The 57,495-nt window shown below is 37.3% G+C and carries 61 protein-coding genes, 5 tRNA genes and 2 riboswitches (2 of these 68 running past the window's edge); of the genes, 51 read left to right on the top strand and 15 right to left on the bottom strand.

From position 1 onward, the window contains the following. Both LZP85_RS15425 and vrrA read right to left on the bottom strand, forming a co-directional pair. Window positions 1-419, bottom strand: partial view of a 4-hydroxy-3-methylbut-2-enyl diphosphate reductase gene (locus tag LZP85_RS15425; protein ID WP_061784754.1) — the beginning only. Its footprint begins 532 nt before the window's first position; 419 of the gene's 951 nt are visible here — the first part of the coding sequence; it begins with the start codon at window positions 417-419; its stop codon lies off the left edge, out of view. A gap of 184 nt (window positions 420-603) precedes the next feature. Next, the gene (gene vrrA, locus LZP85_RS15420) at window positions 604-1,263 is read right to left on the bottom strand and encodes a VrrA/YqfQ family protein (protein WP_404825963.1); all 660 of its coding nucleotides are present in this window, start codon (window positions 1,261-1,263) and stop codon (window positions 604-606) included. Between the two features lie 174 nt (window positions 1,264-1,437). On the opposite strand from vrrA, the gene LZP85_RS15415 reads away from it, so the two are divergent. Both LZP85_RS15415 and LZP85_RS15410 read left to right on the top strand, forming a co-directional pair. After that, complete coding sequence (locus tag LZP85_RS15415) at window positions 1,438-2,757, top strand: DEAD/DEAH box helicase (RefSeq protein ID WP_025911611.1); 1,320 nt, start codon at window positions 1,438-1,440, stop codon at window positions 2,755-2,757. A gap of 18 nt (window positions 2,758-2,775) precedes the next feature. Then, window positions 2,776-3,666 (top strand): deoxyribonuclease IV, encoded by an 891-nt coding sequence (locus LZP85_RS15410; RefSeq protein WP_061784752.1) that lies wholly within the window; start codon window positions 2,776-2,778, stop codon window positions 3,664-3,666. Window positions 3,667-4,002: 336 nt separating this feature from the next. On the opposite strand, the gene LZP85_RS15405 is transcribed toward LZP85_RS15410, so the two are convergent. Further along, window positions 4,003-4,254, bottom strand: coding sequence for a DUF2624 domain-containing protein (locus LZP85_RS15405; RefSeq protein ID WP_025911607.1), 252 nt, complete (start codon window positions 4,252-4,254; stop codon window positions 4,003-4,005). Between the two features lie 210 nt (window positions 4,255-4,464). On the opposite strand from LZP85_RS15405, the gene LZP85_RS15400 reads away from it, so the two are divergent. From LZP85_RS15400 to LZP85_RS15390, 3 genes are read left to right on the top strand one after another with little or no spacing between them, the layout of a single operon-like run. After that, a complete protein-coding gene (locus LZP85_RS15400; protein WP_119543643.1) occupies window positions 4,465-5,244 on the top strand; it encodes a metal ABC transporter ATP-binding protein in 780 nt (259 codons plus the stop codon). After that, window positions 5,241-6,083, top strand: coding sequence for a metal ABC transporter permease (locus tag LZP85_RS15395; RefSeq protein ID WP_119543644.1), 843 nt, complete (start codon window positions 5,241-5,243; stop codon window positions 6,081-6,083). Before LZP85_RS15400 ends, LZP85_RS15395 begins: the two co-directional genes overlap by 4 nt. Continuing rightward, a complete protein-coding gene (locus LZP85_RS15390) occupies window positions 6,080-6,505 on the top strand; it encodes a Fur family transcriptional regulator (protein ID WP_025911602.1) in 426 nt (141 codons plus the stop codon). Before LZP85_RS15395 ends, LZP85_RS15390 begins: the two co-directional genes overlap by 4 nt. 52 nt (window positions 6,506-6,557) lie before the next feature. Here LZP85_RS15390 and LZP85_RS15385 read toward each other — a convergent pair whose 3' ends face one another. Further along, window positions 6,558-7,130: a 5' nucleotidase, NT5C type gene (locus tag LZP85_RS15385; protein ID WP_062687170.1), complete on the bottom strand. Its 573-nt coding sequence runs from the start codon at window positions 7,128-7,130 to the stop codon at window positions 6,558-6,560. Window positions 7,131-7,273: 143 nt separating this feature from the next. On the opposite strand from LZP85_RS15385, the gene LZP85_RS15380 reads away from it, so the two are divergent. Next, on the top strand, window positions 7,274-7,621 hold the full coding sequence (locus tag LZP85_RS15380; protein WP_025911599.1) for a DUF4190 domain-containing protein: 348 nt from the start codon (window positions 7,274-7,276) through the stop codon (window positions 7,619-7,621). Window positions 7,622-7,657: 36 nt separating this feature from the next. Here the strand turns inward: LZP85_RS15380 and ispG are convergent, their stop codons facing one another. After that, window positions 7,658-8,752: a flavodoxin-dependent (E)-4-hydroxy-3-methylbut-2-enyl-diphosphate synthase gene (gene ispG, locus LZP85_RS15375; RefSeq protein ID WP_174521173.1), complete on the bottom strand. Its 1,095-nt coding sequence runs from the start codon at window positions 8,750-8,752 to the stop codon at window positions 7,658-7,660. Between the two features lie 150 nt (window positions 8,753-8,902). After that, window positions 8,903-9,232, bottom strand: a complete 330-nt coding sequence (locus LZP85_RS15370) for a LysM peptidoglycan-binding domain-containing protein (protein WP_062687171.1) — start codon at window positions 9,230-9,232, stop codon at window positions 8,903-8,905. Between the two features lie 85 nt (window positions 9,233-9,317). On the opposite strand from LZP85_RS15370, the gene LZP85_RS15365 reads away from it, so the two are divergent. After that, window positions 9,318-10,535, top strand: a complete 1,218-nt coding sequence (locus LZP85_RS15365; protein ID WP_119543645.1) for an MFS transporter — start codon at window positions 9,318-9,320, stop codon at window positions 10,533-10,535. Window positions 10,536-10,630: 95 nt separating this feature from the next. After that, complete coding sequence (locus LZP85_RS15360; RefSeq protein WP_224840004.1) at window positions 10,631-12,310, top strand: methyl-accepting chemotaxis protein; 1,680 nt, start codon at window positions 10,631-10,633, stop codon at window positions 12,308-12,310. A 19-nt stretch (window positions 12,311-12,329) separates the two neighbouring features. On the opposite strand, the gene LZP85_RS15355 is transcribed toward LZP85_RS15360, so the two are convergent. After that, the gene (locus LZP85_RS15355; RefSeq protein ID WP_234561788.1) at window positions 12,330-13,106 is read right to left on the bottom strand and encodes a DUF1189 domain-containing protein; all 777 of its coding nucleotides are present in this window, start codon (window positions 13,104-13,106) and stop codon (window positions 12,330-12,332) included. A gap of 235 nt (window positions 13,107-13,341) precedes the next feature. On the opposite strand from LZP85_RS15355, the gene LZP85_RS15350 reads away from it, so the two are divergent. The 15 genes from LZP85_RS15350 to phoU all read left to right on the top strand — a co-directional run bounded on the left by LZP85_RS15350 (window position 13,342) and on the right by phoU (window position 25,362). Next, window positions 13,342-14,997 (top strand): Na/Pi cotransporter family protein, encoded by a 1,656-nt coding sequence (locus LZP85_RS15350; RefSeq protein WP_182840848.1) that lies wholly within the window; start codon window positions 13,342-13,344, stop codon window positions 14,995-14,997. A 128-nt stretch (window positions 14,998-15,125) separates the two neighbouring features. Continuing rightward, window positions 15,126-15,608 (top strand): DUF456 domain-containing protein, encoded by a 483-nt coding sequence (locus LZP85_RS15345; RefSeq protein ID WP_025911590.1) that lies wholly within the window; start codon window positions 15,126-15,128, stop codon window positions 15,606-15,608. A 65-nt stretch (window positions 15,609-15,673) separates the two neighbouring features. Beyond that, a tRNA-Asn gene (locus LZP85_RS15340) sits at window positions 15,674-15,748 on the top strand. Window position 15,749: 1 nt separating this feature from the next. Next, a tRNA-Met gene (locus LZP85_RS15335) sits at window positions 15,750-15,823 on the top strand. A 33-nt stretch (window positions 15,824-15,856) separates the two neighbouring features. Further along, window positions 15,857-15,931 (top strand) — tRNA-Asn (locus LZP85_RS15330). A 1-nt stretch (window position 15,932) separates the two neighbouring features. Then, window positions 15,933-16,009: transfer RNA gene (locus LZP85_RS15325), tRNA-Ile, on the top strand. 10 nt (window positions 16,010-16,019) lie between these two features. Next, a tRNA-Ser gene (locus LZP85_RS15320) sits at window positions 16,020-16,112 on the top strand. A 226-nt stretch (window positions 16,113-16,338) separates the two neighbouring features. Next, the gene (gene sodA / locus LZP85_RS15315) at window positions 16,339-16,947 is read left to right on the top strand and encodes a superoxide dismutase SodA (protein ID WP_025911589.1); all 609 of its coding nucleotides are present in this window, start codon (window positions 16,339-16,341) and stop codon (window positions 16,945-16,947) included. 120 nt (window positions 16,948-17,067) lie between these two features. Then, window positions 17,068-18,348, top strand: coding sequence for an MFS transporter (locus LZP85_RS15310; protein WP_078989272.1), 1,281 nt, complete (start codon window positions 17,068-17,070; stop codon window positions 18,346-18,348). Between the two features lie 157 nt (window positions 18,349-18,505). Continuing rightward, a complete protein-coding gene (locus tag LZP85_RS15305; protein ID WP_119543426.1) occupies window positions 18,506-20,686 on the top strand; it encodes a peptidoglycan D,D-transpeptidase FtsI family protein in 2,181 nt (726 codons plus the stop codon). 271 nt (window positions 20,687-20,957) lie between these two features. Beyond that, window positions 20,958-21,908 carry a PstS family phosphate ABC transporter substrate-binding protein gene (locus LZP85_RS15300; RefSeq protein ID WP_119543427.1) on the top strand — a complete coding sequence of 317 codons (951 nt, stop codon included), beginning with the start codon at window positions 20,958-20,960 and terminating at the stop codon, window positions 21,906-21,908. A 71-nt stretch (window positions 21,909-21,979) separates the two neighbouring features. Beyond that, entirely contained in the window at window positions 21,980-22,936 is a 957-nt protein-coding gene (gene pstC, locus LZP85_RS15295) for a phosphate ABC transporter permease subunit PstC (protein ID WP_224839993.1), read from the top strand. A gap of 2 nt (window positions 22,937-22,938) precedes the next feature. Then, window positions 22,939-23,814 carry a phosphate ABC transporter permease PstA gene (gene pstA, locus LZP85_RS15290; protein WP_234561786.1) on the top strand — a complete coding sequence of 292 codons (876 nt, stop codon included), beginning with the start codon at window positions 22,939-22,941 and terminating at the stop codon, window positions 23,812-23,814. A 66-nt stretch (window positions 23,815-23,880) separates the two neighbouring features. Then, window positions 23,881-24,672, top strand: a complete 792-nt coding sequence (pstB, locus tag LZP85_RS15285; RefSeq protein ID WP_277988256.1) for a phosphate ABC transporter ATP-binding protein PstB — start codon at window positions 23,881-23,883, stop codon at window positions 24,670-24,672. Window positions 24,673-24,702: 30 nt separating this feature from the next. Continuing rightward, window positions 24,703-25,362: a phosphate signaling complex protein PhoU gene (phoU, locus tag LZP85_RS15280; protein WP_025911582.1), complete on the top strand. Its 660-nt coding sequence runs from the start codon at window positions 24,703-24,705 to the stop codon at window positions 25,360-25,362. 36 nt (window positions 25,363-25,398) lie between these two features. Here the strand turns inward: phoU and LZP85_RS15275 are convergent, their stop codons facing one another. Beyond that, complete coding sequence (locus LZP85_RS15275) at window positions 25,399-25,827, bottom strand: endolytic transglycosylase MltG (RefSeq protein ID WP_025911580.1); 429 nt, start codon at window positions 25,825-25,827, stop codon at window positions 25,399-25,401. Continuing rightward, window positions 25,820-26,125: a hypothetical protein gene (locus LZP85_RS15270; RefSeq protein WP_076512131.1), complete on the bottom strand. Its 306-nt coding sequence runs from the start codon at window positions 26,123-26,125 to the stop codon at window positions 25,820-25,822. The genes LZP85_RS15275 and LZP85_RS15270 overlap by 8 nt, the downstream gene beginning before the upstream one ends. Before the next feature lie 128 nt (window positions 26,126-26,253). On the opposite strand from LZP85_RS15270, the gene LZP85_RS15265 reads away from it, so the two are divergent. The 12 genes from LZP85_RS15265 (at window position 26,254) to LZP85_RS15210 (ending at window position 38,223) form a co-directional block, all read left to right on the top strand. Further along, window positions 26,254-26,748 (top strand): DUF4912 domain-containing protein, encoded by a 495-nt coding sequence (locus LZP85_RS15265; RefSeq protein ID WP_119543428.1) that lies wholly within the window; start codon window positions 26,254-26,256, stop codon window positions 26,746-26,748. Continuing rightward, complete coding sequence (locus tag LZP85_RS15260) at window positions 26,741-29,005, top strand: glycosyltransferase (RefSeq protein ID WP_119543429.1); 2,265 nt, start codon at window positions 26,741-26,743, stop codon at window positions 29,003-29,005. Before LZP85_RS15265 ends, LZP85_RS15260 begins: the two co-directional genes overlap by 8 nt. Beyond that, on the top strand, window positions 29,002-30,108 hold the full coding sequence (locus LZP85_RS15255; RefSeq protein WP_025911575.1) for a nucleotidyltransferase family protein: 1,107 nt from the start codon (window positions 29,002-29,004) through the stop codon (window positions 30,106-30,108). The genes LZP85_RS15260 and LZP85_RS15255 overlap by 4 nt, the downstream gene beginning before the upstream one ends. A 186-nt stretch (window positions 30,109-30,294) precedes the next feature. Then, a complete protein-coding gene (gene rpmG / locus LZP85_RS15250) occupies window positions 30,295-30,444 on the top strand; it encodes a 50S ribosomal protein L33 (protein WP_013059189.1) in 150 nt (49 codons plus the stop codon). 60 nt (window positions 30,445-30,504) lie between these two features. Next, entirely contained in the window at window positions 30,505-31,077 is a 573-nt protein-coding gene (locus LZP85_RS15245) for a 5-formyltetrahydrofolate cyclo-ligase (protein ID WP_061785789.1), read from the top strand. After that, on the top strand, window positions 31,064-31,867 hold the full coding sequence (locus LZP85_RS15240) for a DUF92 domain-containing protein (protein ID WP_224839991.1): 804 nt from the start codon (window positions 31,064-31,066) through the stop codon (window positions 31,865-31,867). Before LZP85_RS15245 ends, LZP85_RS15240 begins: the two co-directional genes overlap by 14 nt. 45 nt (window positions 31,868-31,912) lie before the next feature. Further along, window positions 31,913-32,089: a hypothetical protein gene (locus LZP85_RS15235; RefSeq protein ID WP_167556106.1), complete on the top strand. Its 177-nt coding sequence runs from the start codon at window positions 31,913-31,915 to the stop codon at window positions 32,087-32,089. 129 nt (window positions 32,090-32,218) lie between these two features. After that, window positions 32,219-33,739, top strand: a complete 1,521-nt coding sequence (locus LZP85_RS15230) for a rhomboid family protein (RefSeq protein WP_234561784.1) — start codon at window positions 32,219-32,221, stop codon at window positions 33,737-33,739. 116 nt (window positions 33,740-33,855) lie between these two features. Further along, window positions 33,856-34,056, top strand: coding sequence for a YqgQ family protein (locus tag LZP85_RS15225; RefSeq protein WP_094910801.1), 201 nt, complete (start codon window positions 33,856-33,858; stop codon window positions 34,054-34,056). 8 nt (window positions 34,057-34,064) lie between these two features. Continuing rightward, window positions 34,065-35,030, top strand: a complete 966-nt coding sequence (locus LZP85_RS15220; RefSeq protein ID WP_025911568.1) for an ROK family glucokinase — start codon at window positions 34,065-34,067, stop codon at window positions 35,028-35,030. Window positions 35,031-35,320: 290 nt separating this feature from the next. Next, on the top strand, window positions 35,321-37,225 hold the full coding sequence (locus LZP85_RS15215) for an LTA synthase family protein (RefSeq protein ID WP_119543430.1): 1,905 nt from the start codon (window positions 35,321-35,323) through the stop codon (window positions 37,223-37,225). 89 nt (window positions 37,226-37,314) lie between these two features. Then, on the top strand, window positions 37,315-38,223 hold the full coding sequence (locus tag LZP85_RS15210) for a M14 family metallopeptidase (RefSeq protein ID WP_226639226.1): 909 nt from the start codon (window positions 37,315-37,317) through the stop codon (window positions 38,221-38,223). A 56-nt stretch (window positions 38,224-38,279) separates the two neighbouring features. On the opposite strand, the gene LZP85_RS15205 is transcribed toward LZP85_RS15210, so the two are convergent. Next, complete coding sequence (locus tag LZP85_RS15205; protein WP_025911564.1) at window positions 38,280-38,453, bottom strand: DUF2759 domain-containing protein; 174 nt, start codon at window positions 38,451-38,453, stop codon at window positions 38,280-38,282. 196 nt (window positions 38,454-38,649) lie between these two features. On the opposite strand from LZP85_RS15205, the gene LZP85_RS15200 reads away from it, so the two are divergent. Next, on the top strand, window positions 38,650-39,282 hold the full coding sequence (locus LZP85_RS15200) for an MBL fold metallo-hydrolase (protein ID WP_025911563.1): 633 nt from the start codon (window positions 38,650-38,652) through the stop codon (window positions 39,280-39,282). Between the two features lie 43 nt (window positions 39,283-39,325). On the opposite strand, the gene LZP85_RS15195 is transcribed toward LZP85_RS15200, so the two are convergent. Then, window positions 39,326-39,565, bottom strand: a complete 240-nt coding sequence (locus tag LZP85_RS15195; RefSeq protein WP_025911561.1) for a DUF2626 domain-containing protein — start codon at window positions 39,563-39,565, stop codon at window positions 39,326-39,328. A gap of 279 nt (window positions 39,566-39,844) precedes the next feature. On the opposite strand from LZP85_RS15195, the gene LZP85_RS15190 reads away from it, so the two are divergent. The 8 genes from LZP85_RS15190 to comGG all read left to right on the top strand — a co-directional run bounded on the left by LZP85_RS15190 (window position 39,845) and on the right by comGG (window position 44,429). After that, entirely contained in the window at window positions 39,845-40,228 is a 384-nt protein-coding gene (locus LZP85_RS15190) for a Spx/MgsR family RNA polymerase-binding regulatory protein (protein WP_119543432.1), read from the top strand. Between the two features lie 216 nt (window positions 40,229-40,444). Then, entirely contained in the window at window positions 40,445-41,503 is a 1,059-nt protein-coding gene (comGA, locus tag LZP85_RS15185) for a competence type IV pilus ATPase ComGA (protein WP_025911559.1), read from the top strand. Beyond that, on the top strand, window positions 41,484-42,542 hold the full coding sequence (gene comGB, locus LZP85_RS15180) for a competence type IV pilus assembly protein ComGB (RefSeq protein WP_025911558.1): 1,059 nt from the start codon (window positions 41,484-41,486) through the stop codon (window positions 42,540-42,542). The genes comGA and comGB overlap by 20 nt, the downstream gene beginning before the upstream one ends. Window positions 42,543-42,555: 13 nt before the next feature. Then, window positions 42,556-42,867 carry a competence type IV pilus major pilin ComGC gene (comGC, locus tag LZP85_RS15175; RefSeq protein WP_025911556.1) on the top strand — a complete coding sequence of 104 codons (312 nt, stop codon included), beginning with the start codon at window positions 42,556-42,558 and terminating at the stop codon, window positions 42,865-42,867. Between the two features lies 1 nt (window position 42,868). After that, a complete protein-coding gene (comGD, locus tag LZP85_RS15170; RefSeq protein WP_076512137.1) occupies window positions 42,869-43,303 on the top strand; it encodes a competence type IV pilus minor pilin ComGD in 435 nt (144 codons plus the stop codon). Then, entirely contained in the window at window positions 43,287-43,622 is a 336-nt protein-coding gene (locus tag LZP85_RS15165) for a type II secretion system protein (RefSeq protein WP_025911553.1), read from the top strand. Before comGD ends, LZP85_RS15165 begins: the two co-directional genes overlap by 17 nt. Beyond that, window positions 43,619-44,047 carry a competence type IV pilus minor pilin ComGF gene (gene comGF, locus LZP85_RS15160; protein WP_119543481.1) on the top strand — a complete coding sequence of 143 codons (429 nt, stop codon included), beginning with the start codon at window positions 43,619-43,621 and terminating at the stop codon, window positions 44,045-44,047. The genes LZP85_RS15165 and comGF overlap by 4 nt, the downstream gene beginning before the upstream one ends. Next, window positions 44,010-44,429: a competence type IV pilus minor pilin ComGG gene (gene comGG / locus LZP85_RS15155; protein ID WP_119543434.1), complete on the top strand. Its 420-nt coding sequence runs from the start codon at window positions 44,010-44,012 to the stop codon at window positions 44,427-44,429. Before comGF ends, comGG begins: the two co-directional genes overlap by 38 nt. A 50-nt stretch (window positions 44,430-44,479) precedes the next feature. On the opposite strand, the gene LZP85_RS15150 is transcribed toward comGG, so the two are convergent. Continuing rightward, window positions 44,480-45,106, bottom strand: a complete 627-nt coding sequence (locus LZP85_RS15150; protein WP_119543435.1) for a cupin domain-containing protein — start codon at window positions 45,104-45,106, stop codon at window positions 44,480-44,482. 145 nt (window positions 45,107-45,251) lie between these two features. On the opposite strand from LZP85_RS15150, the gene LZP85_RS15145 reads away from it, so the two are divergent. After that, window positions 45,252-45,443 (top strand): YqzE family protein, encoded by a 192-nt coding sequence (locus tag LZP85_RS15145; RefSeq protein WP_025911548.1) that lies wholly within the window; start codon window positions 45,252-45,254, stop codon window positions 45,441-45,443. Between the two features lie 37 nt (window positions 45,444-45,480). Here LZP85_RS15145 and LZP85_RS15140 read toward each other — a convergent pair whose 3' ends face one another. Both LZP85_RS15140 and LZP85_RS15135 read right to left on the bottom strand, forming a co-directional pair. Beyond that, window positions 45,481-46,302, bottom strand: coding sequence for a YqhG family protein (locus LZP85_RS15140; RefSeq protein WP_119543436.1), 822 nt, complete (start codon window positions 46,300-46,302; stop codon window positions 45,481-45,483). After that, window positions 46,289-47,965, bottom strand: a complete 1,677-nt coding sequence (locus tag LZP85_RS15135; protein ID WP_206782110.1) for a DEAD/DEAH box helicase — start codon at window positions 47,963-47,965, stop codon at window positions 46,289-46,291. Before LZP85_RS15135 ends, LZP85_RS15140 begins: the two co-directional genes overlap by 14 nt. Before the next feature lie 186 nt (window positions 47,966-48,151). Then, a riboswitch (glycine riboswitch) is annotated at window positions 48,152-48,240 on the top strand. A gap of 3 nt (window positions 48,241-48,243) precedes the next feature. Then, window positions 48,244-48,325: riboswitch (glycine riboswitch) on the top strand. 106 nt (window positions 48,326-48,431) lie between these two features. On the opposite strand from LZP85_RS15135, the gene gcvT reads away from it, so the two are divergent. The 3 genes from gcvT to gcvPB are packed head-to-tail and all read left to right on the top strand — an operon-like array spanning window position 48,432 to window position 52,354. Beyond that, window positions 48,432-49,520: a glycine cleavage system aminomethyltransferase GcvT gene (gene gcvT / locus LZP85_RS15130; protein WP_119543438.1), complete on the top strand. Its 1,089-nt coding sequence runs from the start codon at window positions 48,432-48,434 to the stop codon at window positions 49,518-49,520. Window positions 49,521-49,551: 31 nt separating this feature from the next. Beyond that, window positions 49,552-50,898, top strand: a complete 1,347-nt coding sequence (gene gcvPA, locus LZP85_RS15125; RefSeq protein WP_076512142.1) for an aminomethyl-transferring glycine dehydrogenase subunit GcvPA — start codon at window positions 49,552-49,554, stop codon at window positions 50,896-50,898. Then, window positions 50,891-52,354: an aminomethyl-transferring glycine dehydrogenase subunit GcvPB gene (gcvPB, locus tag LZP85_RS15120; protein ID WP_025911541.1), complete on the top strand. Its 1,464-nt coding sequence runs from the start codon at window positions 50,891-50,893 to the stop codon at window positions 52,352-52,354. Before gcvPA ends, gcvPB begins: the two co-directional genes overlap by 8 nt. Window positions 52,355-52,394: 40 nt before the next feature. Here gcvPB and LZP85_RS15115 read toward each other — a convergent pair whose 3' ends face one another. After that, window positions 52,395-52,769 (bottom strand): rhodanese-like domain-containing protein, encoded by a 375-nt coding sequence (locus LZP85_RS15115; protein ID WP_025911539.1) that lies wholly within the window; start codon window positions 52,767-52,769, stop codon window positions 52,395-52,397. Window positions 52,770-52,993: 224 nt separating this feature from the next. On the opposite strand from LZP85_RS15115, the gene LZP85_RS15110 reads away from it, so the two are divergent. The 3 genes from LZP85_RS15110 to mntR form a co-directional block, all read left to right on the top strand. Further along, window positions 52,994-53,827, top strand: coding sequence for a lipoate--protein ligase family protein (locus LZP85_RS15110; RefSeq protein WP_025911538.1), 834 nt, complete (start codon window positions 52,994-52,996; stop codon window positions 53,825-53,827). Between the two features lie 275 nt (window positions 53,828-54,102). After that, window positions 54,103-56,658, top strand: a complete 2,556-nt coding sequence (locus LZP85_RS15105) for a vitamin B12-dependent ribonucleotide reductase (RefSeq protein WP_025911537.1) — start codon at window positions 54,103-54,105, stop codon at window positions 56,656-56,658. Window positions 56,659-57,168: 510 nt separating this feature from the next. After that, a protein-coding gene (gene mntR, locus LZP85_RS15100; protein ID WP_025911536.1) for a transcriptional regulator MntR crosses the window boundary here: on the top strand, window positions 57,169-57,495 show its 5' portion. 105 nt of this gene lie beyond the right edge of the window; 327 of the gene's 432 nt are visible here — the first part of the coding sequence; it begins with the start codon at window positions 57,169-57,171; its stop codon lies off the right edge, out of view.

The raw sequence follows: 57,495 nt of genomic DNA, 5'->3' as shown, positions 1-57,495 counted from the left end.
ATTCCAACTGCACCTTCTGGCTCAGGATGGCCTTTTTTGCCGATATAGACAACCTCATAGCCTTCTTTTTCTTTTGCAAGAATAAGGTCATGGGTTTTTGTTACGTCTGGACACGTTGCGTCAATGGTAACAAGTCCTTTTTCCTTTGCGCGTTCTTTTACTTCTGGTGATACACCATGAGCTGTAAAAATGACCGTACCTTCATTAATTTTATCTAAAATCTCTAAACGGTTTGCACCGTCTAGGGTAATGATTCCATCTTCTTCAAACGCGTCTGTTACGTGCTTGTTATGCACAATCATGCCTAATATATAAATTGGGCGTGGAAGTGATGTATCCAAAGCTGCGTTGCGTGCAATAACCATTGCATCAACAACTCCATAGCAATAGCCGCGTGGAGCAATTTTTATAACCTTCATTAGTATCCTCCTCATCATAAGGTGACGAGTATTTGTAAACTCCTTTCTATTATATAAAAGCATGAACAATAATACAAAGAATATATTGGTGCTGTAATGGTTCATCTCAATAACTGGAATTAGCCCTTAGTTTCGATGCAAGTATGTATAAAAGGTAGATGTTAACCTCTCTACCTTTTTTATCTTAAATGTAAAGCTTTGGTGTTGATTGGCGTACCTTTTTAACAGGTTTAATTTCTTGATCATCAAAATCAAACTCGTCACTTTCCGATTTTTTTTCTTTTTCGTCCTCTTTTAAACCATCAACCTGCTTACTTACTTCATTTTCTTTTTCTTCGCTATCGTTATTTGTGTCATTCTCTTCTCCTTCATCTGTATCCGCCGTTCGTAATAGCTGATACATCTTTAGGAGAGATGGAGCGTTTTTAACGAGTGGTCCGTATTGTTGTACCATTGGCCCCATGGTTTCAGCTACTTTAATAACCTTTTGAATATTGGTCATCATAGAGCTAAGCGTAGCAGGGTTCGTTAAGTTCTGCAAGTTACTTAATAATGAAGCAGACGATGCTGGTGTAGCTGCACTTTGAACCGTATTAAATAGAGAAGTAGGTGGAATCATCCTTTGAGCTCCAGCAGCTCCAGAACCTCCAATGGCTTCAGGACCTCTGGCACCAGCACGACCTCTTCCGAATATACGAGCTAGTAAATTCCCTGGACCACGAGACGTTCCTTGAGGGTTGATTCCCTGTGTATTCGGGAAGAATGTTTGTTGAGTATTAGTAGGTCCAAAAGGACTCTGCATACGAGGGGGAAAGGATGGTCTTCTTGGAATCAAAGAGCGCACCTCCTTTAGGTTAGTAAACTTCTTCTTTATCCTATGCATTTGTACCGAAAATGTTTGCAAAACCCAACATAAGTTTTTAGAATCGAAATGATCAGTAGTCAGCGAGAGCAAAATGGATTATAATCATATATTGTGTTTAAAATTGAACGTGACAGTAAAAAAAGGAGATTTAATATGGAAAAAACTAACTTTGAACGTTTTGAGCTACAGCCATTTTTAATAGAAGCAATCAAGCAATTAGGGTTTTATAACCCAACAGAAATTCAAGAACGCTTAATTCCATCAGTTTTAAAGGGAGACAGCGTTATTGGTCAGTCGCAAACTGGAACAGGTAAAACACATGCATATTTACTTCCTCTTTTAGAAAAAGTAAATCCAGCAAAACAAGAAGTACAGGTTGTTATTGCGGCACCAACACGTGAGTTAGCTTCACAAATTTATAAAGAAGTATTAAAGATTACGAAGTACTGTGAAGAAGGCAAAGAAATTACGGCAAAATGTTTTATTGGTGGAACAGACAAGCAGCGTACGATTGAAAAGCTAAAAAAACAGCCACAAATTGTCGTTGGAACACCTTCACGTTTATTTGACTTAGTGAATGAAAAAGCGTTATTTGTTCATACAACTGCAGCAATCGTTGTGGATGAAGCAGATTTAATGCTTGATATGGGCTTTTTAGAAGATGTAGATCGCTTAGCGAGTAGCATGCCTGAAAAGCTTCAAATGCTTGTATTCTCAGCTACAATTCCAGAGAAATTAAAGCCATTCTTGAAAAAATATATGGATAACCCTAAGTATTCTCACGTATCACCAAACCAAGTAGCAGCAGCTAAGCTAGAGCATGTATTAGTACCACTTCGTCACCGTAACAAGTTTAAACTTTTACATGATATGCTTTTGTCGTATAACCCATATTTAGCTATTGTGTTTACCAACACGAAGAAGATGGCTGATGAAGTAGCGGATGATTTAATGGCAAAAGGTCTTCGCGTAGGTCGTATTCACGGGGATTTAACGCCGCGTGATCGTAAGAAAATGATGAAACAAATCTCAAATTTAGAGTTTCAATACGTTGTTGCAACAGATTTAGCAGCTCGCGGTATTGATATTGAAGGAATTAGCCACGTAATTAACTTTGAGCTTCCTTCAGACCTGGATTTTTATATTCATCGCGTAGGACGTACAGCACGTGCTGGATATTCAGGAATTGCTGCTACAATGTATGATGTAGAAGATGAAGATGCAGTGATTCGACTTGAGAAAATGGGAATTGAGTTTGTGAACAAAGACTTGAAAAACGGTGAGTGGATTTCAATTGATGACCGCAACCGTCGTAAAAAACGTCAAAAGAAAACGGATGACGTTGATAAAGAAGCAAGTCGCTTAATTCAAAAGCCAAAGAAAGTAAAACCTGGTTATAAGAAAAAACGTGCTCGAGAAATTCAAAAATTTGTTCAGAAGAAAAAAAGAAGCGAGCGCCGGAATAATCGATAAAACAGAGGTGGTAACAACATGTTAAAAATCGGTTCACACGTATCAATGAGTGGGAAAAAGATGTTACTTGGTGCTAGTGAAGAAGCTGTTTCATATGGAGCGAATACGTTTATGATTTATACGGGTGCTCCTCAAAATACAAGGCGTAAAAAAATTGAAGAGCTAAACATTGAAGCTGGTCTACAGCATATGAAAGAAAACGGTATTGATAATATCGTTGTGCATGCTCCATATATCATTAATATTGGGAATACAACAAATCCAGCCACGTTTGAGCTTGGAGTAGAGTTTTTAACTTCAGAAATTCAGCGCACGCATGCTCTTGGGGCTCGCCAAATTGTGCTTCATCCAGGAGCTCATGTAGGAGCGGGGGCAGAAACAGGAATCAAGCAGATTATTAGTGGGTTAAACGAAGTGCTTCGTCCAGACCAAGAAGTACAAATTGCTTTAGAAACAATGGCTGGAAAAGGTTCTGAATGTGGAAGAAGTTTTGAAGAAATCGCTATGATTATTGATGGAGTGACGCATAACGAAAAGCTGTCGGTTTGCTTTGATACATGTCACGTTCACGATGCAGGCTATGATATTGTGAATGATTTTGACGGTGTGCTAAACGAATTCGACAAAACAGTAGGTATCGACCGTATTAAAGTACTGCATGTTAACGATAGTAAAAATAGCTGTGGGGCTAAAAAAGACCGACATGAAAATATTGGATTTGGTCATATTGGATTTGACGCGTTAAATTACATTGTCCATCATCCAGCATTTGTGGATGTGCCTAAAATTTTAGAAACGCCGTACGTTGGTATTGACAAAAAGACGAAAAAAGCACCGTATAAGCTTGAAATTGATATGCTAAAAGCAAAAGCGTTTGATCCCGAGTTACAAAATAAGCTGATGAGCTAACAGCTAAAATAAGCTGGGACATAAGTATTTGAGCTAACGAGATATCCGAACTAGTGGAAGTTAACGACTTTTGATAGTTTGGGTATCTTTTTGTTTGTTTTGAAAATAAGTTAAAAAGCCTAGTGGAATGGAGCGTAAGACGTATGACTCCTGCGGGAACAGAGGAAAGGCTGAGACCCCGCAGCGCAGCGAGGAGGCTCAGATTCCTCCCCGCGGAAAGCAAGTGTCTGCAGCGCAATGGAACGAACTGGTTATTACAGCCTAAAGACTTTAGAAAAGGCATACGTGGTCTTTGAGAAAAAATCATTTCGTTTTTTCTTAGACTCTTTGTTTATGTTACATCAGTTTTTGGAACAGCTCATTAACCTTTTTAGCCGTTTCACGATCTGTTACTTGAGCAATTTGTTTAATTAAATAACGCCGCTCAGATTCATTGTAAATATTTACAGGTTTTTGCTTAATGACGTTTACAAGAGTATGAGCCTGTTCAGGTGTAATGAATACATTATACTGCTTACTATAGCTAAGCAGCTCTTTGGGTGTTAAGTTATTTATTTTTTTGTTAACGATTTGTTGAACAATTTTCATGTCAATCCCTCCTCGTTATATATATTGTATGAGGGAAAGTGCAACATGTGCCTATTTTCTTTATGTGTTAAAGTTTACAACAAAGTAGGATTGAGGTATACTACTAGAATGATTAAATCGTAACGATTCTGACATGAATGGGGTAACGGCTAAGACAATAAACCGTGCCCTGTTCGTCGTGCTTAAATATAGAAAAGAATGGTGATGGATATGAGTATAGCGAATGCTATTGAAGTTGAACAATTATCGTTCCAATACGATGGGAGATATGTTTTAGAAGACATTAGCTTTGCAATTCCAAAAGGGTCTTTTTTAGGGCTTGTGGGTCCAAATGGCTCTGGAAAATCAACGCTTATTAAATGTATTCTAGGATTGCAGAAGCCTTCAAAAGGATTAATTCGCTTATTTGGGACAGAACAAAGAAAATTTAAAGAGCGAAGCAAAATTGGCTATGTGTCACAAAAAGCAAATAGTTTTAACAGTGGTTTTCCCGCAACTGTATTTGAAGTTGTATCAACAGGGCTAACGTCTAAGATTGGCTTGTTTAAGTTTATGACACCAGCACATCGAAAAAAAGTCAAAGAAGCAATAGCGGCAGTTGGTATGAGTGAGTTTATAAATCGAAACATAGGTGAGTTATCCGGTGGACAGCAACAGCGTATTTTTATTGCACGTGCTCTTGTGAGTGATCCGGAGCTGCTTATATTAGATGAGCCAACGGTTGGTGTGGATGCTCAAAATGTTCAAAATTTTTATCAATTATTAGAAAAGCTAAATAAGGAACACGGAATTACGCTGTTACTTGTTACGCATGATATTGGAACGATCACTGATAAAGTAACGCACGTTGCGTGTTTAAATAAATTTTTACATTTTCACGGGGAATCAAAGGACTTTGAAACGTTTTGTGAGCATGATGTATCCATGTTTTATGGACATGACATTCATATGTTAACTCATCACCATGACCATGGAGGGCAGCACGCATGATTGTAAGTTTATTTGAATTTGAATTTTTACGCAATGCATTTGCAACGGGAATGATCATTGGAATCCTAGCTCCGCTTTTGGGCGCTTTTATCGTTGTGCGCCGCCTTTCTCTTATTGCAGATGCGCTTAGCCATGTAACTCTTGCCGGAATTTCTTTCAGCTTGTTATTGAGTCAGAAAGTAGGGTTTATGCAAGGGGTAAATCCACTATATCTAGGAATGGTTGCTTCAGTTGGAGGATCGCTTTTCATTGAAAAGCTACGTGCGGTTTACAAGCATTACCAAGAATTAGCCATTCCCATTATTTTATCGGGCGGAATAGGAATTAGTGCCATTTGTATTTCATTAGCAGATGGCTTTAACAATGACCTAATGAATTATTTGTTTGGTAGCGTGAGTGCTGTAAGCCGATCGGATTTATGGACGGTTATTGGTATTGCGGTAGTAGTTATTACGCTCGTTTTCGTATTTTATAAAGAATTATTTATTTTATCCTTTGATGAAGAGCATGCGTCAGCATCTGGCATTAAAGCGAAATGGGTGCATTTTTTATTTATCGTAATGGTTGCTTTAGTTATTGCGGTTTCCATGCGAATTGTTGGAATTTTATTAGTGTCATCCTTAATGACGCTCCCGGTAGCAGCGAGCATTCGCTTAGCTAATGGTTTCAAACAAACCATTTTATTATCGGTCATTTTTGGAGAAGTATCCGTACTAGGTGGGTTGTTTTCAGCTTACTATTTAGATTTAGCTCCCGGAGGTACAATTGTTGTCATTGCTGTTATAATTTTAATTATATCAATTATGATTAACAAAGGGCGAAAGGGGAAAAGAACATGAATTTGTCAGAAGCAATTAATTTGTTAAAAGATGAAGGATATAAGCATACTGGAAAACGAGAAGAAATGCTTACGTTGTTTTCAAAAACGGATAAGTACTTAACGGCTAAAGATGTGTTAGAGCATATGCGATTGGATTATCCAGGTCTTAGCTTTGATACTATTTATCGTAACTTATCACTATTTGCAGACCTTGGCATATTAGAGATGACGGAGCTTTCAAGTGAAAAGCATTTCCGCTTTAAATGTGCAACTAAACACCACCATCATCACTTTATTTGCTTAGAATGCGGCAAAACAAAAGAAATTGATGCTTGTCCAATGAAGTATGTAAACGAAGACTTAAAGGGATTCGATGTAACGGGACATAAATTTGAAATCTACGGCAAATGTACGGATTGTAACGAGCAAGTGGTAAACTAAATTTTATAAACAAAAGGCGAACTTAGCTTAAGTTCGCCTTTTATTGTTGCAATTATGATTGTATTTTTAACCAATTGTTTACCCATTCATTTGCTTCTATCCAATTATGAACCCGTACCACTTTTGACGGCACTGGAAGGCGGTTATAAGGTGTATCAAAAAGAATGACGGGTATATCGCACTCTTCGCTTATATCACAAGCATTATCGTGTTTGTCCTCAAAAAAGATATCCACTTTGTGCTTTTTCGCTGCTTCTACTTTAAAGTGCGTTCCAATTAGTTCAATATGATGAAAGGATACATCATGTTCATTAAACCAATTTTCTGTCACATCCAATAGCTTATCTGAGCGAGCGCTGATAAAAAAGAGCTCATGCTGCTTATGCCATTGCTGCAAAATTTCCTTTGCATGTGGAGCAAGAGGGGATGTTTTGTAAATGGCAGCTTCGTTGTCTGTAAACCATTGTGCTAATTCTTCGCGAGTAGCATTTACAAAAGGTAAAAAATCATACTCCGTAATATCTTCGTAAGTTAAATTTGCATTAAATGCTTTATTCAAATGAGGAACAAATGTTTCGGGTGAAGTGACTGTTCCATCAATGTCAATTCCAAATCGTTTAGACAACCAATTGCACTCCAATCTGTAAAATCTTCTCTAGCGGCTTGTTATGTTAAGTGTACTAAAGTAAGAAAACATTAACAACTATAATTTTAAGATGACATCACATACTATAAATGCTCCTTTATTTCAGAAAGTGAGGGATAGACATGGAGAATGAGCAGCATGAACGACGTAAGGATATAGATTATGACGCGTACGAAGCAGACTTTATGGAAGAAACGGCTGCTGAGATAGCAGTTCCAGCTTCAGCACGTGAAGAGCATATTCATCGTGAACATGAAGTAGTTGATCGAGATGAAGGGAAAGGGTATGGGCGTTTTGCGCTAATCCTATCCATTCTTTCGTTATTCTTCTTGCCAATTATCCTTGGCGCAGCTGGGATTATTTTAGGGTTTATCGCACGAAGAAAAGGAGCATATACGTTAGGAGCATGGGCAATAGGAATTGGGATTGTATCCATTATTGTGGGAACCTTTGTCCTCCCGTTCTTTTAACAAAGAAAACAGGGTACCGAAACGGTACCCTGTTTTTTAAGCATTTTGTTCTGCTTTTTGTTTTTCATAATATTCTTCAGCAATTTTATCTACTTCTTTTTTCAACTCTTCAACCATTGTTTCCTCTGGAACCTTACGAACGATTTCACCCTTGCGGAAGAGCAATCCTTCACCTCGAGCGCCAGCAATTCCGATATCGGCTTCACGAGCTTCACCAGGTCCGTTTACTGCACAACCTAATACGGCAACTTTAATTGGTGCCTTAATGTGTGAAATATACTCTTCGACTTCGTTTGCAATGCTAATGAGGTCAATTTCAATGCGTCCGCATGTAGGACAAGAAATTAAAGTCGCTGCGTTAGCTGCTAAACCGAATGATTTTAATAATTCGCGAGCTACCTTTACTTCTTCAACTGGATCGGCACTTAAAGATACACGAACGGTATTTCCAATACCTTTAGATAAAATAGCACCTAATCCAGCAGCGCTTTTTACTGTTCCAGCAAATAATGTACCAGACTCTGTGATACCTAAGTGTAGAGGATAATCAAAAGCTTTTGCTGCCTTTTCATATGCTTCAATGGCTAGGTTTACATCAGAAGCTTTCATGGATACGATGATATCGTGGAAGTCTAAATCCTCTAGAATTTTAATGTGATGTAATGCACTTTCCACCATGCCATCAGCCGTTGGATATCCGTATTTATCTAGAATACGCTTTTCAAGTGACCCTGCGTTAACTCCAATACGAATTGGAATACCTTTAGCTTTCGCAGCGTTCACAACAGCTTCAACTTTTTCACGGCGTCCAATGTTTCCTGGGTTAATTCGAATTTTATCAGCTCCGCCTTCAATTGCTTTTAAAGCAAGACGGTAATCGAAATGAATGTCAACAACTAAAGGGATATTGATTTGTTTTTTAATATCTGCAATAGCATTTGCTGCGCGCTCATCTGGGCAAGCTACGCGAACAACTTGACACCCTGCTTCTTCTAGGCGCTTGATTTCAGCAACCGTTGCTTCAACATCATGTGTCTTTGTTGTTGTCATGCTTTGGATAACTACTTCATTATTACCACCGATTGTTAAATTTCCAACTTTAACAGGGCGTGTTTTTGTACGATGTATAATTTCACTCACGTGATAATCTCTCCTTCAAAAAGAAATCAAGAATTTAGATTCATTAATAGAATAACTCTTTATAGATAAAATAACTAGTATAAAGTGTCGCTTGTTTATTTTAACAATGACAATCTTTGTTTGACAAGAAGTATGCTGTAATTACTTGTAAGTAGGAAATTTATATGTTTTTCCAACTTGAATTTCATGTGGAGAAAGCCCGTTGTTTAAGCTTGTAAAGTCCTTTGATAGCTGATTGATTGAAACGGGAATAGAGCCTTTTAGTGCTTTTTCTATAATGGACAATACTGTATCACCAGCTTTTACTCTTACTTCTATAAAGTGTGTTGTTGTTTGTGTTGGTTTTTCTTTCTCAACATTTGCCATGACAGGAGCAGCTTCAGTTGAGGAAGGGATCGTACCATATTTAATATCATAATGACAAATATAACCAACAAATGCGAGAGCGGCAAGGGCAGATAGTCTTTTCATAAGCTCCTCCTGAAAGCAAATTTTAAATAAACAGGGTGTTATAGCTTATGCTTGCCCAACTTTAACTATGAATGGAGAATTTATTTTGAAAGAAAAATTAATGATGATCTCACTAGGATTATTACCGCTCATTATGGTGTTAGGAAATTCTACTTTGATTCCTCTGTTACCAAATATTCAGCAGTCCTTAGGTTTAAACGAATTGCAAACAGGCTTTATCTTAAGCGCTTTTACAATCCCGGCAGCCATTTTAATTCCAATTGCAGGCATCCTATCCGATCGTTACGGTAGAAAAAAGCTTATTTTAATTTCGTTAACCTTTATTATGGTTGGAAGTGTTATTTCATTTTTAAGCATGGCCATACCAAATGAGGCATTTTCAATTCTAATTGGGGGGCGAGTGATACAGGGAATGGGAGCAGCAGGCACGACAACCCTTGCAATGGCCTTAGTAGGTGATGTGTTTCATAATGATAAGCGAGCGACGGCATTAGGATTATTAGAAGTTTATAACGGAGTAGGGAAGGTAATTGCTCCTATTATAGGTGCAACTGTTGGGCTCGTAATATGGTCTGCTGTTTTTATTGTCTATCCTTTGGTTGCATTGATGGCTTTTTTAGGTATTAGCCGATATGTGGAAAATGTAAAGGGCAGTGAAAATGTGTTAGGAATTAGAGCTTATTTTCAACAAGCTTTTCGAATTGTTTACCAAAGAAAAAAAGAATTGTTTCCTCTTTTTTTTATAGGAGGGGTAGGATTGTTTATTGTGTTTGGTGTTCTGTATTTTCTATCCTTTTTAATTCAGGAAACGTATCATATCGATGGTTTTTTTAAGGGAACAGCTTTTTTCTTCCCTCTCAGTGCGATGACCCTTGCTTCTTACTGGAGCGGAAAAAGAATTAAAAACGATGAGGCACTAATGAAGAAATTAATGCTTCTAGGTACGAGTTTATTATTTGTAACGTTCGGCTTGCTTATTTTTGTTCATTCTCTGTCTGTTTTAATGTTTAGCTTGACGCTTGCTTTTGGTGGGCTTGGCTTTGTATTACCATGCGTCAACATGATGATTACGTCTACAGCTTCAGATGCAGAAAGAGGATTTGTTGTGTCATTATACGGGACAACGCGATTTCTAGGTGTTGCTTTAGGGCCCATTGTATATGGAATTTGGATGATGAATGAAAAAAGCATGTACGTGTATAGCTTTCTGACTTTGCTGATAGCGGGTGGCTGGTTGATTTTACGAATCTTCAGTTCAGTTGATATTGGAAAGAGAAAAGTCGTAAAAATGAAATTGAAATAGTTCTTTTTACCTAAAGAGAACAATTTCTTTACATAGAGTTTACAACCTTCTGTCATACTTTTGACTAGTAGTTACAGGGGGGAACAAAATTGAGTATGAACAAACAGAGAAAAAAGAAAAAATCCCAGCAATTTTCACTTTCAGTAAGGTTGTTAGCAGTTGTCATCTTGTTATTGATCTTTGCAATCTCTGCAGTTGGAGCCTTATCTTATATTAAATCCAAAGAAGGTATTGTTTCAGTGATTGAAAATCGTTTGAAAAGAGAAATCAATACTTCGTTTGAAATAACAAGAAATTTAATGACAATGTATATAAATGAGCCGGACGAACTACAGCGTAAAATGAACCAAAGTATAAAACAACAAATGGCTGAGCTGCAAAGAGAAGGAATAGCAGGTGAAGTAATTCTGTTGCAGAAGGAAAAAGCTGTGACGCTTGTAGAAAATCGTAACGTAACAGTAGATATTTCAAACGCTCTAGAGAAAAAGGTGGAAAGAATAGGGGAGGGTGTTGTCCATTTTCAAGTTAAGGACCAAGATTACACAGTAGCCTTTAAACAAATTCCTGAGTTAAAAGGCATTCTTCTCTTAATTGTACCTTCTGCTAATTATTTACTACCAGTAAATGACTTGGCGTTTTATACAATGATTGTTGGAATACTGAGTCTTATCATTTCTTCTTTTGTAGTTGCAATTTTTACAAGAAAATTAACCTTGCCATTGATTCTTTTACAGAGGAGAATGCAAGATGTAAGAGAGGGAAACTTCATTTCTCCTATAGACATTCATACAAGTGTTCCTGAAGTTAAATCTTTAATTACGTCTTTTCAGTTAATGTTAGAGCATATGCAATCAATGTTTTTACAACTAAAAGAAACAACTGCTGCTCTTGATAATACGGGTTATATGCTAAAACAAGCCTCGACTAATTCACTTGACCATAATAGACAGTTAGTAGAGATGACAGATCTTTTACAAATAGGCGCTTCTCAAACGGCTACTAGTTCAGAACAAAATATTAATTTTTTTCAAAACATGAATCAATATATAGATAGTATGATTTCTCAAATGAAACAATTATCAATAAATACAAGAGAAATGGATGAACGAGCTAAAATGGGGCAGCTGTCTGTTCAACAAATGTTGGAAACATGTGGTCATTTTGATACAGAATTTAAAGCAATGGCTTACACAATAAAAGAAGTAAAACAGTATTCAAATGACATTGGACAAATTGTTGAGTTAATTAAATACATATCTGAAGAAACCAAATTACTCTCGCTAAATGCTACAATTGAAGCAGCCCGAGCTGGTGAAGCGGGAAGGGGGTTTGCTGTAGTGGCAAACGAAGTGAAACGCTTAGCTGAGCAGTCATCTATTGCGACTACTGAAATTATAAATGTTATCAAGCGTGTAGAATCTACATCTATTAAAGCCTCAGAAGAGTTTAATGATTTGCATTTAAAAAACGATAAATCTATGTTACAAGCGAAAGCTACCAGTGAAACATTTAAGCAGCTTTTATCAGCTATTGATCAAATGAGCCAAGATGTAAGGGGAAGTGAGTTTAGGTGTTATGAATTAGAGAGCATGATACCAGAAGTCAAACAATCCACTGAAAGCTTGATGGCAGTTTCTCAAGAAATGCTTGCGAGTACTACGGAGATTGCACATACCTCTAATAATCAAAAGAAGCATGTTGAAAACACTGATAAAATAGGACAGGAGTTAGCCACACTTTCCAAAAAACTGCAGCAAGTCGCTCATTTCTTTTAATTACTATAAAGCGTACCTCTTAAGCGTTTAAAGAGGTACGCTTTTCCTTTTTAATCGGAAGCCTAGATAAAATAAATACATATGCAAATAGCATTCCAACTAAATAAAGGCTTGTTGAATAAGGCGCAGAATAAGAGAGCAAATCAATTACCATAAATAGAACAGTCATGGGAGTAATGCTGTAAGCACTCAACACCCAAGCTTGTTTGAACGTCAATATTCTTTTGGTGAAGCGACTCGCGTACAGACCAATCACAGCAAACAGTGTAATTTGAATAAACTTTAATCCTGCTGTTAAACAAAATAATAAAAAGACAGAGAGAGGAATGAAGATAAAAAGTGTATTTTTAATATCTTTTAAGTGATGTAAAAGATTTTCTTTACTTAAAGAATTCCATCCTAAAAGTTCGTATGAATAGACCTGTACTTGGCCCTTAATGGCAAGAAAGACACCATCTTTTAGCAACCCTATTCCATATAAAGGCGGTGCACTTGAAATCTCCTCAGTTGTAATGGTGGAATCTAGAGTAAACGAAGAACTAGAAACATTTCTTTTTTCTTTTTCATACAGTTTGAAATCCTCAAGGTAAACAGCGGTGGATGGGGTTTCAATATGCTGAACGGCGTTTTGATAACCGCTTACAATTGTGGGTATCATAAAAAGCAAAGCTGGTAGTAATGAAAAAGCAGTTAGCAATAAAACATAACCAATGGTTTTATTTGGATGTTCAAACCGAAGCATCACTGCTTTTTTTGGAAGGTATGTACTTATTAAAAAGCGGCGAAACATTTCCATGGGCAAAGCTCCTTATTTTAGTAACATTTGCTTTTTATTTTACCATTATATTCATAATGAAAGTGTGAAAAAATGACTTTTTTTATGTGGATGCTGTGTTATGTAAATGAAATGTTAAGATAATGTAAATTTTTTAGAATCAGCGTTTACACAACATTTATTTTACGTTAATAATTATGTGGGACTTGTAGATGTCTGTCGAAAAATGAAACTGTAGAGATAGGAGTGGAATTCTTTGGAACTAGATGTTCAGAAGATGATATTTGAATTTATCGGTGGCCTCGGGATTTTCCTGTTTGGGATTAAATTCATGGGTGATGGCTTACAAAAGTCAGCTGGAGATAAATTACGCGATATACTAGATCGTTTTACAACCAACCCATTTATGGGTGTGTTAGCAGGGATTTTAGTTACCATACTTATTCAAAGTAGTTCCGGAACGACTGTTATTACCGTAGGGTTAGTAAGTGCTGGTTTTATGAACTTACGCCAAGCCATTGGCGTTATCATGGGAGCGAATATCGGGACAACCGTTACAGCTTTCATTATCGGTATTAAAATTTCAGACTATGCGCTACCGATTTTAGCTGTAGGTGCTCTCATGCTATTCTTCTTTAAAAGCAAGCCAGTTCAAAACTTTGGTCAAATCGTATTTGGCTTTGGGATGTTATTCTTTGGTTTAGAGCTAATGGGCGATGGCATGAAGCCACTTCGTTCCCTTCAAGCGTTTCAAGACTTAACAGTAAGTATGAGTGATAACCCAATTTTAGGTGTTGTCATCGGTACAGTATTTACGGTTATCGTTCAAAGCTCAAGTGCAACAATTGGTATCTTACAGGAGCTATTTGGCCAAGGAGCAATCGATATTTATGCAGCGTTACCGGTATTGTTTGGTGATAATATTGGTACAACTATTACGGCAATTTTAGCATCCATTGGTGCAAGCGTTGCGGCAAGACGCGCAGCGTTAACTCATGTAATGTTCAATATTATTGGAACAGTTATCTTCTTAATTATTTTACCGCTGTTCACAAAGTTTGTTTTATATTTACAAGATACATTAGCATTAAACCCAGAGATGACGATAGCTTTTGCACACGGAACGTTTAACATCACGAATACTATTATTCAATTTCCGTTTATTGGATTATTGGCTTTAATCGTAACAAAAGTAATTCCTGGAGACGATGCGTTAGTTGACTTTAAACCGAAACATCTAGATCCAGTTTTTATTGAACAATCACCATCAATTGCGTTAGGACAAGCAAAAGAAGAGCTCGTTCGTATGGGGCAATTCTCAACAATTGGATTAGAAGAAGCAAACAATTATTTGAAAACGAAGCAACATAAGCATTCTGATATGGCTTTACAAATTGAAGATGCCATTAACAATTTAGATAAAAAAATTACTAACTATTTAATTTTACTTTCTTCTTCTTCTATGTCAGCTTCAGAAAGTGAAGAGCATTCAATGCTGTTAGACACGGCTCGTGATATTGAACGTATTGGAGATCATTTTGAAAATATCGTAGAGCTTGTTGATTATCAAATTACTAACAAAGTAAAGGTAACATCTGAAGCTAATAAAGATTTAGCAGAAATGTTTGAACTAACAATTTCAACAGTTAAAGAAGCTGTTGCAGCACTAGAGAACAACGATCGTGAAAAAGCTGTTCACGTAATGCAACAAGAAGATCAAATCGACAGCATGGAGCGTTCACTTCGTAAAAAGCATATTTTACGCTTAAACGAAGGTGCTTGCACAGGCTCAGCTGGTATTGTATTTGTTGACATTATTAGTAACTTAGAGCGTATTGGAGATCACGCAGTTAATATTGCAGAAGCAGTGTTAGGAGAAAATCAAAAGAGTGTGACTCAAAAATCTAAATAAGCTAAAAAGAGCGACTCGTTAACGAGTTGCTCTTTTTTATGGAATATTATTATCAAAAAAGTTGTTACAGTGTATACTGTTTGATAATAATAGTAAATAGAGATTGAGATGAAAGGAAACGTGTTAAGTTGGACTTTTTATATTGGACACTCATTGCAATTTGTTTTGTTGTATCATTTATTGGATTAGTCTATCCTATTATTCCAAGCGTACTGTTTGTAGCACTTGGATTTTTATTGTACGGGTTTTTCTATAGTTTTGAACCATATACTTTCTTGTTTGTGCTTATTCAAGGTCTGCTTGTTGCAGCACTTTTTGCCGCTGATTATTTGGCAAATCTAATTGGTGTTAAAAAGTTCGGTGGAACAAAAGCGGGTATTTGGGGAAGCACCATTGGATTGTTGGTTGGTCCATTCTTAATTCCTGGGCTTGGTATATTAATTGGCCCATTTTTAGGGGCGGTGATTGGTGAGTTAGTTGTACACCGTACGAATTTTCAAAATGCTATAAAGATTGGTTTTGGATCGTTAGTTGGCTTTTTCAGCGGTGCTATTTCAAAAGGAATTATACAGGCGGCAATGATTATTTACTTCCTTATCGTTGTTTTATAATAATTTGTTGACTTTTAATTAAAAGCATGTTAAATTTTTAATGTCGCTAATAAATGTTATATCGTTCCACAGTAGCTCAGTGGTAGAGCAATCGGCTGTTAACCGATCGGTCGTAGGTTCGAGTCCTACCTGTGGAGCCATGGCGGTGTAGCTCAGCTGGCTAGAGCGTACGGTTCATACCCGTGAGGTCGGGGGTTCGATCCCCTCCGCCGCTATTCCTTTAAGTGACAAAGCATACATACTATTATTCCACAGTAGCTCAGTGGTAGAGCAATCGGCTGTTAACCGATCGGTCGTAGGTTCGAGTCCTACCTGTGGAGCCAAGGACCCTTAGCTCAGCTGGTTAGAGCAGACGGCTCATAACCGTCCGGTCGCAGGTTCGAGTCCTGCAGGGTCCACCATGAAAAGGTTGGAGGAATACCCAAGTCCGGCTGAAGGGATCGGTCTTGAAAACCGACAGGGGTGTTAAAGCCCGCGGGGGTTCGAATCCCTCTTCCTCCGCCATACATATTGTTGATTAATCTTTCTTTACAATTGTGAAGAAAGATTTTTTATTTTGTTTTCAAATAAAATTTTACGTTTAAATAGGATAGACAGTGGGAAACGGGTAAATATAAGTGATGATTAAATGCTTTTTCATTGAAAGCGTAGGTTAAATTTGCTAATCTAAAAACATGAGGTGAATTTTCTTTCACCAAATTAGGTACATATTTTAAAGGAGGAATTACCCATGGCTTACGAATTACCACAATTACCTTATGCATATGATGCACTTGAACCACACATCGACAAAGAAACGATGAACATTCACCATACGAAACACCATAACACTTACGTTACAAACTTAAACGCAGCAGTAGAAGGAAAAGCTGATTTAGCTTCTAAAAGTGTTGAAGAGTTAATCTCAAATATGGATGCTGTACCAGAAGATATCCGTACAGCAGTACGTAACAATGGTGGTGGACATGCTAACCACTCATTATTCTGGACAATTCTTTGCCCTAACGGTGGCGGCGAGCCAACAGGCGAGTTAGCAGACGCAATTAGCAGTAAGTTTGGAAGCTTTGACGCATTCAAAGATGCATTCGCTAAAGCAGCAACTACACGCTTCGGTTCTGGCTGGGCTTGGTTAGTTGTAAACAATGGTGAATTAGAAGTAACAAGTACACCAAACCAAGATAGCCCACTAATGGAAGGTAAAACACCAATCCTAGGACTAGACGTTTGGGAGCATGCTTACTACTTAAACTACCAAAACCGTCGTCCAGATTACATTTCAGCATTCTTTAATGTAATTAAATGGGACGAAGTTGCAAAACGCTACGCAGCAGCAAAATAATGAGAGAAAAAACCAGTAAAGCAATTATTGCCTTTACTGGTTTTTTTGTTTTCCAATTCTTTTACATATCTCCTTTTCTTTTTCACACACTAGGGGTAGAAGAGAAAAGGAGTTTTTTATATGCCTTTATTAAAAAAAGTTGTTGGAGATGTAGAAGTTAATAAAGATTTATTGTTATTACTTATCATTGGAGGGCTATATGCTTTAGCCATTTCAATTTCAAATTCATTTGTAAACGTGTATTTATGGAAACAAACAGGAGAGTTTTCTGCTTTAGCGATTTATAATTTAGTCATTGTTATCTTTCAGCCATTAACCTTTATTTTAGCAGGAAGGTGGGCTAAAAAAATTGATCGAGTCGTTGTGCTTCGATTAGGTGTTTCGTTTCTATCTGTTTTCTATATCGTGGTGTTGATGGTAGGCGACCGTGCCGATGAATTTTTAATTCTTCTCGGTGCTCTTTTAGGAATAGGGTATGGATTTTATTGGTTAGCATTTAACGTATTAACGTTTGAAATTACAGAACCTGATACACGGGACTTTTTCAATGGTTTTCTAGGAGTATTAAATTCGTTTGCTGGAATGATTGGACCTCTAGGAGCGGGCTTTATTATTGCTAGCTTATACGAATACATTGGTTACCGTGTGGTCTTTGGCGTTTCACTCCTAATGTTTGTTTGTGCAGTTGTCCTTAGCTTCTTTTTACAAAGACGTCCAGCTGAGGGCGTATATAAATTTAGAGAAGTACTAAGAGAAAGGAAATACAATCGAGACTGGCGCAGAATCTTATATGCACACGTATTTCAAGGAATTAGAGAAGGGACATTCATTTTCGTGGTGTCAGTATTGGTTTTTATTACAACTGACAGTGAACTCGCACTTGGTACGTTTGGGCTGGTAAATTCAGCTGTAGCTTTTGTTGCGTACTATGTTGCTTCTAGGTTTATTAAACAAAAAGACCGCTTAAAGTTTATTTTGGCAGGTGGAATCCTTCTGTATGGTTCAGTCTTTCTATTGTTGTTTAACTTATCATATACAAACCTCATTTTATATGCGATTTGTATCGCAATCGGCTACCCTATTTTGCTGGTACCGTATATGTCCTTAACGTATGATGTGATTGGTCGAGCTAAAGACATTGTTTCTAAACGTATTGAGTATATTGTTGTTCGAGATGTATTCTTAAATATTGGACGCATTATTTCAATTGGCTCTTTTCTCATTGCTGTGGTCTTTTTTAATGAACAGCAAAGTTTACCCATACTGTTAGCTGTTATCGGCGCAGGACACTGTTGTATTTACTTCTGTGTTCGCAACATTTCTCAACCTACGAACAAACACACCCCTAAGCCGGTTACACAGCCAGCTTTAAATGAAGGAGACGGTGAATCTCCAGCATAATGGGGATAGATAATTACTTTGTACTATAGAAATTAGCACAAAATTCTTTTACAATAGACACAGCCATAAATAGACACCTTTAAGGTGTCTATTTATTTGCCAAAATGAAAAAATTATGATGAGATTATATATATGTTGATAAATTGTAGGTGAAGAAATGAAAAAGAAAAATAAACGTAAAAGTCATGTCTCGTTTCGGATGAACATTTTATTTCTAGGCATCTTTGCGCTGTTTTCGGTACTGATATTACGTTTAGGTTTAGTACAAATTGTACATGGGGAAAGTTACCAACGTGAAGTTGAGCGTACCGAGGACGTAACCGTTAATACTCCGGTTCCGCGAGGTAGAATGTACGATCGTTATAATCGTGTGATTGTCGACAATACACCTCTGAATGCGATTACATATACGCGCTTCCAAGGTAACACTGCGGAAGAGCGATTGAAAATCGCTCGACAATTAGCAAAGTTAATTGATGTTCCTTACTCAACGAATGCAATTGATGTACCAGAAAAAACAGTGGATGAAAATGCTGAGGACATTGTAAAAATCACAGAGCGTGATTTAAAAGATTATTGGATTATGCTTAATCCAAAAGAAGCTGAAAAGAAAATCAGTGATAGTGACCGAAGTAAAGTAGAAGCGGGAGAAATGACGGATGAAGAGCTTTATAACCGTCAATTAAGCCGCATTACAAAGCGAGATTTACAAACATTAGCTGATGACTTAGAAGTTTTGGCAATTAAAAGACAAATGGAAGCGGGTTATGCCCAAACTCCTCAAATTATTAAGAAAAACGTAACGCCGGCTGAATTTGCTATTGTTAGTGAAAATTTATCGCAGCTTCCAGGTGTTGATACAACCACTTACTGGGAACGCTATTACCCACAAGGCGGTACGCTTCGTACACTTTTAGGGAATGTATCATCAGCCAATGAAGGTCTTCCAAGAGATAAAGTGGACTACTATCTGTCCAGAGGATACAGTCGTAATGATCAAGTCGGTACGAGCTATCTTGAAAAAGAATACGAATCACAGCTTAAAGGTCAAAAAGAGCAGGTTCAATATATAACGGATCGAAGCGGAAATCTTATCGATACCTTACAATTAACTGAAGGGCAGCGCGGAAGTGATTTAGTATTAACTATTGATATGGAGCTTCAACAAGCAGTAGAAGAAGCTATTACAAAACAATTAATTGAGAAGAAACAAATGTCTGGTACAAGATTTTTAGACCGAGCGTTTGTTGTCATGATGGATCCGAATACGGGTGAAATCCTAACAATGGCAGGTAAGAGATATACAACGGATTCCAAAACAGGTGCTGCTAAAATTGAAGATTTTGCATTAGGGAATTTATCAACTTCATACACGATGGGCTCTGTAGTAAAAGGGGCTACTGTATTAGCAGGGTTAGATTCTGGTGCAATTACAACTAATACAATCTTTGTCGACGAGCCAATTAAGTTTGCGGGAACGAAAGAAAAGAAATCCTTTAAAAATATGGGACCAATCAATTACTCTACAGCACTAAAACAATCGTCAAACGTATTTATGTTTAAAACGGTTATGGCGATGGCTGATGTGCAGTATCGATATAATGGTTCGTTACCAATTAAAGCAAATACGTTTGCGCAGCTTCGCTCGTACTACAGTCAATTTGGTCTTGGCGTGTCTACTGGTATTGAGCTTGATAATGAAGCGACGGGCTTCCAAGGTGGAAGCAGCATCCCGGGTACAGCTCTTGACTTAGCTATTGGTCAATATGATACGTATACGCCTCTTCAAGTTGTTCAATACGCATCAACAATTGCAAACGGTGGCTATCGTATTAAGCCTCAGATTGTAAAAGAAATTCGGAAACCAACAATTAAAGAAGAAGAAATTGGTGGTGTTGAATACTCGTTCGAAACGCAAGTATTAAACCGAATTACTATGAAGCAGGAATATATTGAAGCTGTACAAAGTGGACTTAAGAGGGTAACTCAAGAGCAAGGTGGAAGTGGATATGCAGCATTTGCAAGCGCTCCTTATAATCCAGCTGGAAAATCTGGTACGGCGCAGGCTTATGAGAAAAACCCGAATGGCGGGGATCCAATTGCAATTAATAATTCTACATTTATCGCTTATGCTCCGGCAGATAACCCAGAAGTAGCAATGGCAGTTGTTGTTCCTTCAGCATTCACACCAAGTAGCCCGAATAATATTACAAAAGAACTTGCTCGTGAATCAATGGATTTATACTTTGATTTAAAGCAAAAGGGTGAAAAAGAAGTAGATGAGCAAGAACAACAGCAACAAGTAATTGATGCAGAAGCTACAAATGCAGAAGAATAGAAAAGAAAAAAGGCGCTGAAATCTCAGCGCCTTTTTTTGTATGCTCTTTTTTCTTAAGGGAATAATATTTCTAAATATAAGTAGTAAGGACAAGTTAAATAGTAGAATAAAATCCAAAAATAAGAAAAAAGACTGTTGTTTTTCCATTGGTTTAAGTAAAAAGACCTTGATTTACAAAAGCTTTACATTTGCTTAAAACGGAATTAATAGTTGGGCTTTAATGTATAGCTTGTAGGACAAAACAACGAAATGTCGTAGGAGGAATTTGAGAATGAAAAGCTTTAAATTTCTAGCAATGTCAGCAGTAATCGGATCATCAGTTGTGCTAGCAGCATGTGGCGGCGGTCAAGGAAGTGACGCTGGTGGCTCAGGTGAACAATTAAAAGGAAATGTGGCAATTGACGGTTCATCTACTGTGTATCCAATTATGGAGGCAGTTGGCGAAGAATATATGGCAACTCAACCTGGAGTTCAAGTATCCGTTGGTTTGTCTGGAACGGGCGGTGGATTTGAAAAATTCACAAAAGGTGAAACGGATTTAAGTAACGCATCTCGTCCAATTAAAGATGAAGAAAAGAAAGCAGCTGAAGAAGGTGGCGTAGACGTTCAAGAGTTTGAACTAGCTTACGACGGACTATCAGTTGTTATCAATAAAGAAAATGATTGGGTTGATCATTTAACAGTTGAAGAACTAGAAAAAATGTGGGTTAACGATGGAAAAGCAAAAAAATGGTCTGATATTCGTGAAGGCTGGCCAGATGAAGAAATTAAATTCTATTCTCCAGGACATGACTCTGGGACATTTGATTACTTTGATGAAGTAATTTTAGATGGAAAAGAAATTACAGAGTCTGCAACATTATCAGAGGATGATAACGTGTTGGTAAACGGTGTAACGGGTGATAAAAACGCAATTGGTTACTTCGGTTACGCGTATTACTCTGAAAACAAAGATAAGTTAAAAGTTGTACCAATTGATGGTGGAAACGGTCCAGTGGAACCAACAAAAGAGACGGTTATGAGCGGTGAATACGCACCATTATCTCGTCCGCTATTTACTTATGCAAGTGTTGGAGCACTAAAAGATAAAGAGCAAGTATATGACTATGTTAAATTTACGCTTGAAAATGCAGGAGAGCTTGCTGAAGAAGTAGGTTATGTGAGCTTAAAAGATGAAGAATATGACGAGCAGTTAAAAACGCTTGAAGGTTTAAAGAAATAGACAAATGAAGATGAGGAGCAGAGCAACGCTTGCTTCTCATCTTTCCATGCGATGGAAGGGAGTTTACTACATTGGCTTTAGCGAATAATGGCAACACTAAGAAGGGTTCCGTTCGAGAATTAATAAAGCAAAATAAATCAAAAAAAGGCGCATCAATGATTATAGAGAAAGTGATGCCAATTTTGCTTTTCTGTACGGCTGCTGTATCCGCATTAACAACCGTGGGGATTTTGTTCACATTAATTTTTGAAACAATTATGTTCTTTGAAAGAGTATCTTTTGTTGAGTTTATTACGGGTCAAAAATGGCTTCCGTTTATTGAGAAAGCAGGTAACTTTGGAGTTTTACCACTTGTTACGGGAACGCTATTGATTACTGTAATTGCAATGGTCGTTGCTATTCCAGTTGGATTAGCAGCAGCAATTTTTTTGAGTGAGTACGCGTCGGATCGAACAAGACGTATTATTAAACCGATTTTAGAAGTATTAGCAGGTATCCCAACAATTGTATATGGATTCTTTGCTTTAACATTTGTTACACCGCTTTTAAAAGATGTTATTCCAGATTTAGGGTTATTTAATGCTTTAAGTCCAGGTATTGTAGTTGGTGTCATGATTATTCCTATGATTGCTTCTCTATCAGAAGATGCAATGAGTTCTGTACCTCAATCAATGAGAGAAGGAGCTTTAGCTTTAGGAGCAACACGTTTAGAGGTGGCATTAAAAGTGGTGTTACCAGCAGCTCTGTCAGGAATTATCGCATCGTTTGTACTCGGTATTTCGCGTGCAATTGGTGAAACGATGATTGTTACAGTAGCTGGTGGAGCTACGCCGACAATGGCACTAGACGTAACGGGTTCAATTCAAACGATGACTGCGTATATCGTTCAGGTTGCAACGGGAGATGCAGGGTATGGAACGACTGTTTATTACAGTATCTATGCTGTGGGAATGACGTTATTCGTCTTTACACTCATTATGAACCTACTAGCTCAGTTTATTACAAAGCGCTTTAGGGAGGAGTACTAATTATGTACGTGGATCGCGAGCAAGTACAACAACGTATGCATGGGCGGTTATTAAAAAATAGTATTTTAAGGTTCATTTTTTTCTGTGCAACGATTTTTGGATTAGCAGTTCTGGGTATGCTTTTATATCGGGTATTGACTCAAGGATTAGGCTGGCTTGATGCAGGTTTTTTACAAAACTTTGCATCGAGAAGACCAGAAGATGCTGGAATTAAAGCGGCACTAGTTGGCTCCTTATGGCTGATGGCTGTCATTGCACCAGTAGCATTGATTTTAGGAGTAGGAACAGCGCTTTATTTGGAAGAGTACGCAAAGAAAAATAAATTTAATGATTTCATTAAATTAAACATTTCTAACTTAGCAGGTGTACCTTCAATTGTGTTTGGATTATTGGGATTAACCATTTTTGTTCGTGAGTTATCGTTAGGAAGAAGTATTTTAGCAGCTGGATTAACAATGAGTTTGTTAATCTTACCGGTTATTGTAGTAGCGGCACAGGAAGCCATTAGGTCAGTGCCAACTCATTTACGTGAAGCTTCGTTTGGAATGGGAGCAACTAAGTGGCAAACGATTTACCGTGTGGTACTGCCGGCAGCAATCCCTGGTATTTTAACAGGAAGCATTTTAGCTTTATCAAGAGCGGTAGGGGAAACAGCACCGCTTGTAGTAGTTGGCTTGCCTACATTCATTGCCTTCTTGCCAGCTGGTGTATTAGATACCGCAACGGCTTTACCGATGCAAATTTATAACTGGACGAGTCGACCGCAAGCAGACTTCCAAAGCGTAGCAGCAGCAGGAATTATCGTGTTATTAGTGTTCTTAATTGTAATGAACTCCATTGCTGTATTTATTCGTAACAAATTTCAAAAGCGTTATTAAGCTTAATTGAATGATGATAGTAGGATGAAGGAGGAGCTTTCCATGACAATCACAATCGATCAAAAAATGACAGAGGAAAATATAAATCCCATTAACAAATCAAAAGAAATTGTTTATAAAACAAAAGGTTTAAACTTATGGTACGGAGAAAATCAAGCGTTAAAAAACATTGATTTAGATATTCATGAAAATGAAGTAACAGCCATTATTGGTCCATCAGGATGCGGGAAATCTACGTATATTAAAACGTTAAATCGAATGGTTGAAATGAGTCCAATTGTAAAAACGTCTGGTGAAATTGAATATCGTGGACAAAATATCTTTAATAAGTCATATCGAGTAGAAGAGCTTCGTACACAAGTAGGAATGGTTTTTCAAAAGCCAAACCCATTCCCAAAATCAATTTATGATAATATAGCTTATGGACCACGTATTCACGGCATTCGCAATAAAAAAATTTTAGATGAAATTGTGGAAAAAAGCCTACGCGGTGCGGCAATTTGGGACGAAGTAAAGGACCGCTTAAATCAAAATGCTTATGGGTTATCAGGTGGTCAACAGCAGCGTTTATGCATTGCTAGATGTTTGGCAATTGAACCAGACGTAATCTTAATGGATGAACCAACGTCTGCTCTTGATCCAATCTCAACGTTAAAAGTGGAAGAGCTTGTTCAAGAACTGAAGAAGGAATTCAGTATCATTATCGTAACGCATAATATGCAGCAGGCTGCACGTATTTCAGATAAAACAGCATTTTTCTTAAATGGAGAAGTTGTTGAGTTTGCAGAGACTGATCGAATTTTCTCAAACCCATCTGATAGACGAACAGAAGACTATATTACAGGACGTTTTGGTTAATAGTTGATCAATTAAGAGGAGATGGACTACATGGTTGTACGTGAAAAGTTTCATGCTGATTTAAAAATTTTACGTGAAAAGCTTTTAGAGATTGGTCGGTTAACAGAAGAGGCGTTAGCAAAAGCTATTGAAGCTTTACAAACGCAAAATGTCGATTTAGCGCTAGAGATTATTGATGGTGACACGGAAATTGATCAACTTGAAGAAGAGATTAATGACTTAGCTATTCTATTGCTTGCAAAACAGCAGCCAGTTGCCACTGATTTAAGAAGAGTTATTGTAGCTATTAAGATTGCTTCTGACGTTGAGCGTATGGCAGACTTTGCAGTGAACATCGCTAAATCAGCAATTCGAATTGGAAAAGAAGACTTAATTAAGCCGCTAGAGCATGTGAAAAAGATGCATGCTATTTCAATTGAAATGCTTAGCTTGTCATTAAAGGCATATCATGAAGAGGACCTAACCCTTGCTAAAAAAGTTGCTGAAATGGATGATGAAGTAGATGAGCTTTACGGAATTACCATTAAAGAGCTGCTTAACCTTGCGAAAGAAAAGCAAGAAGCTATGAATCAAATTACGCAGCTGTTATTTATTGCTCGTTACTTGGAAAGAATGGCAGATCATACAACAAACGTAGCAGAAAGCGTATTTTACTTAGTAAAAGGAAAACGCTATGACTTAAATGAATAACAAAATAAGAAGCGCTCAGCTAATGCTGGGCGCTTCTTATTTTGTTAAAGTGTTAACAATTTGCTCTAAACTCATATTCGATGTAAGCGTATAGGTACCAACTTGGAATTTTGTGCTCGCATTTTTTTGAGCAACGAGATTCTCAAATTCATCTGTCGAATCAATAATATGATTGTTTACTAATGTATGTGCAATATCTAAACTAGACATTCCTGCTTTTATAGAGATTGATACTTCACTTGTTTTAGATTTAGTCTCTTGCTTCTCAAAAGCAGGTTTTAATGAATCTTCGTATTCTTTCTTTTTAATTAATACATACTGGTGGTCCTCTGCATAAGCATGTAGATCAGCATCGCTAATTTTCAAAGAAGTAGCGTTTTTCTCTTGAATAACATAAACGACAGCTAAAATTGAAGTGGCTGTTAATATCCCAATAGCAAATCCTCGTATCGTTAAACTATTCATGGCGATTTACTCCTTGTACGCTAAGCAGTCGTTTTACGTCTTCTTTATGAAGATGCTGCTGGTTTGGAGGTAGAGCATTAGCATGGGCCGAATGAGTTGCTGTATCAGGATCTTCGTCAGATAATAAGGCTTCTTCTAACAAATCTAAGCGCTTAGTGGTTTGATATTGATCTTGTAGAACAGTCAATGAAAGGTGCTCTAGCTGTTTTTCTACGGACTGTATTTTTGTTTCCTTTAAAAAAGAAAATAAAAGTAAAAATAGGGAAAGTGCAATTAGGGTAATAAAAGCATATAACATGTGGTTCACCTCTTACAAAAGATAAAATCAATCTATGATACCATAAATCGACAAATTGTGTTTATTGTTACAGTTTTTTCTTAGTGGTAATATGACAATAAGTATATCTTAAGTAAAGTGGTGAGGCTTTGAAGACAAAAGTAAATGAATTGGATGTATGCGTTGTAAATCGAGTAAACGCTTCAGCTTTGTATGTACATTGGTCTTTTTCTGACACTATTCAGGAAATGGTGGAAAAGATGTATCAAAAGAAATGGAATGATTTGTCATTTGCTCTGTGTATTTATGATGTAACCGGTCTTAGCGTCACATTTGATGGGCATCAATCAAAGCGTCATACGCTTTTAGAGGTGTGCAGCAATCAGACAGAGGCATTCTTAAAAGATATGGATACGAACTGTACATATGTTGTAGATGTAGGCGTATACGAACACCATTTCTTTGCACTGATACGTTCAAGTAGAGTTCAGCTGGGAACAAGTATAGAACCTAAGCAATTGGATCAAACGAAGTGGTCCTGGAGTGAAAATGCACCGCAAACGGATTATGTTCATGATGACTGCTTTAGCACGTATTCTTATTATACAAATGAGTGGGACAAGGTGAATCAAAGTGATGAATGACTTTAATTGCCTAATAATTAATATGGAAGACCCAGTCTATGACATGGTTCATTGGAGTGAAGCGAATGAAAAAGCATTATTTGAGCATTTAGTTAGAAAGTATCTCCCACTTGTACATTACATTCAAAATAATAGGTTAAAAGGTGCTTCAATTATTCTCTCTTCTTTAATTTTAGGAATTTTGGATCATAATGGCTTTAATCAACGATTTAATCACTTCATACAACGTCAAGGTCAATTTGTTGATACTCTGAAGCAGTGGGATGGAAGATTGCTTGACGCGTTAAAGTATTATCAGGATGAACAAATTATAGAGTGTATAGCAATACCTATAACTACGAGGTGTCCATCCCTATTAAAAACATCTAAAGGATACCATTTACAGATTAGCCTTGCAATTGAGCTATTTAATAAATACCTGGGGCAAAGGCCTAAAGGGTTTTACTTGCCAAATGGAGATTATACGTATGAAATTGATAAGTTATTGAAAGCGCATAACGTTGAATATAGTTGTATTGAGGTACAGCACGACTACGGAGTCAATCTGTATACTTCATCAAGCGGTATATTCCTTCTTAAGCATGACGCGCTATCACCTGTCATTTCAAAAAGTGACACAGGTTTACGAAGTTTAAAGGATGGAAAGCTACTATATCAATGTGTAAAAGATATAAACAATCAACAGAAATTAGTGAAGATTTCACCTAAGCATGAGTCATCTAGATATAATCAACCAATCACAGAGGAAAACAGCTGGTTTTATAAGACGATGCAACAGACAGAAGTAAAGTTAAGCAAGGTTAATAATAAACTGCATAAACTTGAGAGGAAAAAAGAATTAGCGCATACATGGATTATCTTGGCGTCTAGCGAGTGGTTAATTCACTCCAAAGATGACTATAACCGGCAGTTAAAATTATTTAACCAGTTATGTCATGTTGAAGAACAAAAAGTAATGAAGAATGAATATTTACAATGGGTTCCCGATGTGGTGAAAGAATGCGGGATTGCTTATAAAGAGAACAAGAAAGATATCTCCTTATATTTACCGGGAAATATGTCGATTTTAATGCTAGCTTGGGAATATCCACCCCTTGTTATCGGAGGGTTAGCTCGACATGTTTTTGATTTATCCAGAGCTTTGGCGAAATCTGGCCACTATGTGGTCGTTATTACCGCATTTGTAGAAGGGCTACCTTTGTATGAATGTATGTATGGTGTTCATGTCTACCGAGTAAAAAGTTTGCAACCTCATCATGCTGACTTTCTTACGTGGGTAAATAGTTTAAACGTAGCGATGGCATTAGAAGGTATTCGTTTAGCAGCAGCTACGCCGTTTCAAGTAATTCATGCTCATGATTGGTTGGTTGGTACAGCAGCACAGGGTATCGCTAGCCATGTGAAAAAACCGCTCATTACAACAATACATGCAACAGAGCATGGACGGAATAATGGCATTCATAATGAAATGCAGCAAAGAATTCACCAGCGTGAAGAAGAGCTTGTTCATGAGTCCACAGCCATTATTGTATGCAGTACCTATATGAAAAAAGAAATAATGGAATTGTTTAATATAGAGCCAGAGCGCATTTCAATTTTTCCAAACGGCATTGATCAGCACATGGTTGCTAGTGTCGTTAATCGTTCAAAAGAAGTAGCGGTCAAAGGAAAGTTTAAGCTGCGAAATGCACCTATCTTCTTTTCAATTGGTCGCATTGTTTATGAAAAAGGCTTTCAGCTTTTAATTCAAGCTGCAGAATACTTTAAACAGGTAGATATTGATATTCAGTTCATTATTGCGGGTAAAGGGCCCCTCTTGCATGAGTTTCAACAACAAATTAAAAATCGAAACCTAGATCAGTATATTAAATTTATTGGCTATATTACGGATGAAGAACGAAATTGCTTGCTACACTTAAGTACCGGAGTAATCTTCCCAAGTCTTTATGAACCATTTGGTATTGTAGCATTAGAAGGAATGGTAGCGAAAAAACCTACAATTGTTTCTGAAACGGGTGGTTTAAAAGATATCGTTAATCATAGGGTAACCGGACTTACGTTCAAACCTGGGGTTGTCGAAGAGTTAATTCATTGCGTTTTCACTGTGATCACAGATTCACAACTGATTCAAGAAATTAGTGAAAAAGGGTATGTTGAGGCAACTACGATGTTTAGTTGGGAACAAATTGCACTGGATACAAGCGCATTGTTTCAAGATCAAATCAAACAGAGTAAAAGGAGGAAGGAAAAGCGTTGAAAGCCATTATACTTGCTGGTGGTAGAGGAACGCGTTTACAGCCGTTAACAAACGACGTTCCAAAACCGATGCTTCCACTCTATGAATATCCTGTTATCGAATATATAGTTGAACTCTTAAAAAAGTATGGAATTAATGAAATTGGCATTACGCTACAGTATCTACCCGAACAGATTATGAATTACTTTGGAGATGGAAAGAAGTGGGGCGTCTCAATTACTTATTTTATTGAAGAGATGCCTCTTGGAACAGCGGGGGGAGTCAAAAAAGCAGATTGGTTTATTGAAGAAGAATGCATCATCATTAGTGGCGATGCTGTAACGGATTTAAATCTAGCTAACGTCATTGCGTTTCATCGTCAACATCAAAGTGAAATGACAATTGTGACGAAGCTTGTGCCAGATGTTACACATTACGGACTCGTATCTGCGAATGACAAAAATGAGGTCACGCGTTTTATTGAAAAGCCAAAGCAATACGAAGCAACTGGAAACTTAATTAATACTGGTATTTATGTAATTCATAAATCAATTTTAAACAGTATTAGCCGTGAAGGAGCAGTTGACTTTAGCTTTGATGTTATTCCCGCACTGTTAAAGAATAATCGTAAAGTCTATCATTATACAACCGCAAACTATTGGATTGATATCGGGCAGCTTCATCATTATAGGCAGGCACATTATGATTTATATGAAAAGTTGTTTGGTTCTAATAGTTTGAACCATATTTCAGACACTGCTGTTATTGCAGAGGATGTGAAGGTCATTCCTCCTGTTTATATTGGAGAAGAGGTACAAATCAGATCAGGATGTACAATTGGTCCGTGGGCTGTTATCGGGAAAAACAGTCACATTAATAGTAACGCAACAATTCGAAAAAGTGTTTTGATGAATGATGTTATTGTAAAAAAGAACTGCTTTTTATATGATGTTGCGTTGGAACACGGGATGATTCTTGAAAGAGAAAGTGTTCTTTTAAACGATAAAGCCGAAAGCGGAGCCGTCGCGCGTGTGTTTGATGTGAAGACTAAGCCTCTTTTTAGTATCGCAAAGTTTATGAATCAATTTTCACTTAGAGTGCAAAAACAAAAGAAAGAATTTTAGAAAAATAATCTTTATAAGGAATTTATTAGTTGAAAAATACTCACTTTACCTTGTATTAGAGATGAAAAGAAATAATATAATCAAAAATTAACTGTGTTAGTTAGAAAAACAGACTGGCATTCCGAAGTAAAAAATGATATTATAGTAAAGTCTGATTTATGTTTATAATGTTTGGAGGGAAAATAGATGCGCGTAAACGTTACATTAGCTTGTACTGAAACTGGTGATCGTAACTACATCACAACTAAAAATAAGCGTAACAACCCAGATCGTCTTGAGTTGAAAAAATATAGCCCAAGACTTAAAAAAGTAACACTTCACCGTGAAACTAAGTAAGCAGTAGGAGAATATTCCTGCTGTTTTTTTTATATAAATATCAGTGTGAGGAGTGGAAAGATGAATAAAGCGGACATGCGACGTAAAATGAAGCAGACGTTATTGAGCTTATCGACAGCAGGTACATACAATGCAAAATCCATGTTGATTACAAAGCGGCTCTTAGATACTACCTGGTGGAAAGATGCTGATGTAATTGCAATAACGATTTCTAGAGGACAAGAAGTAGATACAAAACGACTAATTGAAACAGCTTGGTCTCAAGGAAAAACTATCGCTGTTCCAAAGTGCATTTCCGAGCAAAATGAAATGATTTTTCGGAAAATTACATCTTTCTCTCAGCTAGAAGTTGTATATTTTAATTTGCAGGAACCAATTGAATTACAAACAGAGCTTATTAAAAAGAGTGAAATTGATCTCATTCTTGTACCAGGTGTCGTATTTAGTTCAAATGGTTATCGAATTGGATATGGAGGAGGCTATTATGATCGCTTTCTCGTCGATTATGAACAAATGAAGGTAAGCTTGGCTTTTCATGAACAAATCGTACAACGTGTACCGGTTGAATCCCATGATATCCCGGTGGACGCTATTATTACAGATGAGGAGATTATACATTGTGCTCATAAATAGTTTTCTTATTTATGTAATCATTTGTTTTGTATCCTTTATAGGATATGTACTTCGTGTTTTGTCAAGGTCAGGTGCCATTATGGCTGCTGCTGTTGGTATTAGCATTTATATTGGTTTTGAATTAAAAGGTCTATTACTGTTAGGGATGTTTTTTGGAACATCTACGTTTTTTAGTCAATATAAAAAAGTCAAAAAGAAACTAGTGGAAGAAAAAGTAGCTAAGCATGATCAGCGTGATCATATACAGGTAGCTGCAAATGGTGGGGTTGCAGCGCTGAGTGCTCTTTTATTCTTTAGCTTTGAATCTCACGTCTTTTTAATGATGTTTGCCGTTAGTTTAGCAGCGGCTAATGCCGATACGTGGGCTTCTGAAATTGGCGTATTAAGTAAAAAAAAACCAGTCTTTATTTTAACCTTTAAACAGGTAGATCCAGGAACGTCAGGAGCCATTTCGATACTTGGAACAGCAGCGAGTATCGGTGGATCTTTGATTATTGCAGCTACTGCTTTCTATGCTTTTCCCGAGTTATCAATTATAGAGTGCTTATTTATTAGTATGTTTGGCTTTTTAGGAAACCTTATTGATACGTTTTTAGGAGCGACAATTCAGCTAAGATACCGCTGTTCGGTCTGTTTTTTGCAAACTGAAAAAGAACAGCACTGTGGGATTCCAACTCTTTATGAAAAGGGATGGAATTACTGCAATAATGACGCTGTTAACTTGTTATCCGTTATGTTTGCTACAATTCTTGGAGGGATTTTTTTTATCTTATGTAAAGCCACGGGATAAAGTAGGTTAAACTGTGCATGCTAAATCGTAAGGAGGTTTAGTGAAATGAAACGTTTTATAGGATGGCTTAGTGTACTTTTAATCGGTTATGTTGTATATCAAATAAGATATCGTTTAGTTAACGTGTTTTTTCGTAATTCGTTTTTACGTAGCTTAGCAGTTCGTTCATTTTTTAATATGCCTTACGTGCGGGAGCGTTTAATGAATCAAGTGTTTCGCTAAATGCAACGCATAATAAAAGCACTTTATAAGTCCACTTATAAAGTGCTTTTATTATGCAGAGAAAAGATTGATTTTTTAAGGGTTTTTTGCGATGGTAATAAAGAGAAAATAATAGGGGGTGCATAATGGATGTCAGCCATGCAAGATTATTATTATTGGTCCTTGGTTCATGCAGTACAACATAATAAAGAATGTTCAATTATACATACGAATCGTGATGGAACAGAAGTGTGGTTTGATTGTAAAGTACACGGTGAAAAAACAACGTTTCGAGTGGCGCGTAAAAGCTTTAGCTGGGAGAACGATCTTCAAAAAGATCAAGTGCTAGCGTTCGAGCGTGCTGAGGGACTACGAAAGCAACGGTTTCAGCGTAGAATAATCTTTCATAATATATACATAATAGATTTTGAACCTTTGCAATACGACGGAAGAGAGCAAAAAGATCTTCAGTTAAAAAAGGTGAAGGTGAAATTAGAAAGGTATGTGGGAGAGCAAGTTTATGAAATAGAGTCGCTATTTTCACATTTAGACTTAGCAGTACCAAATGTTGAAGGGTATTCAGAAGAACAATTTCTTCATCAAGCTCATCAAATACGCTATGAAGTGTTAAGTCAGATGAATACAGAGCGTAAAGAAGAAGAGAGGTTGTTTCAATATGGAAAGCCTGTCTTTACATACATTTTTCTTGTTGCTCAAATTTTAATGTTTCTATTTTTAGAGTGGAAAGGAAGTAGCGAAGATCCGTTAACTCTCATTGAGTATGGTGCAAAGTACAATCCTCTTATTTTAGAGGGAGAGTGGTGGCGTTTCTTTACGCCAATCATTATACATATTGGTGTTTTTCATCTATTAATGAACAGCATAGCTCTTTATTATTTAGGAACGTTAGTAGAAAGAATGTATGGTAGCGCACGCTTTTTGTTCATCTATATAGCAGCAGGCTTTGCAGGCGTTTTAGGAAGCTTTGTATGGACTTCAAACTTATCAGCAGGAGCTTCAGGCGCAATATTTGGCTGCTTTGGTGCGCTACTTTTTTTAGCACGTACAAATCCAAGAGTCTTCTTTCGGACAATTGGTTATAATGTGTTAGCTCTTATCGTCATTAACCTTATCTTTGGTTTAGTAGTACCAGGAATTGATAATGCAGGACATATCGGTGGGCTTGTTGGTGGATTCTTAGCTGCCAGCATTGTTAGTTTGCCGAAAAAACCAAAGTTATACGTACAGATACCAGCATTTGTATCAACCGTATTGCTCGTACTGGGCTTGTTATACTATGGTTTTTCTATTCGAACAACAACAGCAGACGAGCCCTACGCTCTCAGCTTAGCAAGCGAGTATATTAAACAAAAAAAATATGAAGTAGCAATTAAATCGTTAGATAGCTTTGTAGAACGGGATACAAACAATGCATTGATTTACTATTTAAGAGGATATGCTTACACTGAGCTAAAAGAATATGAACGAGCGGAACAAGAGCTAAAAGAATCTGTGAGGTTAGACTCTAACTTTCATGAAGGCTACTACTACTTAGCTCTATTGAATGCAGAGTTAAATCATGTGGATGAAGCGAAGGAAAACGTAGAAAAGGCATTAGAAATAGAACCAGCTAACAAAGAATATCAAGATTTACAACGGAAATTAAATTGATAAAAATAGACAGAGTACTTAAGATTTTCTGCTTTACTATTGTGAGAACGTTTACTAAAATAAACTAGATAGGATTAAATGGTCTCATTATTTTATGACTATATGCAGGTGAAGAGATGAACACGTTATACGATGTGCAACAACTTTTAAAATCGTTTGGAATTATTATATATATTGGTAATCGTCAAGCTGATATAGAGTTAATGGAAACAGAGATACGAGAGCTATATCAATCAAAGTTGATTGAAACACAAGATTATCAAATGGCAATTTTATTACTTAGACAAGAATTACAAAAACAAAAGGAAAAAGGATGAGTAAAAAAATGGATGATAAATGGTTAGTTGGTGTTGACTTAGGCGGTACAACAATTAAAATGGCTTTTGTTAATCAATACGGAGAAGTGATTCATAAATGGGAAATTCCAACGGATATTAGCGAACAGGGGCGAAAAATCCCAACGGATATTGCAAAAGCAATCGACAAAGAAGTCGTGAACTTAGGAGAAAGCAAGTCGAAACTTATGGGGATTGGTATCGGTGCTCCAGGTCCAGTGAATTTTGCAAACGGTTCGATTGAAGTAGCAGTTAACTTAGGGTGGGAAAAATTCCCTATTAAAGATATTCTAGAAGTGGAAACTTCTTTGCCTGTAGTAGTGGACAATGATGCAAACATTGCGGCAATTGGTGAAATGTGGAAAGGCGCAGGAGACGGAGCGAAAGATTTACTATGCGTAACGCTTGGAACAGGTGTAGGAGGAGGGGTTATTGCAAACGGTGAAATCGTTCAAGGAGTAAACGGTGCGGCTGGTGAAATTGGACATATTACATCGGTGCCTGAGGGTGGAGCGCCATGTAACTGTGGGAAAACAGGCTGTTTAGAAACAATTGCTTCTGCAACAGGTGTTGTTCGATTAGCGATGGAAGCAGTGGTGAATACGGATAAGTCAAGCACCCTTCGTACACTTCTAGATGAGCATGATCAAATTACTGCTAAAGACGTTTTTGATGCTGCCCGTGCAAACGATGAATTAGCTGGAGAAGTGGTTGACAAAGTGGCGTTTCATTTAGGACTAGCACTTGCAAATTCGGCTAACGCATTGAACCCCGAGAAAATTGTCCTTGGAGGCGGTGTATCACGTGCAGGAGATGTGTTGCTCGATCCAGTGAAGTCTTACTTTAAAAAGTTTGCGTTCCCAAGAGTAGCTGAAGGAGCAGAGTTAGCAATTGCTACACTTGGTAATGATGCAGGAATTATTGGTGGGGCATGGTTAGTTAAAACATATGTATAAATAGGCGTAAACTAAAAAAAGAGAATGGTAGACGGTTCTACCACTCTCTTTTTTTATGTAAAATAAAAGAAGGATTATCTTATCTCTTTGGTAAATTATCTTAATTATGTTTTTTGAAACTTTTTAGAAGAAAAAACGTAGAAAAAGAGAAGTATCTAATCTGATTATAACATTTCAATTATAAAGGTAATATGTTATAAATTATTTGCTTTTTTGTAAAAAAAACATTAAGATTAGGGTCGTTATATGACATTTACGGTGTCTGAAAACAGTGGATAAGGAGGTCCTTGATGAAAGACAAAATTTCATTGTCAAAGTTGTCGTTTATTCTTACTGCTGTCGTTTTGCTTTGGATAAAAACATATATTGTTTATAAAACACAGTTTGATATTACAATTGAGAATTCGACACAAGAGTTTCTATTGTTTATAAACCCACTGAGCTTTTTATTGCTTATTCTAGGGGCAGGTTTATTCTTTAAAACACGTAAAGGAGCTAAGGCTTACGTTTTAACTACTAGTTTCATAGTTTCCTTTATTTTATTTGCAAACGTAATGTTCTATCGTTTCTTTAATGATTTCTTAACGTTACCCGTTCTTTTTCAAACAAGTAACATGGGAGACTTAGGAAATAGTGCGTTTGAGTTGTTTAAATTGACGGATGTTTTAATGTTCGTAGACGTAATTTTCCTAGCAGTCCTTGCTTCTTTATTTAAAGCAAACAATAAAGTAGACGAGCCGACTACTCGTAAAACAAGGTTTGCTTTTTATATTGCAGTGGTGGCCGTATTTATTTCAAACTTGGCTTTAGCTGAAACAGAACGTCCAGAACTATTAACTCGTGCATTTGATCGTGAAATGCTGGTGAAAAATATCGGTACGTACAACTATCATATTTACGATATTGTACTGCAGTCAAAGACAAAAGCCCAACGAGCATTTGCTGATAGTAGCGAATTTGTTGAAACAGAAAATTATTTAAAAGCAAATCAAAAAGAGCCAAACCCTGATATGTTTGGAAAAGCAAAAGGGAAAAACGTAATTGTTGTTTCACTAGAGTCTACTCAAAGTTTTGTTGTAAATAATACGATAAACGGTGAAGAAGTTACGCCGTTTTTGAATGACTTTATTGAAGAGAGCTATTACTTTGATAATTTCTATCACCAAACAGGACAAGGAAAGACTGCTGATAGTGAGTTCTTATTAGACAATTCACTGTACCCACTAGGGCGTGGATCGGTATTCTTTACGCATGGAACTAATGAATTTAATGCAACGCCTGAAATATTAAAAGAAGAAGGTTACTACTCTGCTGTTTTCCACGCAAATAACAGTAGCTTCTGGAACCGAGATATTGTATACCCTAACTTTGGTTACGATCGATTCTTTAATATTAATGATTACAACGTAACAGATGAAAATTCTGTAGGATGGGGCTTAAAGGATAAAGAATTCTTTGAACAATCTGTGGAACACATGAAAACATTACCACAGCCTTTTTATTCAAAATTCATTACGTTAACAAACCACTTCCCATTTGAGCTAGATGAAGAAGATCGAATGGTTGATGAGTATGATTCAAACAGTCGCACGTTAAATCGCTACTTCCCAACATTACGTTATCAAGATGAAGCGTTTAAACAATTTATTCAAAAGTTAAAAGACGAAGGATTGTATGAGGATTCAATTATCGTTGTATATGGTGACCACTATGGTATTTCACAAAACCATAACGCAGCAATGGAAAAATATCTAGGAAAAGAAGTAACGCCTTATGTATGGACACAGCTACAGCGAGTGCCTATGGCGATTCATATTCCTGGAGAAACTGATAATAAAACAATCTCAAAAGTTTCAGGCCAAGTTGATTTAAAACCAACTATTTTACACTTATTAGGTATAACTACGGATAATCACGTTCAATTTGGAACAGATATGTTTTCCGAGGATAAGTTAGACTTTACTGTCCTTCGTGACGGAAGTTTTATTACAGATAAGTACGTGTATGCTAGTGATAAATGTTACGATAAGTCTACTGAGCAGGAAACAGATAGAAGTAACTGTGAACCTTATATGGAAAAAGCAAAGCAAGAGTTAGATTACTCCGACCAGATTGTATATGGAGATCTTCTACGTTTCTATGATGGAACAAATTATCGTCCAGATAAAAAGCAAGAAGAAACTGATAAGAAATAAGAAAAAAGACTTTAACATTCGTGTTAAAGTCTTTTTTTGTTCATTCTCCATCATAGTTTTAACATATAGATAATAAAGAGGAGCGTGATATGATGACCATTGTGAATGAATGTATTCCTTATAACTATGAGCGAACGATAACTGACCTCTATCGATTAATTTCTAAGTACCCTTATGGAAGGATTGAAAGTATTGGAAGAAGCGTACTTGGAAAACAGATTCCACATCTACTCATTGGTCATGGAAGCCATGTTGTACATATAAATGCTTCATTTCATGCGAACGAGTGGATTACAACAAACGCACTAATGAAATTTCTAGAAACGTATTTACGAGCCATTTATCGAGGAGAACGCGTTGCTGGAATTGATGCTCAGCTTTTATATGAAAATATTACTTTGTCTATTGTACCAATTGTAAATCCAGACGGTGTTAACTTAGTTATAGATGGAATTAATGTACATGAGGCGTACTCAGCGTTTATTCCTTATATAGGAAGGGAGGTTAATGATTTTCAGGGGTGGAAAGCAAACATTAGAGGGGTGGATTTAAATAATCAATTCCCTGCATATTGGGAGATTGAAAGAGAACGTAAAATTCCAAAGTCACCACACTTTCGAGATTTCCCTGGCTATGCTCCTTTATCTGAACCTGAGGCTAAAGCGATGGTTCAGGTTGCAAAACGATATCAATTTGACTGTGTAATTGCGCTGCATACCCAAGGTGAAGAGTTTTACTGGGGATATATGAACAAAGAGCCAATGGAAGCGAAAGAGATGGCGGAGTATTTTGAGAAAGTGAGCGGATACCGAGCAGTGAGAACAATTGATAGTCACGCGGGGTATAAGGATTGGTTCATTCTTGAAACTGGAAAGTTAGGCTTCACGCTTGAACTTGGTAAAGGAATTAACCCAATTCCTTTATCGCAGTTTCACATTTTATATCCAAAAACAGAATCAATTCTTGCTAATGCAATGAATATGCTTGCATGTAAATAAAATATAATCGTAATAAAAGCGCCTATCAAAGAGGCGCTTTTCTTTATACTCATTCGTTAATGAGCTGCTGGATATCCATGATGTAAAATAGTCATAACCGTAAACCAACCAAATACAGCAAACGTTGCCACAGCAAAGCCTACTCCAAGGAAGTTTTTATTGCGCAAAGATGAAATAGCGGCAAAAATACCTAATAATGTTGTTAAGCCTAATATAATCATTAGTCCCATGAAACAACCTCCTTATTTGTAAGGATTGAAAGTAAAGCGCTAACATACTTCTAACTTCTTTATTGTAAAACTTTTCTAACGATTTGTCGAGGTGGAAAATTAGCAAAACAATGTTCTAGGGTTTTCATTTCCCTAGATTTATGTGTATGATAAAGCATAGAGACAATGAACTGAGAAAGATAAGGAGGCGCTGCTGATGAAATATCATCGCGTACCATTAGGACCTATACAAACAAACTGTTATTTACTTGTGAATGATGACAAAGAATGCTTAATTGTTGACCCAGGCGGCGAAGGAAAAAAACTTAATCAACTCATACATAAGCAACAATATAAACCACAAGCAGTGGTATTAACTCATGCGCACTTTGATCATATTGGTGGAGTGGATGAAGTAGCATCACATTTCTCTATCCCTATATATGTTCATAAAAAAGAAAAATCTTGGTTAAAAGACCCAGCAGTAAATGGTTCCACTTTTTTTGGTCTAGGAGAAGTAACTGTTCAATCTGATGTGACGCTGTTTGCCGGAGAGGGTAGCACAACAATTGGGTCATTTTCGTTTGAATTATATGAAACGCCAGGTCACTCGCCAGGGAGCGTATCTCTTTACTTTAAAGAAGCAGAGTTAGTTATTTCAGGAGATGCACTGTTTGAAGGAAGTGTTGGGCGTACCGATTTACATGATGGAAATCATGAACAGTTGCTGAAGAGCATTCATACAAAGCTTTTGGTACTGCCTGAAGAAACGTTAGTTTTATCTGGGCATGGTGGAGAAACAACAATTGGTCAGGAAATGGATCACAATCCGTTTTTAAATGGATTTTAAAAAAGAAGCAGCGATGAATCCATCGCTGCTTCTTTTTTTATCATTATTGTCCGCCTGGCGTCATCATAAATGTACTCCAGTAAGTAAACCCTACAAAGAATACTGTTAAATAAGCACCAAACACATAGATGTACATACGTTCTGATAGTTTTAAATAGCTTAGTAAGACAAAAAAACCTGTTTGAGCTAAAAAGAGCAAGGATGTTTGTGGCATATGTCCAAGGTAAAACATGACTGCAAAGATCCCTGTCCAAAACCCCATTACACGGTACATACGTTCCATGTTTGTTGCCTCCTTTATCCCACTTGTCAATTATTAATTATAAAGTACAATTTATCCAATTGTAAATATAATCTAAGCATGCTTGTTGAAATTGTGTAGAAAGATAAGTAATTCTTTTCCATTATAGTACATTTATTGTTTGATGAAAACGTTATCTTTTTTGTTCAGCGAATCTTTTTGAAAAAAAGCATAAAAATAAAACAAAATAGTGTACAATAGTTATACAAAACATGTACAATGTATATAAATTGATTAAACGATCTTACAGGAGGATATAAAATGGAATCAGTTATGTTTTATACGTATCCAAGTTGTACATCTTGTCGTAAGACGAAAAAATGGCTTGTAAAGCAAGAAGTTAATTTCAATGAGCGCCACCTCTTTCGCGAAACTCCTACTTATGAAGAGATGCTTGAATTATTATCAATGACAACTGAAGGTATTGATGAAATTTTAGCTAAGCGGAGTCAAGAATATAAAAATTTAGATGTCGATGTAGAAAGCATGACGCTTTCGGAAGTCGTTCATTTGTTAATGGAGCAACCAAGACTTCTTAGAAGACCCATTTTAACAGATGGTAAAAAGCTTGTAGTAGGATACAATGAATCCGCGTTAAAAAACCTCGTAAAAAAGCAAAAAAAGGTTTCATCAATGGTGGGATGATGAGAGTTGTTATGATAGATGGATAAGCGATAACGATTGAAGGTAAATAAATCGTTATCGTTTTTTTATGCTTTATGAAAAAATTAGTTCCGAGCCAATCGTTTAAAAAGAAAGAAAAAATTTTAAAAAAAGAAGGAATTTCACTAAATAAGTCGAATTTCAACTAACACTACCAAGAAATATGCTTAAATATGACAGAATAAGGAGAGATGCTCATTGAACGAAATTGAACAATTAGCCACACGCATGATTCGTGAAGCATGTGAGATGAAGAGCTCGGACATTCACATTATCCCTCGAGCTAGAGATGCCATAATTCAGCTAAGAGTTGATCAAGATTTGGTTGCTCATCAAACGCTCCCAAAAGAGGTATCTGAACGACTCATTTCCCACTTTAAATTTTTAGGGAGCATGGATATTGGTGAAAGACGAAAGCCTCAAAATGGTGCACTGTCTACAACAATCGATCATATTAAAGTTAATCTACGTTTATCCACTTTACCTACATTGCAGGATGAAAGTCTCGTTATTCGTGTATTACCCCAAACGCAAACAACTTCTCTTAAATATTTATCACTTTTTCAAAATCATACCAAAAAACTTATTTCACTGCTTAAGCATTCACATGGATTAATTGTGTTTACTGGGCCAACAGGATCCGGTAAAACAACAACTTTGTATACGTTACTTCATGAGGTCAACCATTTATTAAATCGAAATGTCATTACGCTTGAAGATCCAATTGAACAGCAGAGTGAAAAAGTACTGCAGGTACAAGTGAATGAACGAGCTGGCATCACGTATGCAACAGGTTTAAAAGCAATTTTACGTCATGACCCTGATATTATTATGGTCGGGGAAATCCGCGACGCTGAAACAGCTCAAATTGCGGTTCGCGCAGCTTTAACCGGTCATCTAGTACTGACAACTATGCATACGAAAGATACAAAAGGCTCTATTTATCGATTGCTTGAGTTTGGTGTTAGTATTCAAGAAATTGAACAAACGTTGGTAGCCGTAGCTGCACAGCGATTAGTCGAAATAAAATGTAATTTTTGTGAAGGAAGATGTCATCCGCTATGTAAGAAAGAGCGTTTAAATAGACAGGCTAGCGTGTATGAGCTTCTATATGGAAGAGAAGTAAACGAAGTAATTAATGAAGTGAAAGGAAAGGAATTTCAATATGATTATGCACGACTAAGAGATGCAATTCGAAAAGGTATTGCGCTTGGGTATTTGTATTCACATGCGCTAGATGGGTGGGGGTCTTATTAAACGAAAGACATCAAACAAACATTGGGGACTTTCCAAACAAGCTAAAGTTTTAAGTCAGTTATCGAAGCTTGTTGAAAAAGGATATACGCTATCTCAAGCTTTATCGTTTATAGCATTCCAGCTATCAGCGAAGCAGCGTAGCGATGTGGATGCTTGTTTAATGGCAATGCGTCAAGGCGAGTCTTTGCACAGCTGTCTTCTAAAACTGAAGTTTCACCGAGACGTATTAAGCTACCTTTATTTTGCTGAACAGCATGGAGATCTTCATTTTGCGCTAAAAGAAAGTAGTCATATGCTAAGTGAGAAGATAAAAAACAAGAAACGATTTCAAAAGCTAGTACAATATCCACTTTTACTTTTAAGTTTCATCCTTGGGATTTTATTTATATTAAGCACCGTTTTGTTACCGCATTTTCAGTCTCTTTATAAAACAATGGGACACGAACAATCACCATTTCTTCTTATCTTTATGTCGACTATGTCTTACTTTCCACACGCACTTCTTGGAATCTCTGGAACCTTGTTGCTAATAGGAGGTCTGTATCTTATTAGTACAAAAAAGCTTGCTCCTGTAAAGAAAATGAACATTTTGATGAAAATTCCTTTTATGAAGCAGTTCACTAAGCTGTTTAACTCCTATTTTTTCGCGGTTCATACGAGTAATTTATTAAAAGGTGGACTATCAATTTATGAGTGTCTCTCGCTCTTTCAGCTGCAGCAACACTATCCTTTTTTTAGAGAAGAAGCTAAGCTTTTCACAACAGAACTTGCCGCTGGAAAATCTCTTAATCAAATTTTACAAACACGTCCTTATTATCAAAAAGATTTAGCAGAGGTCGTTGTTCATGGACAAAAAAATGGGGATTTAGCAAAAGAATTGTACGACTACAGCCTATATATGGTTGAGAGAATGGAAGAATGGGTTTTTCACATTCTCAAATATGTTCAGCCCATTACGTTCGCCTTTATTGGTATCGTTATTCTACTTATGTATATGTCAGTCATGATGCCAATGCTAGAAATTATGTCGAGTTTATAAAGGGGATTCAAACATGTTAAAAAATGAGAAAGGTTTTACTTTAATTGAGATGCTCATTGTTATGTTAGTTATTACAGTGCTATTGCTTATTATGGTGCCAAATGTATTAAAGCATAACGCTGTTATTAACAATAAAGGATGCTCGGCTTTAGTGAAAACAGTGGAAGCACAAGTGCAGGTGTATGAGCTTGAAAACGGAACAAAGCCTACTTTAAACGAGCTTGAAAGCGGAGGATACTTAAAAGAAGGAACGGTGTGTCCAAATGGTTCGAAAATTACAATAGGTACGGATGGACGCGTATCAGCGAGTGATGGAAACTCGTAAAATGAATCAAAAAGGCTTTACGCTAATCGAGTCCTTAATCGTGTTAGCCATTGTGCAAGTTATGGTGTTAATCATCGTCATCAATTTAAAACCTCTTATGGTCCACTATCAGTTAACCTCATTTTTACGACAACTTCAAGCAGATACCTTTTATACGCAACAAATAGCCATCACTACTCAGCGTCCGGCAAGGCTTACATTTGAGCCAACCAACTCCCGATATTTGTTGCTTAAGATTGGAGCTGAAAGGCCCATTATGCAAAGAGGTTATCATTCGAATATTCGCGTTGTGTTTAGCAGTGGTACAAGTTCGATTCAATACAATGAGCAAGGAAATATTTCGCAGGCAAAAAGCTTGTTTATTTCAAGTAACAAAGAAACATATAAGGTCACGTTCCAAATTGGAAGAGGACGCTTTTATGTTACGAAAATATAATAATCAAACAGGCTTCACATTACTGGAAATGCTAGTAGCATTCAGTGCGCTGATTATGCTCACCGCTGTGATTGTTCCTTTATATATTCAAGCAATACAAGCTGAAAAAGATAAGAAGCGAATGTATGTAGGAGATGCGCTTTTGTATGAAAAAGTCATGACGGATGCTGATCAAAAGCACTTACTCTCTGAAAAGAGGATGTATAACGGGGTTGAATACCTCCTTGTATTCAAAGAAGAACCGGTTCCAAAGTGGTGTGTTTCTTGGAAAAGAACTAATCAGAAAATCATAGAAAGATGTGAATCTACGTTAAAATGAGGAACCAAAAAGGTTTTACATTAGTAGAAATGTTGCTTAGTTTAACGATTTTCTTTGTAATAGTATCTTTTATTCCGCCTGTCTTGTCATTGGCTAACCAAAAATATGCCCCTGATGACCTAGCAACAGAAATGGAATGGGAAATCTTTATTCAGCAGTTAACAAAGGAGTATCGAAGAGCGCATCATGTTAGCGTTAACGAAAGAATTTTATCATTACGAATAGATGGAGAGCCTTTAGTTACGTATGAACCTTTTAATGATAAGGTTCGGCGTAGGGTTGACCAGAGTGGTCATGAAGTTGTCTTGCAGTTTGTGAAGTTAATTGAGTACAAATACGAAAGCAATCTGCTTCATATTAAGGTGGTATATAAACACGGTGAAATTCATGAAACAACGATTAAAACATTTATGGATGTTGAATAAAGATAGGAAAGCGTACCAAGCGGGTTTTGCGCTTCCCTTTGTACTAGCCTTTAGTGCGCTATTTTTATTTTTACTATCCCACCAGTTGGTGTATTTTGTAACGAAAAGTACGTTTTACGCCGAAGTAAATCAGCGCTATGAATTAGACTATTTACTGCAAAAAGGAGTTCGAGATTTACAAGCAGACGTTCAAACAAATAATTTTTCACAAGAAAGCGATGGGGTACTAACTTATGATTCAGGAACCGTTAAGTACCAAATACTAAGGCAGACAGAGGATAGTGTGACTATTCACGTTCGCTGCGCTACAAAAGAAGAAAGACAGCTTATTCATACAATTACTTTTCAGCGAGAAAGCGGTAAGGTAATTGCCTGGGTTTAGAGATAGAGCAAAAGACCTTGAGTTTATGAAGAAATCAAGGTCTTTTGTTGTTAATCATCAATTTCAACATCTTTATCATTAATTTTGATTTTTACATGATAATGTTCTACATTACGCTTTGAATGGTTAGTGAAAGGAGGTCCAATCACAACCGTTTCATCAATGGGTTCCAATGCTTGTTTAATTTGGCTTTCGTTGACATTATAAGCTTTTTGAAACACTTCAGGAGGTGTTAAGCGAAGGATGTCTGAACCTTCTGCTGATTCAAACTGGTCGTTATTAAAGAAAAGGTGAAGGTGCGCTTCTTCTGTTAATGGTTCAATCCAGTGCCACCAACCCATTGGGATAAATGCTACATTTCCTTTTTTAATACGATACGTATGCAGGGTGCTCGTATCGGGATCTATAATTGATACCTCGACTTCTCCAGAAATCACCACATCTAACTCCCAAGCATTTGGGTGCCAATGAGGTTCTCTCATATAGCCTTTAGTTAAATATAAGTCTACAAAAGCTCCACCAATCATGGCAGGGAGCTGTGTAGATGTTACTTGATACGCAATGTTGTTGGTGTTTCGTTTAAATAATACGCTGTTTTGGTAGTTAAACGATAAGTTTGGTGTACCAGACGTCTTCTTAATATTCGAATTATCAGGAACAAATCCAGAATGACTCATAGTTGTTTCAACCTCTTTCTTACAAAATAATATAACGTATCATATTATTAGTCAGGAAAGAATGTGTTACATCATCACAAAGTTTTCTTGCTTTTGATTAATAGCTTTTCAGCGAGGATATACTAGTTCGTGAGGAGATGATGATGTGAAAACAAACGACTACGTGAAGTACGTAACGCAGCAGCTTGTTCAATATATGGATCAACCGAAAGAAATTCGTAAAACCAAACGAATTGAAAAGAAAAAGACACGAGATCCGTTTTTTAATAGGTGGTTTGGAATGATTCCTCTTTCATTTCAAATCTGGTATCGAAATACGAAAAAAGGTAAAAAGTAGCCTGCGCTCTTTTTACCTTTTTTATTTATAGAATGTTTTATACGAAATGACGTGAAAGGTGATGATTAACAGTTTGTTCAGACAAGTAAAACAATCCGCCGTTTACAATTTTCGTTAAAATAACAGGCTCATATAAATCTTGTAAAGCCTGTTTTTCTGTCGTATAGCTTTCGGGTAGCTCTTCCATATTCTCATAGAAATGATCTAAAAGTGCAAGGTCTTCATACCATCTTTCTTGCGCTTTTTTTGCCCAATCCATCGGCTGCTTTGAAATGTGATCTTCCACATAAGCTGATAATCTTGAAATTCCGCTTTTGGGGCGAATAATTGGTGATAGCGTAAAGCAATAATCAGGAATCTTTGACGTGAAGTTTTGTTTGGACATCATCAGCTGAAAGTTATCAAGAATCGCTCCCGTAATTAAATTTAACCCAAGCGATAGTAATTCATCTTTTTTTCGGTCACACTTATACGACACCTTCATATTTAAAGCAAGCCAAGGCTGAAGTGAACGCTGCGATTGTGAGTGAGAATGCATTTTTTCATATAAGTGAACGAATCCTCCAAATTTTTGGGCTGATCCAAAAATTTGATGTAAACGCGGTGAGCCAAAGTGAATTTTTTCGCCTTGTACAGATGAATCATCATAAGTTGGATCGGTGATAAACGTAAGTGAAGCAGGATTAGGTTCCCCGCCTGTTTTTTCAATATAATGCCAATAAAAAGGTCGGTTCATAAGCTCTTTATCCATTTCAATAGTAAGCTGAACCTTCAAATAAGATGGGTTGTCTTCTGTCAAGTCACAGTTATGTGCCGTGAAATATTTTTTGAGAAATTGATGAATGTCAGTTTGCTGCATGCTGTTCACCTTCTTCATCTTCGTGATATTCAATAATGGATGTAAGATTGTTCATCTTAATTTTCATTTCTCCTTCACTTCGTGAATGAAGAAGAATATCTTGAATGTGATCTTCAATGTTATCAATTTCTAGTTTGGTTAAAATTTCATCGAGCTCACCAACAACACGCTCAAATAAATTTATTTTTTCATAAAGTAGCTTTAAAATATGTTCTTCGACTGTATTCTCAATTGCTAGATTATAAATGTGCACATCATGCTGTTGACCCAGTCTATGAACGCGTCCAATTCGTTGCTCTAATCTCATTGGGTTCCAAGGTAGGTCGTAGTTAATGATATGGTGACAGAATTGAAGGTTAATTCCTTCACCTCCAGCTTCCGTTGCGATAAAAACTTGAGCATGGCTTTCAAAAAGCTGCTTCATCCAGTCTTTTTTTCCACGCTTAAATCCACCCCTAAACGGAACAGATGTAATACCGTGTTGTTTTAAATACCACTGTAAATAAAGCTGAGTTGCTCGATATTCCGTAAAAATGATGACTTTATCATTAATCTGTTGAATTAATTCAATTACCTTTTCTGCTTTCGCATTTTGAGGAACGGTTTGTACTTTTTCAAGGAGTGGTTTAAGCATCTGAGTAGCTTTTTCACTGTTTTCGTCCTCTTGGCGTTCAAGCATGCTTTTTAAGGTCATAAATACTGCTTCGCGACTGCTACAAGCTTCGCGCTGCAATGTTAAAATTGCAAAGGAACTGCTGGGTAAATTTGAATGTTGCTTAAATGAAGTGATTTGATCATACAACTCTCGTTCTTCAGATGAAAACTCAACAGGAACGGTTTGAACAATTCGTTTTGTCCATTCAATACCTGTGTCTTGCCTGCGGTTTCGAATCATCACTTTGTTAACGAGTTCCTTTAAATACTCATCATTTTGAACAGAACGTTTCTTAGCAGAAAATAAATCAGCAAAATAATCTTTGTTTCCTAGGTGGCCTGGTTTTAATAACGAAACTAAGTTGAAAATCTCTTCTACTCGATTTTGAATTGGTGTCGCTGTTAATAATAAGCAAAACTTTTTCTTTAAGCTTTGAACAAACTCATAGTTTTTTGTTTTATTATTTTTTAGTTTATGAGCTTCATCAATGATGATAAGGTCATAATCTTGTTCTAATACAATTTCGCGATGAGGAGAGCGCTTGGCTGTATCAATGGATGATACTACTACGTCGCATTGCTCCCACACGTATGTTTTCTTTTGTGGAACAGCAGGAATAAAAAATTTATGGTTAAGTTCCATTGCCCATTGGGATACAAGTGATGCTGGTACAAGAATAAGGGCTTTTTTCACAAGACCACGAATCATATATTCTTTTAAAATGAGTCCTGCTTCAATTGTCTTTCCAAGCCCCACTTCGTCAGCTAAAATCGCTTTTCCATTCATTTCTTCTACCACTTTTTTAGCTACTTCTAACTGGTGTGGATGCGGGGTTAGGTCTGTTAAATGGCGAGGTGCTTGCAGGCCTTCAAATTCAGTAATTAACGTGTGCTCCTCGATTTCATATGCTAATTTATACATTTCCCAATCAGACCAAGAGCCGTCTTGCTCAAGTTTACTTAAAAAAGTAGATTCCCATGCTTCATCTTTCTTCATACTGATGTTCATCGTTAGTTTTGCTCCTTTCTGAAAGTTTTTATTGAACTGCTGAACAGAATCATGTAGGATAAAAATATATTTTAGAAAATTTAAAATAGAAAATAGATTGTCACTAAATGAACTATTTTGTTATTGATGTGTGTAAGTAATAGTTTCTTAGTAGTATGCCCAAAATTACAAACTTTATAGAGGCGAATGATGACAAGGGGAGAGACTGCTTTAAAGTGGCGCCGAAGGAGCAAACAACATGTGAATCTCTCAGGCAAAAAGACTCTTGTTGGACGCAACTCTGGAGAGCGTCTATTTCGAATAGACCACCCACGAGGCAAACCTATTTAACGGGTAAACTTTCAGGTGAAAAGGACAGAGACTTCCTGCTATACAGCAGGGAGTTCTCTGTCCTTTTTTATGTGTAAAAAAGATACGATGATTCCCCGAAACCAAAGCAAATGGCCTTATATGAGGAGGATGTTAAATGACTGAGCTAAACAAAACACCACTTTACGATGTCTATCAACAGTACGGTGGAAAGATTATTGATTTTGGAGGTTGGGCTCTTCCAGTTCAATTCTCATCTATTAAAGAAGAACATCATGCGGTTCGTACAAAAGCTGGCCTGTTCGATGTTTCTCACATGGGAGAGTTTGATGTAAAAGGGACAAATAGCTTGGCATTTTTACAAAAAGTTATGACGAATGATGTTTCAGTATTACGTCCAGGTAAAGCACTATATACCGCGATGTGCTATGAAGATGGGGGCACAGTGGATGATCTCCTTGTTTATCAAAAAGGAGAAGATGACTACCTGCTTGTTGTAAACGCAGCAAATATTGAAAAAGACTTCGAATGGCTACAGCAGCATAAGCCAGAGAGTATTGAGCTTGTAAATCGTTCAAGTGAGTTTGCTTTACTAGCTTTGCAAGGTCCAGCTGCACAAGGTGTTTTACAGAAATTAACAGATGAATCATTATCTGACTTGAAACCATTTACATTTAAAGATGATGTAGAAGTAGCAGGTGTGAGAGCGCTTGTTTCACGTACAGGTTATACAGGCGAGGATGGTTTTGAACTGTACTGTTCTGCATCAGATGTAGTAACGCTTTGGACTGAGCTTTTAAAAAATGAAGAGGTAGTTCCGTGTGGATTAGGAGCACGAGATACGCTTCGTTTTGAAGCAACTTTAGCTTTATATGGTCAAGAGCTTTCAAAAGATATTACGCCAATTGAAGCACGTATCGGATTCGCAGTGAAAACGGATAAAGAAGATTTTATCGGCAAAGAGGTATTAAAGCGTCAGCGTGAAGAAGGACCAAACCGCAAGCTTGTTGGGCTTGAAATGATTGATAAAGGAATTCCACGACATGGATATGAAGTGTTTAGTGAGGAAGAAGAGATTGGCTTTGTTACAACAGGCACACAATCGCCAACTTTAAATAAAAACATTGGTCTTGCACTTATCGATGCTAAACATGCTGAGCTAGGTACAGAAGTGTATGTGCAAGTGCGAAAAAGACGTTTAAAAGCAAAAGTCGTGAAGACACCTTTTTATAAGCGTTCAAAATAATGTTGGGTAATTAAAGAGAGGGGACAAAAGAATGGTACATCGTTATTTACCAATGACATCAGAAGATCAGCAGCAAATGTTAAAGGCAATTGGCGTGTCTTCAGTGGATGAGTTGTTTTCAGATATCCCAGAAAGCGTTCGTTTCCAAGGGGAATACAATATAAAAAAAGCGGCATCAGAATCTGAGTTAGTAAAAGAGTTAACAAACTTAGCTACTAAAAATAAGAACGTAAAGGAATACGCTTCATTTTTAGGAGCAGGTGTTTATGATCACTATATGCCAATTATTGTTGATCACGTTATTTCGCGTTCAGAGTTTTACACAGCTTATACACCATATCAGCCTGAAATTTCGCAAGGAGAGCTGCAGGCTATCTTTGAATTTCAAACGATGATTTGTGAGCTAACAGGAATGGATGTTGCCAATTCATCCATGTACGATGGTGGTACAGCACTTGCTGAGGCAGCCATGTTAAGTGCAGGTCAAACGAGAAAGAAAAAAGTGTTAGTTTCAGAAACAGTTCACCCTGAATCACGAGCTGTGTTAGAAACGTACGCAGCAGGTCAGTACATTGAAGTAGTAGAAGTACCAAGCAAAGACGGCGTAACGGATCTGACGGTGCTGAAGGAGCGCATGGATGATGATGTAGCGGCTGTCATCGTTCAGTATCCAAACTTCTTTGGTCAAGTAGAACCTTTAAGAGAAATTGAAGCCATTGCTCATCAAGGAAAAGGAATGTTTGTTGTATCAAGCAATCCACTATCTCTTGGATTGTTAACTCCTCCGGGTCAGTTTGGTGCTGATATTGTTGTAGGAGATGCACAACCTTTTGGTATTCCAACACAGTTCGGTGGTCCTCACTGCGGCTACTTTGCTACAACGACAAAGTTAATGCGTAAAATTCCAGGACGCTTAGTTGGTCAAACGATTGATGAAAATGGTAAGCGCGGCTTTGTCTTAACGCTTCAAGCACGTGAGCAACATATTCGCCGTGATAAAGCAACTTCAAACATTTGTTCAAATCAAGCGTTAAATGCACTTGCAGCTTCAGTAGCGATGACTGCCTTAGGAAAGCAAGGGGTAAAGGAAATGGCTACGCAAAATTTATCAAAAACGCATTATGCATATAACGCATTAAAAGCAAGCGAAGTAGATGTTGTTTTTAATGGGTCATTTTTCAATGAGTTGGTTGTAAAACTACCTCAACCCAGTAAGGAAGTAAATCAAAAGTTATTAGCGAAGCATATCATTGGTGGCTATGATTTAGGCCGAGACTATCATGAGCTTAAGGATCACATGCTACTTGCTTTTACTGAACTCCGTACAAAAGAAGAAATCGACCAACTTGTGAAGGAATTGGGGGATCTTTATGCATAATCAACATCAATCGCTTATTTTTGAAATGAGTAAAGAAGGACGCGTTGGCTATTCATTACCAGAACTAGACGTGCCGGAAGTAACCAGTACAGAAGTGTTGCCAGCAGAATATGTACGTACCGAAGCACCAGAACTTCCAGAAGTATCTGAGCTAGACATTATGCGTCACTATACTGCTCTTTCAAAACGTAACCATGGAGTAGACTCTGGCTTTTATCCGCTTGGTTCTTGTACAATGAAATATAATCCAAAAATTAATGAATATACAGCTCGTATTCCAGGCTTCGCTAATATTCATCCACTTCAGGATGAAGAAACGGTTCAAGGTGCTCTTGAGCTCATGTATGATTTGCAGGAGCACTTAACAGAGATTACAGGCATGGATGAAGTTACGCTTCAGCCAGCAGCAGGTGCTCATGGTGAGTGGACGGGGTTAATGATGATTCGTGCCTATCATGAAGCAAACGGTGATACGAAGCGTACGAAAGTAATCGTTCCTGATTCAGCTCATGGTACAAATCCAGCCTCGGCAACAGTAGCTGGATTTGAAACAGTTACTGTAAAATCTAATGAGCATGGTTTGGTAGACTTAGATGATCTTCGTAAAGTAGTAAACGAAGAAACAGCAGCTCTTATGTTAACAAACCCAAATACGTTAGGTCTTTTTGAAGAAGATATTTTGGAAATGGCAGAAATCGTTCATGCAGCTGGTGGTAAGCTTTATTATGACGGAGCGAACTTAAATGCTGTATTAAGTAAAGCACGACCAGGCGATATGGGCTTTGACGTTGTACATTTAAACCTTCATAAAACATTCACAGGTCCACACGGTGGTGGTGGTCCAGGTTCTGGTCCAGTTGGTGTAAAAGCAGATTTAATTCCATTTTTACCAAAACCGGTACTAGTCAAAACGGAAAGCGGCTTTACTTTCGACTACAATCGCCCACAGTCCATTGGCCGAGTTAAACCGTTTTACGGCAACTTTGGTATTAACGTACGTGCTTATACGTACATCCGCTCTATGGGTCCAGATGGTTTAAAAGCGGTAACGGAAAATGCGGTATTAAACGCAAACTACATGATGAGACGATTGTCAGAGCATTATGATTTACCGTTTGATCGTCATTGTAAGCATGAATTTGTTTTATCAGGGAAGCGGCAAAAGAAACTCGGTGTTCGCACGCTGGATATTGCGAAGCGACTGCTTGATTTTGGGTATCATCCACCGACAATTTACTTCCCTCTTATTGTCGAAGAGTGCATGATGATTGAACCAACTGAAACGGAATCAAAAGAGACGCTTGATGCGTTTATTGATGCAATGATTCAAATTGCAAAAGAAGTGGAAGAAAATCCGGAAATCGTTCAAGAAGCACCTCATACGACGGTTGTGAAGCGATTGGATGAAACGCTTGCAGCAAGAAAGCCTGTACTTCGCTATCAAAAAGAAAGTTAAAAAACAGCCCCTTCATCTAAGAAGGGGCTGTTTTTGTGGTTTATTTTTTTGTTTTAATTTTGCCGTTCCAAGCTTTGAATCCGCCTTTTAGGTCATGAATCTCTTTCACACCATGCTTGCGCAAGAGCTGAGCAGCACGACCAGTTCGCATGCCACTTTGGCAGTAAATATAAACAGGTTGATCAGTACGGAACTCCTTTATACGCATACGGAACTGTGAAAGAGGAATATTTCTTGCTCCTAAAATATGTCCGTTTTCAAATTCATTTGGTTCGCGAATATCAACTAGCTGTGCTTTACGATAACCGCTGCGGAATTCTTCTTCCGTTAACGTTTTCATAATGCGACGTTGGTAAAAAAACATTACGACAGAATAAATAATAATTGCCGCAAGTACAATGATTAGTGCCCACATGTTGTTTCTTCCTTTCTTCGACAAAATACATAGTCTTATTATATAAGTGAATGAAATTAGAAGTAAAGGGATTCTTCTTGAAGTCACGATAGTTTTTACGAAAGAAAAGTAAAAAATTACTGCTTCACTTTTCTTTTCCTTCTGCTTATCTTTTGGTAGACTAAAAAACGGATTAAGTTTATTACATATGTAAATGTCTACTATACTAGTTAGGGATGAGAAAAATGAAGCAAAAATGGAGATTCATTGATTCAAAAGAACGTTCGCCATATTACAATATGGCACTTGATGAAGCGCTTTTAGAGTGGCATAGCACTGGTCAAATACCACCAACGATTCGATTTTACGGCTGGAATCCTCCAACATTATCAATTGGTTACTTTCAAAAAGCTGAAAAAGAAATCAATTTTGAACAGGTAGATAAATTAGGATTAGGATTTGTGCGTCGACCAACAGGGGGACGAGGCGTTTTGCACGACGAGGAGCTTACTTACAGCGTCATTGTATCGGAAGACTATCCAAACATGCCTAAGACGGTGACAGAGGCGTATCGTGTCATTTCAGAAGGGTTATTAGAGGGATTTCGTTCGCTGGGTCTGGAAGCATATTTTGCAATCCCTCGCACAGAAGAAGAAAAAAATAGTTTGAAAAATCCACGTTCATCTGTTTGTTTTGATGCACCTTCATGGTATGAGCTTGTGGTAGAAGGGCGTAAAATTGCTGGAAGTGCACAAACGCGTCAAAAAGGTGTAATTTTACAGCACGGTTCTATTTTATTAGAGATTGACGAAGATAAATTATTTAGCGTATTTAATTATCCAAATGATCGTGTGAAAGAGCGAATGCAGCGTGCGTTTCGTTCAAAAGCTGTTGCAATCAATGCTATTGCAGGCCGTAAAATCCAAATGGAAGAAGCGAAGGAAGCATTTTATAAAGGCTTTGCTAGCGCTTTAGATATTGACTTAGAACCTTATGAATTAACAGAACAAGAAGAGCGTTACGTAGAAGAATTAGCACAAAAGAAATATGCTTCTGTTGAATGGAATTTTAGAAGATAACGATTGCTTAGGAGCACACTATTTAAGCTGTGCCCCTAAGTATTTTATCTAGCTGAAGAAAGTAATTGATGTAAAAGTCAAATACTTTTTTTAATGTAAAAAAAATATTTTTCTTGACATCTATCTATATGTAGGTGCTTGGGTTTTGGTTGAATACTACATGTTGAATTTGTCCAATCTGTGTGGTAAGTTATTGATAGTTGAAATTTTGCTTTTTTCCAAAATAAGGTAAATGATTGGTGAAATAGAGCACGATTGGTAAGGGAGTTGTCAGAATGACTGTTATAGTTAATCAAAAAGTAAATATGAATATTGAAAAGCTTAATCAAGATATTGAACGCTTTCCACAAGTACACCCAATTACACCAGATATGAAAATTACTCATAAAGGTGTATCTCGACTCGTAATGTTAGACCGTTATGCGTTTAAAGATACGGAAAAACTTACGTTATCAAAAGGAGACTTTGTTGTTTTAACCGTAAAGGAAGACCCTAAGTTTCCAGCTCGAGGACTTGGCTATGTGGAAAGCATTAATTTTGACCAAAAGATGGCAGTCGTAAAGGTTGAAGATGAGTTTCGCGGAGCGTTAGCACCTGAAGAAGCAGAAAGTGGACTTATTACTCGTTCATTAGACGTAATTGAAAAACCACTTGAAATCTTCTATGAGCAAATTGCAAAGCGTAACGCTACTGGGTTAGCTTCCGCTGAACAAACGGAAGAGAAGCGAAACGAATGGTTTGAAAAATTCTATCAAGAGCTTGTTCAAATGAACTTTGTACCAGCTGGACGCGTTCTGTACGGAGCGGGAGCTGAAACGGATGTTACATACTTTAACTGCTATGTAATGCCGTACGTAAAAGATTCTCGCGAAGGAATCTCCGAACACCGTAAGCAAGTCATGGAAATCATGAGCCGAGGTGGAGGAGTTGGAACAAACGGTTCAACCCTGCGTCCACGCAACACACTAGCGCGTGGTGTAAACGGTAAATCATCAGGATCTGTCTCTTGGCTAGATGATATTGCGAAACTTACGCACCTTGTTGAGCAAGGCGGTTCTCGTCGCGGTGCTCAAATGATTATGTTAGCGGATTGGCATCCAGATATTGTTGAGTTTATTATCTCTAAAATGCAAAATCCACGCATTTTACGATTCTTAATTGAAAACACAAATGATGAAATGATTAAAAAACATGCCCAAGATAAGCTGAAATTTACGCCGCTTACGGAATCTGAAAAAGACATGTACCAAGGAATTATCAATTATAAGCAAATTCCAGGTCTTGGTGGATTCAGCGAGAAAATTATTGCAGATGCTGAAGAAAAGCTACAAACTGGTGGAACGTACAGCGTTCATAATTCTGAATTCTTAACAGGAGCAAACATTTCTGTTTGTTTAACAAAAGAGTTTATGGATGCAGTTGAAAACGACGGTGAATACGAGCTTCGCTTCCCAGATGTAGAAAGCTATTCGAAAGAAGAAATGGCACACTACAACGAAAACTGGCATGAGGTAGGAGATGTTCGCGAGTGGGAAAAACAAGGTAATAAGGTTCGTACGTATCGTAAAATTCGTGCAAAAGAGCTTTGGAACTTAGTTAATATTTGCGCAACGTACTCAGCAGAGCCTGGTATCTTCTTCTTTGATAATGCAAACGACATGACAAATGCACAAGCATACGGTCAGCATGTTGTGGCAACAAATCCATGTGGAGAACAACCACTTGCACCGTTTTCAGTTTGTAATTTAGCAGCTGTAAATTTAGCGCAAATGGCAGATAAAGAAAAGAAAACAGTAGACTTTGAAAAACTTCGTCAAACGGTTGAAACGGGTGTGCGCATGCAGGATAACGTTATTGATGCAACGCCTTACTTCTTAGAAGAAAATCAAAAGCAAGCTCTTGGTGAGCGTCGTGTAGGTCTTGGTGTAATGGGTCTTCATGATTTGCTTATCTACTGTGAAACAGAGTACGGTTCTGAAAAAGGAAACGAACTTGTTGATCAAGTATTTGAAACAATTGCAACAACAGCATATCGTGCGTCTGTAGAGCTTGGGAAAGAAAAAGGAAGCTTCCCATTCTTAATTGGTGATACTAAGGAAGAAACGGATCGTTTACGTGAAGCTTTCACAAACACAGGGTTTATGAAAAAGATGCCTGAAGACATTCGCGAAAGCATCAAAGAGCACGGTATTCGTAACTCACACTTACTAACAGTAGCACCTACTGGTAGTACAGGAACAATGGTTGGTGTGTCAACAGGTCTTGAGCCATACTTCTCATTCTCTTACTTCAGAAGCGGTCGGTTAGGGAAATTTATTGAAGTAAAGGCAGATATCGTTCAAGAATATTTAGACCAACATCCAGAAGCGGATCCAAACAACCTTCCTGAATGGTTTATCTCAGCAATGGAATTGGCTCCAGAAGCTCATGCTGATGTTCAGTGTGTCATTCAACGTTGGATTGATAGTTCAATTAGTAAAACGGTAAATGCACCTCGTGGCTATACAGTTGAACAAGTTCAAAAAGTGTACGAGCGTTTATATAAAGGCGGTGCAAAAGGTGGTACGGTTTATGTAGACGGTAGCCGTGATGCTCAGGTATTAACGCTAAAAGCAGAAGAAAATACATTTGATGAAGAAGTAAAAGAAACAAAAGCAGAAAAACCACACGTTGTATTAGTCGATACAATCAACGAAGTAGGATCAACCGATGTAACGATTGGTTCTGAAATTGGAAATACGTGTCCGGTTTGTCGCCAAGGAACTGTTGAAGAAATGGGTGGCTGCAACACATGTACAAATTGTGGCGCTCAGTTAAAGTGTGGTTTATAAGAAAGTGATAGAGACTGAGACATAAGTAGTTCAGTCCTTACTATACCTGAACGATTGAGAGTTCATAACTTTTAATCGTTCAGGTTTTTTGGTTGATTGTGAAAACAATGTTGGAAACAGGGTGGAATGAAGCGTAGGACACTCGACTCCTGCGGGAAAGAGAGGGAAAACGGAGATCCCGCAGCGCAGCGAGGAAGCTCAGGTTCCTCCCCGCGGAAAGCGAGTGGCCGTAGCGCAATGGAACGAACATGTTGAGACAAATCAAAGAGATGGGAACAGCTAGTGTTCGTGTTTTAGAAGCAATCATTTTGTTATGTCCCAAACTCTATCTGTTGAAATAAATGGCTGCTACATTTCCTTGTATTTGCTTATACTATATAGTATGATTTTACATGAATGTCTTTTGGTATATCGTTAGTTTTCGTCTTTTTGAGCAGTATATTACTAAAAGTTTACAGAAGCGTGTTTCGTTAGTTTATACATAATAATTATTTTATTGGGGGAGATTTCATGCCTACGCCAAGTATGGAAGATTATATTGAACAAATATATATGCTGATTGAAGATAAAGGATATGCTAGGGTTTCGGATATCGCTGATGCTTTAACAGTTCATCCCTCATCAGTCACAAAAATGGTGCAGAAGCTTGATAAAGATGAATATTTAATCTATGAAAAATACCGCGGTCTTGTTTTAACTCCGAAAGGACAAAAGATTGGTAAGCGTCTTGTTTATCGCCATGAACTATTGGAGCAACTGCTGCGTATTATCGGTGTAGATGAAGAAAATATTTATGAAGATGTTGAAGGTATTGAGCATCATCTAAGCTGGAACTCA

Source organism: Priestia flexa, assembly GCF_021441905.1.
GTDB classification, from domain to species: Bacteria; Bacillota; Bacilli; order Bacillales; family Bacillaceae_H; genus Priestia; species Priestia flexa.
This window is presented reverse-complemented; position numbering and strand designations above follow the sequence as displayed.

Bases quoted from the DNA above. Each gene is read 5' to 3' on its own strand.
- LZP85_RS15140 (WP_119543436.1), bottom strand. From the start codon at position 46,302: ATGCAGCAAACTGACATTCATCAATTTCTCAAAAAATATTTCACGGCA.
- LZP85_RS15355 (WP_234561788.1), bottom strand. From the start codon at position 13,106: ATGGAAATGTTTCGCCGCTTTTTAATAAGTACATACCTTCCAAAAAAA.
- comGC (WP_025911556.1), top strand. From the start codon at position 42,556: ATGTTAAAAAATGAGAAAGGTTTTACTTTAATTGAGATGCTCATTGTT.
- pstB (WP_277988256.1), top strand. From the start codon at position 23,881: ATGACAGAGGAAAATATAAATCCCATTAACAAATCAAAAGAAATTGTT.
- LZP85_RS15215 (WP_119543430.1), top strand. From the start codon at position 35,321: ATGAAAGACAAAATTTCATTGTCAAAGTTGTCGTTTATTCTTACTGCT.
- LZP85_RS15390 (WP_025911602.1), top strand. From the start codon at position 6,080: ATGAATTTGTCAGAAGCAATTAATTTGTTAAAAGATGAAGGATATAAG.
- LZP85_RS15220 (WP_025911568.1), top strand. From the start codon at position 34,065: ATGGATGATAAATGGTTAGTTGGTGTTGACTTAGGCGGTACAACAATT.
- LZP85_RS15260 (WP_119543429.1), top strand. From the start codon at position 26,741: ATGAATGACTTTAATTGCCTAATAATTAATATGGAAGACCCAGTCTAT.
- LZP85_RS15235 (WP_167556106.1), top strand. From the start codon at position 31,913: ATGAAACGTTTTATAGGATGGCTTAGTGTACTTTTAATCGGTTATGTT.
- LZP85_RS15110 (WP_025911538.1), top strand. From the start codon at position 52,994: ATGAAGCAAAAATGGAGATTCATTGATTCAAAAGAACGTTCGCCATAT.
- sodA (WP_025911589.1), top strand. From the start codon at position 16,339: ATGGCTTACGAATTACCACAATTACCTTATGCATATGATGCACTTGAA.
- comGB (WP_025911558.1), top strand. From the start codon at position 41,484: ATGGGTGGGGGTCTTATTAAACGAAAGACATCAAACAAACATTGGGGA.
- LZP85_RS15195 (WP_025911561.1), bottom strand. From the start codon at position 39,565: ATGGAACGTATGTACCGTGTAATGGGGTTTTGGACAGGGATCTTTGCA.
- comGF (WP_119543481.1), top strand. From the start codon at position 43,619: ATGAGGAACCAAAAAGGTTTTACATTAGTAGAAATGTTGCTTAGTTTA.
- rpmG (WP_013059189.1), top strand. From the start codon at position 30,295: ATGCGCGTAAACGTTACATTAGCTTGTACTGAAACTGGTGATCGTAAC.
- LZP85_RS15245 (WP_061785789.1), top strand. From the start codon at position 30,505: ATGAATAAAGCGGACATGCGACGTAAAATGAAGCAGACGTTATTGAGC.
- LZP85_RS15360 (WP_224840004.1), top strand. From the start codon at position 10,631: ATGAACAAACAGAGAAAAAAGAAAAAATCCCAGCAATTTTCACTTTCA.
- LZP85_RS15115 (WP_025911539.1), bottom strand. From the start codon at position 52,769: ATGTGGGCACTAATCATTGTACTTGCGGCAATTATTATTTATTCTGTC.
- LZP85_RS15400 (WP_119543643.1), top strand. From the start codon at position 4,465: ATGAGTATAGCGAATGCTATTGAAGTTGAACAATTATCGTTCCAATAC.
- phoU (WP_025911582.1), top strand. From the start codon at position 24,703: ATGGTTGTACGTGAAAAGTTTCATGCTGATTTAAAAATTTTACGTGAA.
- LZP85_RS15165 (WP_025911553.1), top strand. From the start codon at position 43,287: ATGTTACGAAAATATAATAATCAAACAGGCTTCACATTACTGGAAATG.
- LZP85_RS15150 (WP_119543435.1), bottom strand. From the start codon at position 45,106: ATGAGTCATTCTGGATTTGTTCCTGATAATTCGAATATTAAGAAGACG.
- LZP85_RS15410 (WP_061784752.1), top strand. From the start codon at position 2,776: ATGTTAAAAATCGGTTCACACGTATCAATGAGTGGGAAAAAGATGTTA.
- LZP85_RS15135 (WP_206782110.1), bottom strand. From the start codon at position 47,965: ATGAACATCAGTATGAAGAAAGATGAAGCATGGGAATCTACTTTTTTA.
- LZP85_RS15205 (WP_025911564.1), bottom strand. From the start codon at position 38,453: ATGGGACTAATGATTATATTAGGCTTAACAACATTATTAGGTATTTTT.
- LZP85_RS15225 (WP_094910801.1), top strand. From the start codon at position 33,856: ATGAACACGTTATACGATGTGCAACAACTTTTAAAATCGTTTGGAATT.
- LZP85_RS15405 (WP_025911607.1), bottom strand. From the start codon at position 4,254: ATGAAAATTGTTCAACAAATCGTTAACAAAAAAATAAATAACTTAACA.
- LZP85_RS15370 (WP_062687171.1), bottom strand. From the start codon at position 9,232: ATGAAAAGACTATCTGCCCTTGCCGCTCTCGCATTTGTTGGTTATATT.
- LZP85_RS15190 (WP_119543432.1), top strand. From the start codon at position 39,845: ATGGAATCAGTTATGTTTTATACGTATCCAAGTTGTACATCTTGTCGT.
- pstA (WP_234561786.1), top strand. From the start codon at position 22,939: ATGTACGTGGATCGCGAGCAAGTACAACAACGTATGCATGGGCGGTTA.
- LZP85_RS15230 (WP_234561784.1), top strand. From the start codon at position 32,219: ATGTCAGCCATGCAAGATTATTATTATTGGTCCTTGGTTCATGCAGTA.
- LZP85_RS15305 (WP_119543426.1), top strand. From the start codon at position 18,506: ATGAAAAAGAAAAATAAACGTAAAAGTCATGTCTCGTTTCGGATGAAC.
- LZP85_RS15310 (WP_078989272.1), top strand. From the start codon at position 17,068: ATGCCTTTATTAAAAAAAGTTGTTGGAGATGTAGAAGTTAATAAAGAT.
- comGG (WP_119543434.1), top strand. From the start codon at position 44,010: ATGAAACAACGATTAAAACATTTATGGATGTTGAATAAAGATAGGAAA.
- gcvPA (WP_076512142.1), top strand. From the start codon at position 49,552: ATGGTACATCGTTATTTACCAATGACATCAGAAGATCAGCAGCAAATG.
- LZP85_RS15270 (WP_076512131.1), bottom strand. From the start codon at position 26,125: ATGTTATATGCTTTTATTACCCTAATTGCACTTTCCCTATTTTTACTT.
- comGD (WP_076512137.1), top strand. From the start codon at position 42,869: ATGAATCAAAAAGGCTTTACGCTAATCGAGTCCTTAATCGTGTTAGCC.
- gcvPB (WP_025911541.1), top strand. From the start codon at position 50,891: ATGCATAATCAACATCAATCGCTTATTTTTGAAATGAGTAAAGAAGGA.
- LZP85_RS15105 (WP_025911537.1), top strand. From the start codon at position 54,103: ATGACTGTTATAGTTAATCAAAAAGTAAATATGAATATTGAAAAGCTT.
- LZP85_RS15300 (WP_119543427.1), top strand. From the start codon at position 20,958: ATGAAAAGCTTTAAATTTCTAGCAATGTCAGCAGTAATCGGATCATCA.
- LZP85_RS15275 (WP_025911580.1), bottom strand. From the start codon at position 25,827: ATGAATAGTTTAACGATACGAGGATTTGCTATTGGGATATTAACAGCC.
- LZP85_RS15415 (WP_025911611.1), top strand. From the start codon at position 1,438: ATGGAAAAAACTAACTTTGAACGTTTTGAGCTACAGCCATTTTTAATA.
- LZP85_RS15380 (WP_025911599.1), top strand. From the start codon at position 7,274: ATGGAGAATGAGCAGCATGAACGACGTAAGGATATAGATTATGACGCG.
- gcvT (WP_119543438.1), top strand. From the start codon at position 48,432: ATGACTGAGCTAAACAAAACACCACTTTACGATGTCTATCAACAGTAC.
- LZP85_RS15210 (WP_226639226.1), top strand. From the start codon at position 37,315: ATGATGACCATTGTGAATGAATGTATTCCTTATAACTATGAGCGAACG.
- LZP85_RS15200 (WP_025911563.1), top strand. From the start codon at position 38,650: ATGAAATATCATCGCGTACCATTAGGACCTATACAAACAAACTGTTAT.
- LZP85_RS15395 (WP_119543644.1), top strand. From the start codon at position 5,241: ATGATTGTAAGTTTATTTGAATTTGAATTTTTACGCAATGCATTTGCA.